The sequence below is a fragment of the Streptomyces sp. NPDC003032 genome, assembly GCF_053591415.1.
This window is the reverse complement of sequence record NZ_JBSFTT010000019.1, coordinates 109529-167199: the sequence shown is the minus strand read 5'-3', so window position 1 is coordinate 167199 and position 57671 is coordinate 109529. Positions and strand designations below refer to the sequence as shown.

At 70.5% G+C, this 57671-nt stretch carries 48 protein-coding genes and 3 pseudogenes (2 of these 51 running past the window's edge); 25 read left to right on the top strand and 26 right to left on the bottom strand.

From position 1 onward, the window contains the following. The 3 genes from ACWDZ7_RS25975 to ACWDZ7_RS25965 all read right to left on the bottom strand — a co-directional run. Nucleotides 1-286: the 5' end (the start) of an FKBP-type peptidyl-prolyl cis-trans isomerase gene (locus ACWDZ7_RS25975; RefSeq protein ID WP_451800200.1), read on the bottom strand. It extends 713 nt beyond the left edge of the window; the window shows 286 of its 999 coding nt (coding positions 1-286); its start codon is at nt 284-286; its stop codon lies off the left edge, out of view. 139 nt (nt 287-425) lie between these two features. Continuing rightward, on the bottom strand, nt 426-1787 hold the full coding sequence (gene pafA, locus ACWDZ7_RS25970) for a Pup--protein ligase (RefSeq protein WP_451800199.1): 1362 nt from the start codon (nt 1785-1787) through the stop codon (nt 426-428). Nucleotides 1788-1796: 9 nt separating this feature from the next. After that, nucleotides 1797-3056: an MFS transporter gene (locus ACWDZ7_RS25965; protein ID WP_451800198.1), complete on the bottom strand. Its 1260-nt coding sequence runs from the start codon at nt 3054-3056 to the stop codon at nt 1797-1799. 130 nt (nt 3057-3186) lie between these two features. Here ACWDZ7_RS25965 and ACWDZ7_RS25960 point away from each other — a divergent pair, with 130 nt between their 5' ends. Next, nucleotides 3187-4209, top strand: a complete 1023-nt coding sequence (locus tag ACWDZ7_RS25960) for a LacI family DNA-binding transcriptional regulator (RefSeq protein ID WP_451800196.1) — start codon at nt 3187-3189, stop codon at nt 4207-4209. A 106-nt stretch (nt 4210-4315) separates the two neighbouring features. Here the strand turns inward: ACWDZ7_RS25960 and prcA are convergent, their stop codons facing one another. The 6 genes and pseudogenes from prcA to arc all read right to left on the bottom strand — a co-directional run bounded on the left by prcA (nt 4316) and on the right by arc (nt 10075). Continuing rightward, nucleotides 4316-5089 (bottom strand): proteasome subunit alpha, encoded by a 774-nt coding sequence (prcA, locus tag ACWDZ7_RS25955; protein ID WP_451800194.1) that lies wholly within the window; start codon nt 5087-5089, stop codon nt 4316-4318. A gap of 53 nt (nt 5090-5142) precedes the next feature. Next, nucleotides 5143-5988 (bottom strand): proteasome subunit beta, encoded by an 846-nt coding sequence (gene prcB, locus ACWDZ7_RS25950; RefSeq protein WP_451800192.1) that lies wholly within the window; start codon nt 5986-5988, stop codon nt 5143-5145. Then, a pseudogene (locus ACWDZ7_RS25945) lies at nt 5940-6140 on the bottom strand (endonuclease VII domain-containing protein); the annotation flags it as partial. The gene prcB and the pseudogene ACWDZ7_RS25945, both read right to left, overlap by 49 nt. A gap of 104 nt (nt 6141-6244) precedes the next feature. Next, nucleotides 6245-6463, bottom strand: a complete 219-nt coding sequence (locus tag ACWDZ7_RS25940; protein WP_127911314.1) for a ubiquitin-like protein Pup — start codon at nt 6461-6463, stop codon at nt 6245-6247. Between the two features lie 120 nt (nt 6464-6583). After that, nucleotides 6584-8095 (bottom strand): depupylase/deamidase Dop, encoded by a 1512-nt coding sequence (gene dop, locus ACWDZ7_RS25935; RefSeq protein WP_451800190.1) that lies wholly within the window; start codon nt 8093-8095, stop codon nt 6584-6586. Nucleotides 8096-8308: 213 nt separating this feature from the next. Next, nucleotides 8309-10075 carry a proteasome ATPase gene (gene arc, locus ACWDZ7_RS25930; RefSeq protein WP_451800188.1) on the bottom strand — a complete coding sequence of 589 codons (1767 nt, stop codon included), beginning with the start codon at nt 10073-10075 and terminating at the stop codon, nt 8309-8311. Between the two features lie 253 nt (nt 10076-10328). Here arc and ACWDZ7_RS25925 point away from each other — a divergent pair, with 253 nt between their 5' ends. Beyond that, entirely contained in the window at nt 10329-10643 is a 315-nt protein-coding gene (locus tag ACWDZ7_RS25925; RefSeq protein WP_451800187.1) for a ferredoxin, read from the top strand. A 19-nt stretch (nt 10644-10662) separates the two neighbouring features. On the opposite strand, the gene ACWDZ7_RS25920 is transcribed toward ACWDZ7_RS25925, so the two are convergent. From ACWDZ7_RS25920 to ACWDZ7_RS25900, 5 genes and pseudogenes are all read right to left on the bottom strand, one after another. Beyond that, on the bottom strand, nt 10663-11250 hold the full coding sequence (locus tag ACWDZ7_RS25920; protein WP_451800186.1) for a hypothetical protein: 588 nt from the start codon (nt 11248-11250) through the stop codon (nt 10663-10665). Nucleotides 11251-11464: 214 nt separating this feature from the next. After that, entirely contained in the window at nt 11465-12367 is a 903-nt protein-coding gene (locus tag ACWDZ7_RS25915) for a tRNA (adenine-N1)-methyltransferase (RefSeq protein ID WP_451519177.1), read from the bottom strand. Between the two features lie 43 nt (nt 12368-12410). Further along, entirely contained in the window at nt 12411-13265 is an 855-nt protein-coding gene (locus ACWDZ7_RS25910) for a DUF2637 domain-containing protein (protein WP_451800184.1), read from the bottom strand. A gap of 12 nt (nt 13266-13277) precedes the next feature. Continuing rightward, the gene (locus ACWDZ7_RS25905; protein ID WP_451800183.1) at nt 13278-13559 is read right to left on the bottom strand and encodes a hypothetical protein; all 282 of its coding nucleotides are present in this window, start codon (nt 13557-13559) and stop codon (nt 13278-13280) included. A gap of 149 nt (nt 13560-13708) precedes the next feature. Then, nucleotides 13709-14857: pseudogene (locus ACWDZ7_RS25900) on the bottom strand (site-2 protease family protein); the annotation flags it as partial. 818 nt (nt 14858-15675) lie between these two features. Between ACWDZ7_RS25900 and ACWDZ7_RS25895 the strand changes: the two are divergent. Continuing rightward, the gene (locus tag ACWDZ7_RS25895) at nt 15676-16557 is read left to right on the top strand and encodes a RecB family exonuclease (protein ID WP_451800182.1); all 882 of its coding nucleotides are present in this window, start codon (nt 15676-15678) and stop codon (nt 16555-16557) included. Nucleotides 16558-16571: 14 nt separating this feature from the next. Beyond that, nucleotides 16572-17243 (top strand): response regulator, encoded by a 672-nt coding sequence (locus tag ACWDZ7_RS25890; RefSeq protein ID WP_447036411.1) that lies wholly within the window; start codon nt 16572-16574, stop codon nt 17241-17243. A gap of 105 nt (nt 17244-17348) precedes the next feature. Here the strand turns inward: ACWDZ7_RS25890 and ACWDZ7_RS25885 are convergent, their stop codons facing one another. From ACWDZ7_RS25885 to metH, 4 genes are all read right to left on the bottom strand, one after another. Beyond that, complete coding sequence (locus ACWDZ7_RS25885; protein ID WP_451800181.1) at nt 17349-18935, bottom strand: ABC transporter substrate-binding protein; 1587 nt, start codon at nt 18933-18935, stop codon at nt 17349-17351. Nucleotides 18936-18997: 62 nt separating this feature from the next. Continuing rightward, on the bottom strand, nt 18998-20605 hold the full coding sequence (locus ACWDZ7_RS25880) for an ABC transporter substrate-binding protein (RefSeq protein ID WP_451800180.1): 1608 nt from the start codon (nt 20603-20605) through the stop codon (nt 18998-19000). Nucleotides 20606-20943: 338 nt separating this feature from the next. Then, nucleotides 20944-21639: an HAD family hydrolase gene (locus tag ACWDZ7_RS25875; RefSeq protein WP_451800178.1), complete on the bottom strand. Its 696-nt coding sequence runs from the start codon at nt 21637-21639 to the stop codon at nt 20944-20946. 100 nt (nt 21640-21739) lie between these two features. Then, entirely contained in the window at nt 21740-25276 is a 3537-nt protein-coding gene (gene metH, locus ACWDZ7_RS25870; RefSeq protein ID WP_451800177.1) for a methionine synthase, read from the bottom strand. 278 nt (nt 25277-25554) lie between these two features. Here metH and ACWDZ7_RS25865 point away from each other — a divergent pair, with 278 nt between their 5' ends. The 7 genes from ACWDZ7_RS25865 (at nt 25555) to mtnB (ending at nt 32763) form a co-directional block, all read left to right on the top strand. Then, complete coding sequence (locus ACWDZ7_RS25865) at nt 25555-26319, top strand: IclR family transcriptional regulator (RefSeq protein ID WP_451800175.1); 765 nt, start codon at nt 25555-25557, stop codon at nt 26317-26319. Between the two features lie 290 nt (nt 26320-26609). Continuing rightward, complete coding sequence (locus ACWDZ7_RS25860; protein WP_451800174.1) at nt 26610-27401, top strand: MIP/aquaporin family protein; 792 nt, start codon at nt 26610-26612, stop codon at nt 27399-27401. A 98-nt stretch (nt 27402-27499) separates the two neighbouring features. Continuing rightward, nucleotides 27500-29044: a glycerol kinase GlpK gene (gene glpK / locus ACWDZ7_RS25855; RefSeq protein ID WP_451800172.1), complete on the top strand. Its 1545-nt coding sequence runs from the start codon at nt 27500-27502 to the stop codon at nt 29042-29044. 4 nt (nt 29045-29048) lie between these two features. Further along, complete coding sequence (locus ACWDZ7_RS25850; RefSeq protein WP_451800171.1) at nt 29049-30659, top strand: FAD-dependent oxidoreductase; 1611 nt, start codon at nt 29049-29051, stop codon at nt 30657-30659. A 153-nt stretch (nt 30660-30812) separates the two neighbouring features. Next, nucleotides 30813-31415, top strand: coding sequence for a 1,2-dihydroxy-3-keto-5-methylthiopentene dioxygenase (locus tag ACWDZ7_RS25845; RefSeq protein WP_451800169.1), 603 nt, complete (start codon nt 30813-30815; stop codon nt 31413-31415). Further along, nucleotides 31412-32152: an acireductone synthase gene (gene mtnC / locus ACWDZ7_RS25840; RefSeq protein ID WP_451800168.1), complete on the top strand. Its 741-nt coding sequence runs from the start codon at nt 31412-31414 to the stop codon at nt 32150-32152. The genes ACWDZ7_RS25845 and mtnC overlap by 4 nt, the downstream gene beginning before the upstream one ends. Next, nucleotides 32149-32763, top strand: coding sequence for a methylthioribulose 1-phosphate dehydratase (gene mtnB, locus ACWDZ7_RS25835; RefSeq protein ID WP_451800167.1), 615 nt, complete (start codon nt 32149-32151; stop codon nt 32761-32763). The genes mtnC and mtnB overlap by 4 nt, the downstream gene beginning before the upstream one ends. 112 nt (nt 32764-32875) lie before the next feature. On the opposite strand, the gene mtnA is transcribed toward mtnB, so the two are convergent. Then, nucleotides 32876-33940, bottom strand: a complete 1065-nt coding sequence (gene mtnA, locus ACWDZ7_RS25830; protein ID WP_451800166.1) for an S-methyl-5-thioribose-1-phosphate isomerase — start codon at nt 33938-33940, stop codon at nt 32876-32878. Between the two features lie 249 nt (nt 33941-34189). Here mtnA and ACWDZ7_RS25825 point away from each other — a divergent pair, with 249 nt between their 5' ends. The 12 genes from ACWDZ7_RS25825 (at nt 34190) to ACWDZ7_RS25770 (ending at nt 47116) form a co-directional block, all read left to right on the top strand. Continuing rightward, nucleotides 34190-35263, top strand: a complete 1074-nt coding sequence (locus tag ACWDZ7_RS25825) for a BMP family ABC transporter substrate-binding protein (RefSeq protein ID WP_451800165.1) — start codon at nt 34190-34192, stop codon at nt 35261-35263. After that, nucleotides 35247-36824 carry an ABC transporter ATP-binding protein gene (locus ACWDZ7_RS25820; RefSeq protein WP_451800164.1) on the top strand — a complete coding sequence of 526 codons (1578 nt, stop codon included), beginning with the start codon at nt 35247-35249 and terminating at the stop codon, nt 36822-36824. The genes ACWDZ7_RS25825 and ACWDZ7_RS25820 overlap by 17 nt, the downstream gene beginning before the upstream one ends. A gap of 1 nt (nt 36825) precedes the next feature. Then, nucleotides 36826-37923, top strand: coding sequence for an ABC transporter permease (locus tag ACWDZ7_RS25815; RefSeq protein WP_451800163.1), 1098 nt, complete (start codon nt 36826-36828; stop codon nt 37921-37923). Beyond that, complete coding sequence (locus tag ACWDZ7_RS25810; RefSeq protein ID WP_451800161.1) at nt 37923-38852, top strand: ABC transporter permease; 930 nt, start codon at nt 37923-37925, stop codon at nt 38850-38852. The genes ACWDZ7_RS25815 and ACWDZ7_RS25810 overlap by 1 nt, the downstream gene beginning before the upstream one ends. Further along, a complete protein-coding gene (locus ACWDZ7_RS25805; protein ID WP_451800160.1) occupies nt 38849-39622 on the top strand; it encodes a phosphorylase family protein in 774 nt (257 codons plus the stop codon). Before ACWDZ7_RS25810 ends, ACWDZ7_RS25805 begins: the two co-directional genes overlap by 4 nt. A 57-nt stretch (nt 39623-39679) precedes the next feature. Then, on the top strand, nt 39680-41035 hold the full coding sequence (locus tag ACWDZ7_RS25800; protein ID WP_451800158.1) for an amidohydrolase: 1356 nt from the start codon (nt 39680-39682) through the stop codon (nt 41033-41035). Continuing rightward, nucleotides 41032-41703 carry a sulfite oxidase-like oxidoreductase gene (locus tag ACWDZ7_RS25795; RefSeq protein WP_451800157.1) on the top strand — a complete coding sequence of 224 codons (672 nt, stop codon included), beginning with the start codon at nt 41032-41034 and terminating at the stop codon, nt 41701-41703. Before ACWDZ7_RS25800 ends, ACWDZ7_RS25795 begins: the two co-directional genes overlap by 4 nt. Further along, nucleotides 41696-42457 carry a ferredoxin reductase gene (locus tag ACWDZ7_RS25790; RefSeq protein WP_451800155.1) on the top strand — a complete coding sequence of 254 codons (762 nt, stop codon included), beginning with the start codon at nt 41696-41698 and terminating at the stop codon, nt 42455-42457. The genes ACWDZ7_RS25795 and ACWDZ7_RS25790 overlap by 8 nt, the downstream gene beginning before the upstream one ends. An 85-nt stretch (nt 42458-42542) precedes the next feature. Next, the gene (locus tag ACWDZ7_RS25785; RefSeq protein WP_451800154.1) at nt 42543-43214 is read left to right on the top strand and encodes a FadR/GntR family transcriptional regulator; all 672 of its coding nucleotides are present in this window, start codon (nt 42543-42545) and stop codon (nt 43212-43214) included. Nucleotides 43215-43386: 172 nt separating this feature from the next. After that, nucleotides 43387-44505: a PAC2 family protein gene (locus ACWDZ7_RS25780; RefSeq protein ID WP_451800153.1), complete on the top strand. Its 1119-nt coding sequence runs from the start codon at nt 43387-43389 to the stop codon at nt 44503-44505. Between the two features lie 228 nt (nt 44506-44733). Then, on the top strand, nt 44734-46491 hold the full coding sequence (locus ACWDZ7_RS25775) for a S8 family peptidase (RefSeq protein WP_451800152.1): 1758 nt from the start codon (nt 44734-44736) through the stop codon (nt 46489-46491). A gap of 55 nt (nt 46492-46546) precedes the next feature. Then, complete coding sequence (locus ACWDZ7_RS25770; protein ID WP_451800150.1) at nt 46547-47116, top strand: hypothetical protein; 570 nt, start codon at nt 46547-46549, stop codon at nt 47114-47116. 81 nt (nt 47117-47197) lie between these two features. On the opposite strand, the pseudogene ACWDZ7_RS25765 reads toward ACWDZ7_RS25770, so the two are convergent. The 5 genes and pseudogenes from ACWDZ7_RS25765 to ACWDZ7_RS25745 all read right to left on the bottom strand — a co-directional run bounded on the left by ACWDZ7_RS25765 (nt 47198) and on the right by ACWDZ7_RS25745 (nt 53787). Beyond that, nucleotides 47198-50073: pseudogene (locus ACWDZ7_RS25765) on the bottom strand (TIM-barrel domain-containing protein). Nucleotides 50074-50270: 197 nt separating this feature from the next. After that, entirely contained in the window at nt 50271-51500 is a 1230-nt protein-coding gene (gene mshC / locus ACWDZ7_RS25760; RefSeq protein WP_451800149.1) for a cysteine--1-D-myo-inosityl 2-amino-2-deoxy-alpha-D-glucopyranoside ligase, read from the bottom strand. A 100-nt stretch (nt 51501-51600) separates the two neighbouring features. Further along, entirely contained in the window at nt 51601-52422 is an 822-nt protein-coding gene (locus ACWDZ7_RS25755; RefSeq protein WP_451800148.1) for an SCO1664 family protein, read from the bottom strand. Beyond that, nucleotides 52386-52976, bottom strand: coding sequence for a DUF3090 domain-containing protein (locus ACWDZ7_RS25750; RefSeq protein ID WP_451516809.1), 591 nt, complete (start codon nt 52974-52976; stop codon nt 52386-52388). The genes ACWDZ7_RS25755 and ACWDZ7_RS25750 overlap by 37 nt, the downstream gene beginning before the upstream one ends. A gap of 124 nt (nt 52977-53100) precedes the next feature. Beyond that, nucleotides 53101-53787, bottom strand: coding sequence for a histidine phosphatase family protein (locus ACWDZ7_RS25745; protein ID WP_451516808.1), 687 nt, complete (start codon nt 53785-53787; stop codon nt 53101-53103). Between the two features lie 61 nt (nt 53788-53848). Here ACWDZ7_RS25745 and corA point away from each other — a divergent pair, with 61 nt between their 5' ends. Continuing rightward, a complete protein-coding gene (corA, locus tag ACWDZ7_RS25740) occupies nt 53849-54847 on the top strand; it encodes a magnesium/cobalt transporter CorA (RefSeq protein WP_451800147.1) in 999 nt (332 codons plus the stop codon). Nucleotides 54848-54860: 13 nt separating this feature from the next. Here corA and ACWDZ7_RS25735 read toward each other — a convergent pair whose 3' ends face one another. Continuing rightward, on the bottom strand, nt 54861-55649 hold the full coding sequence (locus tag ACWDZ7_RS25735) for a ferritin-like domain-containing protein (RefSeq protein WP_451800146.1): 789 nt from the start codon (nt 55647-55649) through the stop codon (nt 54861-54863). A 287-nt stretch (nt 55650-55936) separates the two neighbouring features. After that, the gene (locus ACWDZ7_RS25730) at nt 55937-56992 is read right to left on the bottom strand and encodes an LLM class F420-dependent oxidoreductase (protein ID WP_451800144.1); all 1056 of its coding nucleotides are present in this window, start codon (nt 56990-56992) and stop codon (nt 55937-55939) included. 179 nt (nt 56993-57171) lie between these two features. On the opposite strand from ACWDZ7_RS25730, the gene ACWDZ7_RS25725 reads away from it, so the two are divergent. Continuing rightward, nucleotides 57172-57671: the 5' portion of an aldo/keto reductase gene (locus ACWDZ7_RS25725; protein ID WP_451800142.1), read on the top strand. The gene runs 481 nt beyond the window's last position; the window shows 500 of its 981 coding nt (coding positions 1-500); the start codon lies at nt 57172-57174; its stop codon lies off the right edge, out of view.

Here is a 57671-nt window from a genome sequence, read left to right as displayed (position 1 = left end):
CGCCCTTGACGACCTCCTTGCCCTTGCCCTCGATCAGCGTCTTGACCGCGAGGTCGGAGGACGCCTTTCCGGGGCCCTTGGCGACGGTCGGCTTCTGGCCGAACTTGTCGCCCTTCGTGATCTCGGGCAGCGGCCCGGCCACGATCTTCGCCGTCGGCGCGGCCGACGGCGAGTTGGTCGGGCTGTCGCTGGGCTTGGACTTGGCCTTGTCGGCCTTGTCGTCACCACAGCCTGCCAGCGTGAGCAGGCCGGCCGGGACGGCAAGGAGGAGGGAGCGTCGGCGCACGGTGGGGGCCTCGTATCGGTCGATCTTGTGGGTTGGCGTGCGCGCAACTCTACGGCGTGAGAAGGGCGCCGCACGAGGAACGTACGGCGCCCGCGTTGCGTTCCCACAACGCCGCTCACATCACACGGCCCTCACCGGGTCACATCCCGGCGATGAGCTTCTCCACCCGGTCGTCCACCGACCTGAAGGGGTCCTTGCACAACACGGTGCGCTGTGCCTGGTCATTGAGCTTCAGGTGCACCCAGTCGACGGTGAAGTCGCGGCGCTGCTCCTGGGCGCGCCGGATGAAGTCGCCGCGCAGTCGCGCCCGGGTGGTCTGCGGCGGCACCGACTTGCCCTCGAAGATCTTCAAGTCGTCGCAGATCCGGGCGGCTTGGCCCTTCCTCTCCAGGAGGTAGTAGAGGCCGCGACGGCGGTGGATGTCGTGGTACGCGAGGTCTATCTGGGCAACCCGCGGATGCGACATGGTCATGTTGTTCTTGGCGCGGTACCGCTCGATGAGCTTGTACTTCATGACCCAGTCGATCTCGGTGCCGATGCGGTCGAGGTCCTCGGACTCGATCGCGTCCAGCGTGCGGCCCCACAGTTCGAGCACCTGCTCGACGGTGCCGGTGCGGATGCCGCGGCGGTCGACGAAGTCCACCGCCTTCTCGTAGTACTCGCGCTGCACCTCGAGGGCGGAGGCCTCGCGGCCACTGGCCAGGCGCACCTTGCGGCGGCCCGTGATGTCGTGGCTCACCTCGCGGATGGCCCGGATCGGGTTCTCCAGGGTGAGGTCACGCATGACCGTGCCCGCCTCGATCATGCGCAGCACCAGGTCGGTGGCGCCGACCTTGAGGAGCATGGTCGTCTCGGACATGTTCGAGTCGCCGACGATGACGTGGAGCCTGCGGTAGCGCTCGGCGTCCGCGTGCGGCTCGTCGCGGGTGTTGATGATCGGCCGGGAGCGGGTGGTCGCCGACGACACCCCTTCCCAGATGTGCTCGGCGCGCTGGCTCACGCAGTACACCGCGCCGCGCGGTGTCTGCAGCACCTTGCCGGCGCCGCAGAGCAGCTGCCGGGTCACGAGGAACGGGATGAGGATGTCCGCGAGCCGGGAGAACTCTCCGTGGCGGGCCACCAGATAGTTCTCGTGGCAGCCGTAGGAGTTTCCCGCCGAGTCGGTGTTGTTCTTGAAGAGATAGACGTCGCCCGCGATCCCCTCCTCGTGCAGGCGGCGTTCGGCGTCGACGAGCAGGCCTTCCAGAATGCGCTCGCCTGCTTTGTCGTGGGTGACCAGCTCGGTCACGTTGTCACATTCGGGTGTGGCATATTCCGGATGTGACCCCACGTCAAGATAGAGGCGGGCGCCGTTCCGCAGGAATACGTTGCTGCTGCGGCCCCATGACACAACACGGCGGAAGAGGTAGCGCGCCACCTCGTCAGGCGACAGGCGGCGCTGTCCCCTAAACGTGCACGTGACGCCGTACTCGTTCTCCAGCCCGAAAATGCGGCGGTCCATGACTGAACATTACGCCTGATGCCCGGCACTGAAACCGGGTTCGACAGCACCGGTTCGATCATTTTCCGATGAATCCGCAACGACCGCTGTTTCACGGACCGGCACCAGTACCCGCGTCGTGGCCAGCAAAACCACCAGCGCCGCCGCTCCCGCGAGCCCCGGAACGGTGAACCCCCACACCGTGCCGCCCCACTCGACTACGGGCCCCGTGGCGGCAGTTCCCAGCGAGGCCCCGACCGTGAACGTCGTCACCAGCCAGGAGAACGCCTCGGTGACGGTGCCCCGCGGCGCGTGCCGGTCCACGATGATGAACGCACAAGCCAGCGCCGGCGCGAGGAAGACCCCCGCGAGGGCGGTGAGCGCGGTCATGGCGAGCGCGCCGGGCAGCAGCGTCAACGGCACATAACAGACGGCCAGCAGAGCCACCAGAACGCTCAGCCGCCTCTCCGGCACACCACGCCACTGCCGCGCCCCGTACACGGAACCACCGGCCAGCGCGCCGAGTCCGAGCGCCGCCATCATCCAGCCGTACACCGCGTCACCGCCGTGCCCGTCCGCGTACGACACACCGGCGACGGTGATGGAGCCGAGCGCCATGCCGATGAAGAGGAACGCCCCGAGGAGCGCGAGGAGCCCCGGCGAGCGCAGCGCTCCGAGCCAGTGCGCCTCGCGCGGGGCCGAGCGCCACGCGCGCGAGGGCTCGGACATCACCACGGAGAGGGCACCCAGCACGCCGACGGCGTTGACGACGAGCAGCGCCACCTGCTCCGACCAGAGGGCCACGCAGCCCGTGACGAGCAGCGGCCCGACGGTGAACATCACTTCCTGGGCGACGGCGTCCATGGCGTACGCCGCGTGGACCTGCTCCTCCTTGCCGAGCACGCTCGGCCACAGTGCCCGCAGGCCGCCTTCCAGGGGCGGTGTGAACAGACCGGCGGCGCCCACGGTGATGTAGGCGAGGGCCAGCCGGTCGGGCCCGGTGAAGGCGAAGCCCGCCATGGCGAGCGCGGAGAGCAGGGCGGCGGGCAGCTGTACGCGCGGCTGGCCGCGCAGATCGACCAGGCGGCCGAGCAGCGGCTGCCCCACCGCGTTGGCCACGCCGTACACCGCGGCGAGGGCGCCCGCCAGGCTGTAGGTGCCGCCCTCGGCCCGGATGAACAGCACGATCGCGATCGCGGCCGTGGCGTTGGGCAGCCGGCCCACCAGCGTCCCGGCGAGCAGCCGTGTCGCGTACCGCGTCCGGAGGATCTCCGCGTATCCCGCAGCCATGCCCTACCGCCCCTCCCCCACGCCGTGGCGGCCGGGGTTTTACGTATAACGTCCGGCGTCATACGTACCATGAGCGCTGTCCACGGGTCCACCGCGTTCCCGTCCCGCGGGCACGACCAGGGAGGTAACAGTGGCCGGGCCACAGCACGAAGTCGGGGCCCCCCGCCCCACGAGCCGCGACGTCGCGCGCGCAGCCGGCGTCTCACAGGCCACCGTGTCCCTCGTCCTCGGCGACAAATGGCGTGGCCGGGTCGCCGAACCCACCGCCGAGCGCGTACGGACCGCCGCACAGGAGATGGGCTACCGCCCCAATCTCGCCGCCCGCAACCTGCGCCTGGGCCGGACCAGGACGGCGCTGCTCGTCGTCCCCGCCCTCACCAACGAGTTCTTCGCGCACGTCTACAACGGCGCCGCCCGCGTCGCCGCCCGCCACGGCTTCGGCGTCCTCCTCTACCTCCCGCCCGACGGCACCGGCCCCGCCCGCGACCCCTTCGACTCGGCGCGCGCCTCACTGGACGGCGTACTCGCCTCCTCCATGGCCTCCGACACGCTCGCCACCATCCGCGGCGACGACCTGCCCCTGGTCATGCTCGACAGCGACCCCGCCCGCAGCCTGGGCGCCGCCACCGTCAACCTCGACCTCGCCGACGGCATGCGCCAGGTGACGGAGCATCTGCTCGCCCTCGGCCACCGCGACGTCCTCCACCTCGCGGCGGCCGTGGACGCCTGGACCTTCGACGTACGCGCCGACTCCCTCACCGCCGCGCTCCACGGCACTCAGACGGCCGTACGACACGTCGCGGCACCCCTGACCGTCAACGCGGCCCGCACCGCCGCAGAAGCCGCTCTGGCCGCTCCGGGCCCTCGCCCCACAGCGGTCATCTGCGACGACGACTTCCTCGCCGCGGGCGCCTGCAAGGCCGCACGACGCCTCGGGCTGCGCGTCCCCGAAGACCTCTCGGTGACCGGCTTCGACGATCTGACCCTCGCGACCGCGGTCGAACCGGAGCTCACGACCGTGCGCCTGCCCGCCGAGCGCTTCGGCGAGCGCGGCATGGAGTCCCTGGTCGCCGTCGTCGAAGGCCGCACACCCGAGGCCGGCCCGCTCCCCGTCGAACTCGTCGTCCGCGGCTCGACGGGACCCGCCCGCTAGCCCGGGGCGGGCCGGGCCCGGCCCGCCCCGGGCACGCGAACGCCCCGCGTCCCGGCCAGACGACCGGAGCGCGGGGCGCACAGCGCGACGGGACTACCGCGGCGGACTACTCGACGTCACCGCCGGACCGCGGCGCGGGCCCGGCGTCCTCATCCGTGTCGCCGACCGCGTCCGTCGCGCCGCCCTCGTCGAGCAGCCGCGACAGCTGACGTCCCACGATCCGCTTGAACTTCCGCTGCTGCGGCCGCGTCCGGTCGAGCACCGCCACCTCGAGGCGCTCGGCGGGGATCTCCCGCTCGGTGCCGTTGGTGTCACGCGAGAGCGCGCGCACGGCCAGCTTCAGGGCCTCCGCGAGCGTCATGCCGTCGTTGTGGTGCTGATCGAGATACTGGCTGATCTGTTCGGCGTTGCCGCCCACGGCCAGCGAACCATGCTCATCGACGATCGAACCGTCATGCGGAAGGCGGTAGATCTGATCGCCCTCGCGCGTGGCGCCCACCTCGGCGACCACCAGCTCCACCTCGTACGGCTTCTCCGCCGCGCTGGAGAAGATCGTGCCCAGCGTCTGCGCGTACACATTCGCCAGGCCGCGCGCCGTCACGTCGTCGCGGTCGTAGGTATAACCACGGAGATCGGCGTAACGGACACCGCCGATCCGGAGGTTCTCGTACTCGTTGTACTTGCCGGCGGCCGCGAAACCGATGCGGTCATAGATCTCGCTGAACTTGTGCAGGGCACGGGACGGGTTCTCGCCGACGAACACGATGCCGTCGGCATACTGCAGGACGACCAGACTGCGGCCGCGCGCGATGCCCTTGCGGGCGTATTCCGCCCGGTCGGCCATCTGCTGCTGGGGTGATACATAGAACGGCGTCGACACCGGATCCGTCCCTTTCTGTCAAAAAACTTCAGTCAGTAACGAATTCGGAGCGATCAGAGAAGCGCGGCACGCGGGCCGTCCGGCTGTTCCAGCCGCTTCTCCAGGACCGACCGGGCGATCGCGGAGGACTCCTCGTCCGTGAGCCGCCGGAAACCCTCGTCGGAGATGACGGTGACGATGGGGTAGATCCGACGGGCCACGTCCGGACCGCCCGTCGCCGAGTCGTCGTCGGCGGCGTCGTACAGCGCCTGGACCACGAGGGTCGTCGCCTGCTCCTCCGTCAGACCGTCGTGGTACAGCTTCTTCATCGCACCGCGCGCGAAGACCGAACCGGAGCCGGTGGCCGCGAACCCGTGCTCCTCGGAGCGGCCGCCCGTGACGTCGTACGAGAAGATGCGTCCCTTCTCGCGGTCCACGTCATAGCCGGCGAAGAGCGGTACCACGGCGAGGCCCTGCATGGCCATGCCGAGGTTGCCGCGGATCATCGTGGAGAGACGGTTCGCCTTGCCCTCCAGGGAGAGCGTGGCGCCCTCCACCTTCTCGAAGTGCTCCAGCTCGAGCTGGAAGAGCTTCACCATCTCCACGGCGAGGCCCGCCGTGCCGGCGACGCCCACCGCGGAGTACTCGTCCGCGGGAAAGACCTTCTCCATGTCCCGCGACGCGATGACGTTACCCATCGTGGCCCGGCGGTCACCGGCGAGCACGACGCCGCCCGGGAACGTCACGGCCAGGATGGTCGTGCCGTGCGGAGCCTCGAAAGCGCCCTGCGTGGGCGGCATTTGGCGATTGCCGGGCAGGATCTCGGGCTGGTGCGCGGACAGGAAGTCCATGAAGGACGATGATCCAGGCGTCAGGAAGGCAGTCGGTAGACGCCCGGTGCTACGAGTGTTGGCTTCCACGAGGATCCCTCCAGATAGGCGGCAGCCCGACGAACAGCGTCGGGATCGTCTCCCAACTTGCCGATGGCCGAATTGCAGTTGAAGCACAGTACGCCACGGACCTTACCCGTCTCGTGACAGTGATCCACATGGATTGCGGGAGCGTGGGAACACGCTGCCCGCGGCCGCTCTTCCCCGCGCCGCGAGCAACGCTTCACGTCCACACCCTCGAACACACAAACCCCCCGAGGACCTTTGTTTCGAAGGTCAAGTCGACCTACTGCCCACCCTTCTGAACGAAGGACCTCACGAAGTCCTCTGCATTCTCCTCAAGGACATCATCGATCTCGTCCAGGACGGAGTCCACGTCGTCGCTCAGCTTCTCCTGGCGCTCCTTGAGGTCCTCGGAAGCCTGCGCGTCCTGTGTCTGCTCCTCGGTCTCCTCGGTCGAACGCGTCGCCTTCTGCTGTCCGCCGCCGGTGTCCTTGGTCGCCATCTGCCTCACCCCGCTCGGTTAGACGTTGTTGATCAGACCCTACAAGCCGGGTCCGACATCGGTCCCGCGCTTCGTTCAACGTGCGGGACCCACCTCTGTGATTCCCCCGCCGGTGACCTTTCAGCCGCCGGAGAGGACCCGAACCAGATCCTCTGCCGAGCGGCAGCGGTCCAGGAGTTCCTTGACGTGGTTCCTGGTGCCGCGCAGGGGCTCCAGGGTCGGCACTCGTTGCAGAGAGTCACGGCCGGGCAGGTCGAAGATGACCGAGTCCCATGAGGCCGCGGCCACATCGTCCGCGTACTGCTCCAGGCAGCGTCCGCGGAAGTACGCACGGGTGTCCTCCGGCGGCTTGGTGGTGGCCCGCTCCACGTCCGCCTCGTCCAGGAGCCGCTTCATCTTGCCGCGTGCCACCAGGCGGTTGTACAGACCCTTCTCGGCCCGTACGTCGGCGTACTGGAGGTCGACCAGGTGGAGACGCGCGGCGTCCCAGTCGAGACTGTCGCGGCGGCGGTAGCCCTCCATGAGCTCCCGCTTGGCGACCCAGTCGAGCTCTCCCGACAGGCTCATCGGATCGCTCTCCAGGCGGCCGAGCACGTCCTCCCAGCGGGCCAGGATGTCCTTGGTCTGCTCGTCGGCGTCGGAGCCGTAGCGCTCCTCGACGTACTTGCGGGCGAGCTCGAAGTACTCCATCTGCAGCTGGACAGCGGTCAGCGAGCGGCCGCTACGGAGCGTGACGAGGTGCTGGAGCGTCGGGTCGTGGGAGACCTGGTGCAGGGTGCGCACCGGCTGCTCCACGGCGAGGTCCACGGCGATGAAGCCGTCCTCGATCATGGCGAGGACGAGCGAGGTCGTGCCCAGCTTGAGGTAGGTGGAGATCTCCGAGAGGTTGGCGTCGCCGATGATGACGTGCAGCCTGCGGTACTTCTCGGCGTCCGAGTGCGGTTCGTCGCGGGTGTTGATGATGGGCCGCTTGAGGGTCGTCTCCAGGCCCACTTCCACTTCGAAGTAGTCGGCGCGCTGGCTGAGCTGGAAGCCGTGCTCGTGGCCGTCCTGGCCGATGCCGACGCGTCCGGCGCCGGTGACGACCTGGCGGGAGACGAAGAAGGGCGTGAGGTGGCGCACGATGTCCGAGAAAGGGGTCTCCCGCTTCATCAGGTAGTTCTCGTGCGTGCCGTACGAGGCGCCCTTGTTGTCGGTGTTGTTCTTGTACAGGTGGATCGGCTGGGCCCCGGGGAGCTGGGCCGCGCGGTCGGCGGCCTCGGCCATGATGCGCTCGCCGGCCTTGTCCCACAGGACCGCGTCCAGGGGGTTGGTGATCTCCGGTGAGCTGTACTCGGGGTGCGCGTGGTCTACGTAGAGGCGCGCTCCGTTGGTCAGGATGACGTTGGCGAGGCCGATGTCCTCGTCGGTCAGCTGGCTGGAGTCGGCGGCCTCGCGGGCGAGGTCGAAACCCCGCGCGTCCCGCAGCGGGTTCTCCTCCTCGAAGTCCCAGCGGGCGCGTCGCGCCCGGTGCATCGCCGCGGCATAGGCGTTGACGATCTGGGACGAGGTGAGCATGGCATTGGCGTTGGGGTGGCCGGGGACGGAGATGCCGTACTCCGTCTCGATGCCCATTACTCGCCGTACAGTCATGCGGCCCTCCTTGCCCGGCGGCGCTCCCGTTCGGGAACGGCGCTCAAGTACCGCTGGTTCTCCGGTGCGTGTGCGGTGCCCGTCCCCGCACTGCGCGACTCGGCGGTACCGAAGAGCCTAGAACGCCTTTGCGCTGGTGGGGAGATCATTGTCTTCATTGAAAAGCAGACGGCTGCGGGTACCCGTGAAGGACACCCGCAGCCGCCCTGGGTTCTACAGGTATTGACCGGTGTTCGCCACCGTGTCGATGGAGCGTCCGGTGTCCGCGCCCTGCTTTCCGGTGACGAGGGTGCGGATGTACACGATCCGCTCGCCCTTCTTTCCGGAGATGCGGGCCCAGTCGTCCGGGTTGGTGGTGTTGGGCAGGTCCTCGTTCTCCTTGAACTCGTCGACGCAAGCCTGGAGGAGGTGCGAGACCCGGATGCCCTTCTGGTTCGCTTCGAGGAAGGCCTTGATGGCCATCTTCTTGGCGCGGCCCACGATGTTCTCGATCATGGCGCCGGAGTTGAAGTCCTTGAAGTACAGGACTTCCTTGTCGCCGTTGGCGTACGTCACTTCGAGGAAGCGGTTCTCCTCGGACTCCGCGTACATCTGCTCGACGACGGACTGGATCATGCCGTGCACGGTGGCGCGCCGGTCGGCGCTGTGCTCGGTCAGGTCGTCGGCGTGCAGCGGGAGCCGCTCGGTGAGGTACTTGGCGAAGATGTCCTTCGCGGCCTCGGCGTCCGGGCGCTCGATCTTGATCTTGACGTCGAGCCGTCCGGGCCGCAGGATCGCGGGGTCGATCATGTCCTCGCGGTTGGAGGCGCCGATGACGATGACGTTCTCCAGCCCTTCCACGCCGTCGATCTCGGCGAGCAGCTGCGGGACGATGGTGTTCTCCACGTCCGAGCTGACACCGGATCCGCGGGTGCGGAAGAGGGACTCCATCTCGTCGAAGAAGACGATGACGGGGGTACCCTCGCTCGCCTTCTCACGGGCACGCTGGAAGACCAGGCGGATGTGGCGCTCGGTCTCGCCGACGTACTTGTTGAGGAGCTCGGGGCCCTTGATGTTGAGGAAGAAGCTCTTCCCCGTGGGCTGCCCGGTGACCTCCGCGACCTTCTTGGCAAGGGAGTTGGCGACGGCTTTCGCGATCAGCGTCTTGCCGCAGCCGGGAGGCCCGTACAGCAGCACGCCCTTGGGCGGCCGCAGTTCGTGCTCCTTGAAGAGGTCGGGGTAGAGGTACGGGAGTTCGACGGCGTCCCGGATCATTTCGATCTGGCCGCCGAGACCGCCGATCGCCTCGTAGCTGATGTCGGGGACTTCTTCGAGGACGAGTTCCTCGACCTCGCTCTTGGGCACTACCTCGTAGACGTAGCCGGAGCGGGGTTCGAGCAGGAGGGCGTCGCCGGCGCGGATGGTGACGTCCCGGAGGGGCTCGGCGAGCCGCACCACTCGTTCTTCGTCGGTGTGTCCGATCACCAGGGCACGGTCGCCGTCCTCAAGGATCTCCTTGAGGGTGACGATGTCGCCGACGCTCTCGTACTCCATGGCCTCGACCACGTTGAGCGCTTCGTTGAGCATTACTTCCTGGCCGCGCTTGAGCTCTTCGAGCTCCACGCCGGGGCTGACGTTCACCCGGAGCTTGCGGCCCCCGGTGAAGATGTCCGCCGTGCCGTCCTCGTTCGCCACGAGGAAGACTCCGAAGCCGGCCGGTGGCTGCGCGAGCCGGTCGACTTCCTCCTTGAGGGCCACGATCTGGTCGCGGGCCTCGCGGAGCGTGTTGGCGAGCCGTTCGTTCTGCGCGGACACGCCGGCCAGATTGGTCTGCAGCTCGACGATCCGCTCTTCGAGAATCCTCGTATGACGCGGAGAGTCGGCGAGCTTACGTCGCAGGACGGCGATTTCCTGCTCGAGATAGGCAACCTGACCGGCAGGGTCTTCAGACCCTCGTCCCGGCCGGATGCCGCGGTTGTTGTCGTCGTCGTGGGCTGCCACGGTCCTCACCTCCTCCAAGGGGAGCTGGACGCTTCCAGACCCTACCTGGGTGGGTGTCGATTGAAACCCCTAGATCACAAAGACGAGGGGGTGTGTCCGATCTTCACCCTTGCGCTCTCCCTCACGCCAGGTGAATACCCACCCAACAACATCGGAAAGCGGACGGTTGTATCGTCGAAGCGTTCAACACCCGTCAGAGCTGGCCCGACTTACTGCACAGTCGGCCCGCTCGACGCAGCGACCGGCAGGAGAGATGACCGTGCGGCACGACGCCGAGACCGGCAGTGAGGGCCATGATCTGCTGGAGGTCTGGATCGACCAGGACCTCTGCACCGGGGACGGCATCTGCGCGCAGTACGCGCCCGAGGTATTCGAGCTGGACATCGACGGACTGGCCTATGTGAAGAGCGGGGACGACGTGTTGCTCCAGGCGCCGGGGGCCACAACACCCGTGCCGTTGCCGCTGCTCCGGGATGTCACCGACTCCGCGAAGGAGTGTCCGGGCGACTGCATCCACGTACGTCGTGTTTCGGACAAGGTCGAGGTGTACGGCCCCGACGCCGAGTGACCCGGCGCCCGTGGGCGCGTCAGACGCTGCGGGCCCCGGCGGGCGTCGTCCGCTCGAACGTGCCGTCCTTCCATTGCCACTTGGCCGCGTCCTCGCGGTCGGGGCAGCAACGGGGGACGTCGAGTGAGGAGTAGCCGAGCAGGGTCGCGGTGACCGCGCCGTCACGCACGGCGAAGTCGCTCACGTTCAGATGGTCCTTCGGGTCGACGAGGGTGGCCACCACGCGCGGCTTGCCCGCCTCGGGGCGGGTGATCACATAGACCCCGTCGGGCGGGGTGCCCGAGCCGGCCCGGCAGTGCACGACGGCCACGGTCTCGGCCCGGCCGTCGCCGTCGAGGTCGCCGGTGGCCTTCTTCTTCACGACGGACCCCACGGTGCCGCAGTCCAGGGGGAACTCCACGGAGGCCGGGTCCGGCGCGGGGGCCGGTGCTGGTGCGCCCGCGGCGGCTCTCCTGGGTGGCTGCGGCCCTGACTGGGCGGCGGTCGCGGGGTCGGGCTGCAGGAACGCGGAGCCCGCGACGACGGCGGCCAGCGCGGCGGCGGTGGCCAGCCAGTGGACGGGGCGGGCGGTGGTGTGTGCCAGTTCCGGGACGGCGGGGTGCTGCACTAGGAAGTGTCTCCTGCGAGGGCTGTGCCGGTGGGGTGGCCAGCATCGTGCCATAGGTCACAGTGAGGTGGAACACCGGGGTCCGGTGGGTCTCGCGGTTCTTCCGGTACGCGGCTGGTGCCACGTCAACGAAACGGCGCCGCCGCCGAGTTCCCTGGTCGGTCAGGGAACTCGGCGGCGGCGCCTGCTTTTTGGCCGGGGCCCGTCGCGCGGGTCAGCGCGGGGTGCCACCGTCGGCGTTCGGTCCGGTGTAGTCCTCGCCGTAGGCGCCCTTGGCGGGGCGGCGGCGGCGCATGGGGGGCTCCACGCCGTCCGCGAGGCGGCGGGCGGTGAGCAGGAAGCCGGTGTGACCGATCATGCGGTGGTCCGGGCGGACGGCGAGGCCTTCGACGTGCCAGTTGCGGATCATCGATTCCCAGGCGGTCGGCTCGTTGAAGCCGCCGATCTCGCGGATGGACTCGACGGTCCTGGCGAGCTGGGTGGTGGTCGCCACGTAGCAGCAGAGGATGCCGCCGGGGACGAGCGCCTTGGAGACGGCCTCCAGGCACTCCCACGGGGCGAGCATGTCGAGGATGACGCGGTCGACCTCGGTGTCGCTGAGATTGTCCTGAAGGTCGCCGACGGTGAGCTGCCAGGCGGGGTGGGGGCTGCCGAAGTAGCGCTCCACGTTCTGCCGGGCGATGTCGGCGAAGTCCTCGCGGCGCTCGTAGGAGTGCAGCATTCCCTGGTCGCCGATGGCGCGCAGCAGGAAGCTGCTGAGCGAGCCGGAGCCCACCCCCGCCTCGACGACGCGTGCGCCGGGGAAGATGTCGGCGAAGGCCAGGATCTGCCCCGCGTCCTTGGGGTAGACCACGGCGGCGCCGCGGGGCATGGACAGGACGTAGTCGGGGAGCAGGGGGCGCAGCGCCAGGTAGGCGACGTTTCCCGTGGTACGGACAACACTGCCCTCGGGAGCACCGATCAGCTCGTCGTGGGGGAAGGAACCCTTGTGGGTGTGGAAATTCTTCCCCGCTTCGAGCGTGAACGTGTAGTGGCGTCCCTTGGGGTCGGTGAGCTGGACCTGGTCCCCGACCTTGAAGGGCCCGCGACGGCGGGCGGCACCGGTCGGTTCGGACATGTGACCAGACTACCGGCCGCGACGCGAACCTCGGACCACCGCTTCAGGGGTTCGTTCCGGTGGTTGTGCCGCCCTCTGGTGTCGCGCCTTCCCCTGGCGTCGCTCCGGCCGGCGTCTCGCCAGTGGGCTCCTCGGCACGTTGCAGCCTGTGCCTCGGCAGTGACCGCCGGGGCGGTCGGGTCAGAGTGATCTGACGTACCAATTGCTGGAAACAGGCCAGCGAGGCGAAACTCGGCAGTGCGGCGGCCGAGGTGTCGACGATGTTCTTCGGCGCCTGCGCGACACACAGCGCCATCGCGATGGCGGAGAAGATGATGACCATGCACCAGGAATGTGAGGCCCGACGTTGGTGTATTGCCGCCCGGAGGATGGACAGTGACGCCACCAGCCAGGGACCGAACACCAGCAGAGGCCACCAGGAGGCCACACTGCTGGGTGTCCGGGTCATCGCGATGAATCGCAGCGGATCATAAGCGATCATCCCGCCGAAGAAGCTCACCGCGGATGCGATGACGGTCGCCAGGGCCGCGATGAGGTAGCTGACCATGCGAAAAGCACCTGGTCGCTGCCGGTCCCGCACTTTGCGATGGCCCCGGGGGGCCTCCCTCAGCGGGGGCAGGTCGGCCGTGATTTCCACTAAGGCTTCGCGGGGGTCTTTCGGCTCCGGACTGTTAAATGCGTCCGTATTATTTGTGTCCGGAATTACTTGCTGCTGGTCCTCGATGGCGCCCCGAAGGAAGAAGGCCAACTCTTCCGAGGGGTCCCATCCCGGGTCCGGCGGCATGAGGGGAACAGAGAACTCCTCGACGGGAGCGCGATGTCGGCCACCGCTGCTCGGATACCCGCCGGAGTAATCGCCGAAGGGGTCAGTGTAGTGACCTGTTTGCTCGTAGTGCATGACGCAGCTTGATCATTCCACTCGCGAACGGCGGGACCCGGTCTGTAGCAGCAGCCATCGTCTCGCGAGATCGCTCTCCAGGGAACTCATGATGTCCATGAACTCCCGGAGAATGCCCTCGGTCACGTTGAGCGTCACGGAGGAATTCGCCGTCATCAGGCTCCCGTTGGTCGCACCCCGGTGGATCGGTGCGGGAATATAAGTATAGGAACCCAGTCGCACAGTTTTTCTACCGGTCGGGTCTGCCAGGTGCTGGACGGACTGGAGCACCTTCCCCTTCGTGTCCTTCGTCATGCTCCGACTAACGCCGCTTTTCAATGGCGGATGCGCGGCGAATGGGTGACGGGTTAGTCGGACGAGCACTCTTTTCAAATAGGATGTAAGACGTAGATGTCAAACGAACTTTAAAAGGACAGCGATGCTCAGGACCGTGACGGCTGTGCTCAGGACGGTCTGGCCATCGCCTTGACGAAGGCGCGCTCCACGTCGGCGGCGGAGAGCACTCCGTAGATCTCTCCGGAGTCCTCGACGACCAGGTACTCCGTGGCGGGGGTCGCCCGGAGGGTGTCGAGCAGCTCCTCCCCCGCGAGTTCGGCGGAGATCCGCATGCCCTCGGTGATGTCCTGGGCCAGGCCGCTGACCGCGACCCAGGGGCGGCGGTGCTGGGGCACGGAGACGATGGCCGCCTCGCGGACGACCGCCATCGGATCGCCGTCGGGGTCGACGACCACGAGGGCGCGGGCGCCGGCGTCGTTGGCCCGGCGCAGCGCCTCGGAGAGGGGGGTGTCGGATTCGACGGGCACCGCGCGGCGGGTCAGGGTGCGGGCGCGCAGCTCGGGCAGGTGCTCGCGCAGGCGGGCCACGCGGAGGCTGTTCCCGGCGCCGGTCCAGATGATCGCGGCGAGGATCGCGGCGAGCAGGGCGTCGGTGACGGTGTCCATGCCGCCGATGTCCTGGGCCTCGCCGCCGAGGGCGCCGGACTGGTTGAGCAGGGGCAGGCCGATCAGCACGGAGATGGCGAGGGCGCGGCCCACCCAGGCGGCGGCGACGGTTCCGCTCATGGGCTTGCCGGTGATCTTCCAGACGACGGCGCGCAGCATGCGGCCGCCGTCCAGGGGCAGGCCCGGCAGGAGGTTGAAGGCGGCGACGATGAGGTTGGAGATCATCAGGCCGGCGAGGAGGACGCCGGGCACGGTGCCGGGCTCGACGACGCGCATACCGGCGTAGAAGACACCGGCGAGCACGAGTGAGAGCAGGGGGCCGACGAAGGCGAGGACGAACTCCCGGCCCGGGGTCTCGGACTCCTTCTCGATCTCGGAGACTCCGCCGAAGAACTGGAGCTGGATGCGGCGCACCGGCAGCTTGAAGCGGAGGGCCGCGACGGTGTGGGCCAGTTCGTGGACCAGCACGGAGGCGTAGAAGGCGACGGCGAAGAAGAGGGACACGAGGTAGCGGGCGCCGCCGAGTTCGGGCAGGACGCGGTCGAGCTGCCCGCCGAAGACCCAGGTGATGAGGGCGGCGACGAGGAACCAGCTGGGCGCGACGTAGACGGGCACGCCGAAGGGCCTGCCCATGAGCAGTCCACCCCCGGGACCCTTGCGCCCCTTTCCTCTGCCCTTGCCCTCACCCTTCCCCGGAACCGTCGGCTCGCGCCGGCCTCCGGGCCGGGGGGCCTCCCGGGGCGCCTTCGCCAGACGGGCGCCGGGGCGGGGGGGCGCGGGCTGCTGGGGCGGCGCCGACTGCTGAGGCGCGGACCGCTGCGGCGCGGACTCCTGCGGCGCGGGCCGCTCAGGTGCGGGCTCTTGCGGCGCGGGCCGCTCAGACGTGGACTCCTGCGGCGCGGGCCGCTCGGACGCAGACTGCGGCGGCGCGGACCGCTGCGGCGCGGACTCCTGCGGCGCCCGCCGTTCAGGTGCGGACTCTCGCGGCGTCGGCTGCTGGGACGCGGGCTCTCGCGGCGCCGGCCGCTGAGGCGTCGGGTGTTGCGGCGCGGACTCCTGCGGCGCCGGCCGCTCAGACGCGGGCTCCTGCGGCGCGGGCCGCTCGGGCGGGGGCTGCTGTGGCGTCGGCTGCTGGGGTGCGGGGGGTTGGGGGGTGGGAGGAGTGGGGTTGGTCTGCTCCTGCTGGGCGGGCGCCGGGGTGGGCTGTCGGGGCTGTGACGCCTCGTCCGTGGCGCCGGCCGGGCGGTGTGGCGGTGGCTCGGAGGAGTCGGGCCGGTCGCGCGGTCGCAGGTCCTCGGTGCCGTCGGACTGCGGCCTGCCGCTCTCGCCGCTTTCGTCCACGATGTCCCCTCGATCGAAGCGTCTCCCGCCCGCTATGGCGCGATTACCTGCACGATCATGCAGGGCGAGAGGGTCTGCCGTCGATGGTATGCGGCTGTTGTCAGTGGCGGGTCGTAGGGTCTGTTCTCATGGAAACCAGCACCCACGGTGCCGCGGCGGCCGTGCGCCCGGCATCCCTGTCGCCCTCGCGCGCGGGCGACTTCATGCAGTGCCCCTTGCTCTACCGGTTCCGGGTGATCGACAAGCTGCCCGAGAAGCCGAGCGAGGCCGCCACCAGGGGCACGCTGGTCCACGCCGTCCTGGAAAGACTCTTCGACGCGCCCGCGAGCGAGCGCACGGCCCCGCGCGCCAAGTCGCTCATCCCCGGCCAGTGGGACCGGCTGCGCGAGACCAAGCCCGAGCTGACCGAGCTGTTCGCCGACGACCCGGAGGGCGAGCGCATGGCGCGCTGGCTGTCGGACGCGGAGAAGCTCGTCGAGCGCTGGTTCACGCTGGAGGACCCGACCCGCCTGGAGCCCGCCGAGCGCGAGCTGTTCGTACAGGCCGAGCTGGCGTCGGGCCTGAAGCTGCGCGGCATCATCGACCGCGTCGACGTCACCCCTTCGGGAGACGTCCGCATCGTCGACTACAAGACGGGCAAGGCCCCCCGCCCGGAGTACGCGGAGGGCGCGCTGTTCCAGATGAAGTTCTACGCCCTGGTGGTTTGGCGGCTGAAGGGCGTCGTCCCGCGCCGCCTCCAGCTCGTCTATCTGGGCAGCGGCGACGTCATCACGTACGACCCGGTCGTGGCGGACCTGGAGCGGGTCGAGCGGAAGCTGCTCGCGCTCTGGGAGGCGATCGAGCTGGCCACGGCGACGGGCGAGTGGCGGCCCCGGCCGACGAAATTGTGCGGTTGGTGCGATCACCAAGCCGTATGTCCGGAATTCGGTGGGACTCCCCCGCCGTATCCGCTTCCTCTCAGGGCGCCCGAGTCCACGCGGAGCGAGCAGGGCAGAATGGGCCCGGGCTAGCTAAGGAGTGTTACGTGGCCATCCGCGTGCTACTGGTCGATGACCAGCCGCTGTTGCGCACCGGGTTCCGGATGATTCTGGAGGCCGAGCAGGACATCGCGGTCGTCGGCGAGGCCGGAGACGGCCTGCAGGCTCTTGATCAGGTGCGGGCGCTGCAGCCCGATGTGGTGCTCATGGACATCCGTATGCCGCGGATGGACGGCGTCGAGGCGACCCGGCAGATCACCGGGCCCGGCCGCGACGGTCCGGCGAAGGTCCTGGTGCTGACCACCTTCGACCTGGACGAGTACGTGGTGGAGGCGCTGCGCGCCGGTGCCAGCGGCTTCCTCCTCAAGGACGCTCCGGCGAACGAACTGGTGCAGGCGATCCGGGTGGTCGCCGCGGGCGAGGCGATGCTCGCGCCGAGCATCACGCGCAGGCTGCTCGACAAGTACTCCGCGCACCTTCCGTCCGGCGACGAGCCGGTGCCGGACACCCTGCACACGCTCACCGAGCGCGAGGTCGAGGTCCTGAAGCTGGTGGCCCGCGGCCTGTCGAACGCGGAGATCGCGGCCGACCTCTTCGTGAGCGAGACGACCGTGAAGACCCATGTCGGCCATGTGCTCACGAAGTTGCGCCTGCGCGACCGGGTACAGGCCGCGGTGTACGCGTACGAGAGCGGCCTCGTCCGTCCAGGTGCGCAGTAGTCCCGAGGGTGTGGGAACGACGACGGTGGCCGTCCCCGAGGGGGCGGCCACCGTCGTCGTTCACCATCACACGCGATCGCCCGCGTCACGCGCGGTCACCTCTGATCAGCCCTTGCTGATCTCCCAGAAGCGGAAGACCGTCGAGGCGTCCAGGCAGGACTCCAGGCCGTAGACGTTGTCGCGGACGACGGCGTACTGCTTGGCCTGCCAGACCGGCAGGACCGGCACCTGCTCGGCCACGATGTCCTGCAGTTCGGCGTACTGCTTGTCGGTCCTGGTGCGGTCGCTCTCGGTCGCCGTGCCAGGGATGATCTTGCCGGTGATGGCGCTGTTCTCGAAGTGGTTGCCGAGGACGTTGCCCTTGCCGAAGAACGGCTGCGTGAAGTTGTCCGGGTCCGGGTAGTCCGGCACCCAGCCCTTGACGTAGACGCCGTACTTGCCGGCCGCGATGTCCTTCTCGTACTGCTCGAACTCGACGGACTTCACATCGGCGTCGAAGAGGCCGGACGCGTTGAGCTGCTTGGCGATGGCGTTCAGCTCCTGGTCCGTGGCCGGGCCGTAGCGCGAGGGCGTCGACCAGAGCGTGAGCTTGACCTTGCCGTCGAGGCCGGCGTCGCGCAGTGCGGAGGCGGCCTTCGCGCGCTGCGGACGGGCGCCGTAGGTGTCGAAGAACGCGGTGTTGTGGCCGCCGATGCCCGCGGGGACGATCGAGTACAGCGGGGTGGCCGTGTCCTTGTAGACCTCTTGGACCAGGGCGTCCCGGTCCAGGAGGTAGGCGATGGCCTTGCGCACGCCGAGCTTGCCCGCCACCGGGTCCTTCATGTTGAAGACCAGGTGCTGCACCTCGGCGCTGGTGCCCTCGACGATGTCGACGTCCTGGCCGGCCTTGGACGTGTCCCGCTCGATGTCCGCGATGTCGGCGGCGGCGAGGCCTCGGTAGGCCAGGTCGACGTCGTTGTCCAGGAGCGCCTTCTTCAGGCCCTTCTGGTCGCCGTGGAAGAACTTGAGGGCCACGCCCTCGTTCTTGACCTTGGCCGTGCCCGTGTAGGAGGAGTTGACGGAGAAGGTCGCCTGCTCCTTGTCGAACGAGTCGAGCTTGTACGGGCCGGAGCCGACGGCCTCGCCGTCCTCGCGCAGCCCGTTCATGTCGTACTCGCGGTGGTCCACGATCGAGCCCGCGCCCGAGGCGATCTTGCTGGGGAAGGTCGCGTCGGGGTACTTGAGCCGGAAGACGACGGTCTCGGCGTCGGGGGTCCGGACGCTGTCCAGCATCGGGAACATGATCGCCGGGCCGGTGTCGTCGTTGATCTTCCGCATGCGGTCGAAGGAGAACTTGACGTCCTTCGACGTGAGGGCGTTGCCGTTGCTGAACTTCAGCCCGTCACGCAGCTCGCACTTGAAGACCTTCGCCTCCGTGTCGGTGAAGCCGCAGCTCTTGGCGGCCTCCGGCTCCGGTTCCGTGCCGCCCTTGGGGAAGCTCAGGAGGGACTGGAAGACGTTGTTGAACAGGAGCCACGACCCGGGGTCGTAGCCGGACGCCGGGTCGGTGGCGAGGATGTCGTCGGACATCCCCATCACGACTGCCTCGCCCGTGTCACCAGCCCCGCCGGACTCCGTTCCGCAGCCGGTCAGCAGGGCGGCGGCGAGCCCTCCCGTGAGGGGAAGGGCCAGCCACTGGTTACGACATTTCACGTACGTGCCTTAGTTGTTGAGGTCGTGCGGTGGAACCTGTGGGGGTGGTGGGGCGGGCGGCGTCAGCCGCTCACGCCGCGGCCGAGCTCCCACAGCTGGAGGTTCGAGGAGGAGTTGAGGGCCCACTCGACGCCTGTGATGTCGTCGCGCGCGGCGATGTACTGCTTGCCCTGCCACAGCGGGAGCACGGGGACGTCCTCGGCGACGATGTCCTGGATCTTGCGGATGCTCTTGGACGCGGCCAGCCGGTCCGCCTCACGACGCGAGGTGGGGATCAGCTGGTCGTTGATGTCCTTGTTGACGTACGGCGATCCGAGGAAGTTGTCCTTGTCGAGGAACGGCGCGAGGAAGTTGTCCGCGTCGGGGAAGTCGGGGAACCAGCCCATGCCGTACACGTCGTACTCGCCGTCGCGCTCGGCCGCGCGGAACGTGCTCCACGGCGTGCCCTTGATCGAGACGTCGAAGAGGCCGGAGTCGTTCAGCTGCTTCTTCAGCAGTTCGAACTCCTTCTTGGTGCCCGGGCCGTAGTGGTCGGTGGTGTAGTGCAGCGTCAGCTTCACCGGCGTGGTGATGTTCGCCTTGCCGAGGAGGGAACGGGCCTTGGACGGGCTCGGGTTGCCGTACTTGTTGAAGAACGAGTTGGCGTGGCCCGTGATGGTGGAGGGCACCAGCGAGAACAGCGGGTCGGCCGTCGAGCCGTAGACCGCGGAGGCGAGCGCGCCGCGGTCGACGACCTGTGCCATGGCCTGGCGCACGGCCTTGCTCTTGACCGTGGCGGCCTCGGTGTTGAAGGCCAGGTAGCGGATCTCCAGACCCTGCATCTCGACCAGGTCGATCTTCTTGTCCGAGGAGCCGTCGAGCTCCTTGACCTGCTCGGGCGACATGGTGCGCGTCATCAGGTCGATGTCGCCGTCCTCGAGCGCCTTGCCCATGGACCCGGTGTCCGCGAAGTTGCGCAGCTCCACCTTGTCGCTCTGGGGCTCGAACTCGCCCTTGTAGTGGGGGTTCTTGGTGAACACCGTCTTGACCAGGCGGTCGTCCTCGACCTCCTGCTCCGCGGTGTACGGGCCGGAGCCGGAGACCTCGAAGCCGTCGCGGAGCTTGTTCTTGCTGTAGTGGTCCTTGCTGATGATGCCGGCGGTGGGCGTGGCCAGCTTGTACGGGAACGTCGCGTCGGGCGTCTTGAGGTGGAAGACGATGCCGCGATCGCCCTGGGTCTCGATCTCCTCGACGTTCGCCACCAGGGCGTCCGAGCCGCTGGGGTCCTTGATCTTGATGTCGCGGACCCGCTCGATGGAGAACTTCACATCGGCGGCCGTCAGCGGCTTGCCGTCGGAGAACGTCAGGCCCTTGCGCAGGGTGCAGGCGTAGCGCTCATTGCCCGTGTCGGTGAAGCCGCACTGCTCGGCGGCCTCGGGCTGCGGGTCGCCGCCGCCGCGGGGCAGGGCCATGAGCGTCTGGACGGTCTGGCGCAGCAGGTTCCAGGACCCGGCGTCGTAGGCGTACGCGGGGTCGAAGGGCGCCGGGACCTCCTTCGAGATGGCGAACGCGTCCGTGGTGCCGACAGTGATCGCGTCGTCGCCGTCGCCGCTGCCCGAACCACCGCACGCGGCGAGTGCGGGGGCGAGCAGACCTATGACAGCCGGCAGCACCAAAGTCTTGCGGTTCATGCTCGACGTTCTCCAGAGCTCTTGGATCCCGTGAATCCCGCAACGCGGGGTGAGGGTTGATGGGGCACGGGGGGTGGGGCGATGTTCTCGCGACGACATTAGTCCGCACCAGTTGAGCGCCGGATGGGGTGGGAGCGGTGCCTCAATCACGCAGTGAAACCGGGCGTGGACACACCGATAACCCGACACCGGAAGGTTTCGTGCACGCTCCCACCAAACGGGACCAAACGCCACGCCACCAGGGACCCCACCAGGGTGTTCTGCACACACCGGCCCCTCTGTCGACCCCCTTTGGAGTGGGAAACGTCACACCCCTGACCGGGCTTGAACCGGAACTGTCAGAGGGGCATGAGGCCTTGCAGGAAAGGAAGGTTGACGTGTTCGAGGGAGGGGACGACGGTGCGTCCCGCCATCGCCGGGATGGGCGCGACCGACGGCACGGCCACCACCCGGCAGCCTGCCGCCTCCGCGGCGGCGACGCCGGTCGCGGTGTCCTCGATGACGGCGCATCTGGTGGGCTCCGCGCCGATCCCCGCGGCCGCCAGGAGGTAGGGGTCGGGGTGGGGCTTGGTGCGGGCCACCTCGTCGCCGGCGACGGTGAGTTCGAAGTGGTGGGCGCCGATCGAGTCGAGGACGCGGTCGATGATGCGCCGGTGCGAGGCGGAGACCAGGGCCATCGGGACCTCGTGCGCCGCGAGTTCGGCCAGCAGCCGCGCGGCGCCCGGCATCAGCGGCAGCGAGCGGCTGATGCGGTCCTCGAAGCCGTCGTTGAGCAGCACGGTCAGCTCGTCGAGGGTGATGTCGGCGCCCGTGGAGTCGATGAGGAAACCCGCGCTGCGCGTCATGGGGCCGCCGACGACGACGTCGCGCCAGGCCTCGTCGAGCGTGTGGCCCAGGCGGGCGAAGACCTCGACCTCGGCGTCCCACCAGAAGCCCTCGGTGTCGACGAGGGTGCCGTCCATGTCGAGGAGCACGGCCTGCAGAGCGGAGCCTTCGGCCGTTCGGGTGCCGAGCGCGGGAACCGTACTGGTCATGCGACCACACCTTCCATGAGGGACGAGAAGGCCGGTTGCCCGCTTTTGACGAGAAGGCAACCGGCCCGCACTGGACCGACCAGTGTACGACTGACCGGGATCAGCGCGCGTTGAAGTACTTCGCCTCGGGGTGGTGGATGACGATCGCGTCCGTGGACTGCTCGGGGTGGAGCTGGAACTCCTCGGAGAGCTGGACGCCGATCCGCTCGGGCCGCAGCAGTTCGGCGATCTTGGCGCGGTCCTCCAGATCGGGGCAGGCACCGTAGCCGAGCGAGAAGCGGGCGCCGCGGTACTTCAGGTCGAACATGTCCTGGACGGCGGCGGGGTCCTCGCCGCCGAAGCCCAGCTCGGCGCGGACGCGGGCGTGCCAATACTCGGCGAGCGCCTCGGCCAACTGGACGGACAGGCCGTGGAGTTCGAGGTAGTCGCGGTAGGAGTCGGCGGCGAAAAGCTCGGCGGTCGCCTCGCCGATCTTCGAGCCTACGGTGACGACCTGGAGGCCGACGACGTCGGTCTCGCCGGACTCCTCGGGGCGGAAGAAGTCCGCGAGGCACAGCCGGCGCCCGCGGCGCTGGCGCGGGAAGGTGAAGCGGGTGCGCTCGGAGCCGTCGTCGTTCAGGATGATCAGGTCGTCGCCCTTGGACACGCACGGGAAGTAGCCGTGCACGACGGCCGCCTCCAGCATGTTCTTGGTGTGCAGCTCGTCCAGCCAGCCACGCAGTCGCGGGCGTCCCTCGGTCTCGACGAGTTCTTCGTACGAGGGTCCGTCACCGGTGCGTGCCTGCTTGAGGCCCCACTGGCCCTTGAAGAGGGCGCCTTCGTCGAGCCAGGAGGCGTACTCCTTGAGCTGGATGCCCTTGACGACGCGGGTGCCCCAGAACGGCGGGGTGGGCACCGGGTTGTCAGTGGCCACGTCCGAGCGGGCGGGCCCCTCCTCGTCGGCCTCCAGGACGGCCGTCGTGGCCTTGGTGGGCACGCGGCGCTGCTTCAGCTCGGGCAGGGTGGCGCCGGGCACGCCTCGCTTGACCGCGATGAGGGCGTCCATCAGGCGCAGGCCCTCGAAGGCGTCGCGGGCGTAGCGGACTTCGCCCTCGTAGATCTCGTGGAGGTCTTGTTCGACGTAGGCGCGGGTCAGGGCGGCGCCGCCGAGGATCACCGGGAAGTCGGCGGCCATCTTGCGCTGGTTGAGCTCCTCCAGGTTCTCCTTCATGATCACGGTGGACTTGACCAGGAGGCCGGACATGCCGATCACGTCGGCCCGGTGTTCCTCTGCGGCGTCCAGGATCGCGGAGACGGGCTGCTTGATGCCGAGGTTGACGACGTTGTAGCCGTTGTTGGACAGGATGATGTCGACGAGGTTCTTGCCGATGTCGTGCACGTCACCGCGGACGGTGGCCAGGACGATGGTGCCCTTGCCCTCGTCGCCCTCGACCTTCTCCATGTGCGGCTCCAGGTAGGCGACCGCCGTCTTCATGACCTCGGCGGACTGGAGCACGAAGGGCAGCTGCATCTGGCCGGAGCCGAACAGTTCGCCGACGACCTTCATGCCCTCCAGGAGGGTGTTGTTGACGATGTCGAGGGCGGGCGTGTCCTGAAGGGCCTCGTCGAGGTCGGCCTCCAGGCCGTTCTTCTCGCCGTCGATGATGCGGCGCTGGAGGCGCTCGTCCAGCGGCAGGGCGAGGAGTTCTTCCGCCTTGCCCGCCTTCAGGGACTTCATGTTGACGCCCTCGAAGAGCTGCATGAGCTTTTGCAGGGGGTCATAGCCCTCGGCGCGGCGGTCATGGATGAGGTCGAGGGCGGTGGTGACCTGTTCGTCGTCGAAGCGGGCGATCGGCAGGATCTTGGAGGCGTGCACGATCGCGGAGTCCAGGCCCGCCTTGACGCACTCGTCCAGGAAGACGGAGTTCAGCAGGACGCGGGCAGCCGGGTTGAGGCCGAAGGAGATGTTGGACAGGCCCAGCGTGGTCTGCACCTGCGGGTGGCGGCGCTTGAGTTCGCGGATGGCCTCGATGGTGTGGACGCCGTCCTTGCGGGACTCCTCCTGACCGGTGCAGATGGTGAAGGTCAGGGTGTCGATGAGGATGTCCGACTCGTGGATGCCCCAGTTGCCGGTCAGATCGTCGATCAGGCGTTCGGCGACGGCGACCTTGTGCTCGGTGGAGCGGGCCTGGCCCTCCTCGTCGATGGTCAGCGCGATCAGCGCCGCCCCGTGCTCCTTGGCCAGCGCGGTCACCTTCGCGAAACGCGACTCGGGGCCGTCACCGTCCTCGTAGTTGACGGAGTTGATCACCGCGCGCCCGCCCAGCTTCTCCAGCCCCGCCCGCAGAACGGGGAGTTCGGTGGAGTCCAGGACGATGGGCAAGGTGGAGGCGGTCGCGAAGCGGCCGGCGAGTTCGGCCATGTCGGCGACGCCGTCACGGCCCACATAGTCGACGCAGAGGTCGAGCATGTGCGCGCCCTCGCGGATCTGGTCGCGGGCCATCTCCACACAGTCGTCCCAGCGGCCCTCCAGCATCGCCTCACGGAACTTCTTCGACCCGTTGGCGTTCGTCCGCTCACCGATCGCCATGTACGCGGTGTCCTGGCGGAACGGCACCGTCTGGTAGAGCGAGGCGGCGCCCGGCTCGGGGTGCGGGTCGCGGGCCGGGGCCCGCACACCGCGCACGCGCTCGACGACCTGGCGCAGATGCTCGGGGGTGGTGCCGCAGCAGCCGCCGACCAGGGACAGGCCGTATTCGCGTACGAAGGCCTCCTGGGCGTCGGCCAGCTCCGGCGCCGTCAGGGGGTAGTGGGCGCCGTCCTTGCCGAGGACGGGCAGACCGGCGTTGGGCATGCAGGAGATCGGGACGCGCGAGTGGCGGGCGAGGTAGCGCAGGTGCTCGCTCATCTCGGCGGGGCCGGTGGCGCAGTTCAGGCCGATCATGTCGATGCCGAGCGGCTCCAGGGCCGTCAGCGCGGCGCCGATCTCGGAGCCCAGCAGCATCGTGCCGGTGGTCTCGACGGTGACGGAGCAGATCACCGGGAGGTTCGCGCCGGTGGCGTCCAGGGCGCGGCGGGCGCCGAGGATGGCGGCCTTGGTCTGCAGCAGGTCCTGGGTGGTCTCCACCAGGAGGGCGTCGGCGCCGCCCGCGATCATGCCCTCGGCGTTGATCTGGTAAGCGTCGCGCAGCACGGTGTACGGGGCGTGGCCCAGGGTCGGCAGCTTGGTGCCGGGGCCCATGGAGCCGAGGACCCAGCGCTGCTGCCCGGTCCTGTCCGTGTACTCGTCGGCGACCTCGCGGGCGATGCGGGCGCCCGCCTCGGAGAGCTCGAAGTTGCGCTCGGGGATGTCGTACTCGTTCAGAGCCGCGAAGTTCGCGCCGAACGTGTTCGTCTCCACGCAGTCGACGCCGACGGCGAAGTACTCCTCGTGCACGGAGCGCACGATGTCGGGACGGGTGACGTTCAGGACTTCGTTGCAGCCCTCGAGGTTCTGGAAGTCCTCCAGGGTCGGGTCCTGCGCCTGGAGCATGGTGCCCATCGCGCCGTCGGCCACGACCACGCGGGTGGCGAGGGCCTCGCGGAGGGCGTCGGCTCGGGCCCTGCTCTCGGACGAAACAGGCGTGGACTGCGAGGACGGGGTCGGCGACGAGGCCATGAAAGAGCTCCCTGGAGTGCGACGGCTGTCGGCTTTGCGCCTTCTGTTGGAGGGCGCACTCGGCCAGGGTAGCCGGGACCGACGTCCCGTTGTGAAGACGTCCACGGGGCGGACGGGGGCGAACGGGCGGCCGAGCCTGGCTCGAACGGGTGCTTGACATGGGGAAGCGGGGCAACACGGGTTGTCCGGGCATTGGCGAGAGGTCGACAACGACCGATAGTGTTCAGCATTGTCGAACGTCGACTGTGTGGTGCGAGGGGACGGAGGTCGGGGCTGCGATGGCACGCAACATCCAGTCGCTCGAAAGGGCCGCGGCGATGCTGCGACTGCTCGCGGGCGGCGAGCGACGGCTCGGTCTCTCGGAGATCGCCTCCGCGCTCGACCTCGCCAAGGGTACGGCCCACGGCATCCTGCGCACCCTCCAGGCGGAGGGCTTCGTCGAGCAGGACCCCGCGTCGGGCCGCTATCAGCTGGGCGCCGAACTGCTGCGCCTCGGCAACAGCTATCTGGACGTGCACGAGCTGCGGGCCCGCGCCCTGGTGTGGACCGACGACCTGGCCCGCTCCAGCGGCGAGAGCGTCCACCTCGGCGTGTTCCACCAGCAGGGCGTCCTGATCGTCCACCACGTCTTCCGGCCCGACGACAGCCGCCAGGTCCTGGAGGTGGGGGCCATGCAGCCGCTGCACTCCACGGCGCTGGGCAAGGTCCTGTCCGCGTACGACCCGGTCGCGCACAACGAAGCCGTCGACGCCGAGCGCAAGACCTTCACCGTGCACACCCTGACCGACCCCGACGACTTCGAGGGCGTCCTCGACCTGACCCGCGCGCGCGGGTACGCGGCCGACGTCGAGGAGACCTGGGAGGGCATCGCCTCCGTGGCGGCCCCCATCCACGACCGGCGCCGCATGCCGGTCGGCGCGGTCGGCGTCACGGGCGCCGTGGAGCGCATCTGCAAGGACGGGGAGCTGCGGCCCGAGCTGATCGCCGCCGTCCGGGACTGCGCGCGCGCCGTCTCGCGGGACCTGGGCGCCGGGCGCTTCTGACCTGCGGCCGCACCCCGCTTTCCCACGGGGCGCGCCCCCGTTCGTGCCGCGGTTCCACCGATAAGGCGAAACGATCAATAACGATCGTGTTTTCAATAACAGAACTCTTGACGAGCGAGTAACCCCGGGGCGAGACTCGCGTCCATCGGTCGGCATTGTCGAACACCTACCGGCATTACGCGCTAGAGTGATGGCAAGGCCAGGGCCGGCAACGACCTCACCTGAGGTCGCGGACCACCGGAGGGACCCGGGGTTCGCCTTCCCCTGGACGAAGGACAAAGGAGTCGCGGGTGTCCAGCTCCGACATCTTCATCGGCGAGACCATCGGTACCGCCGTGCTCATCCTGCTGGGCGGTGGCGTGTGCGCCGCCGTCACGCTCAAGCGCTCGAAGGCCAAGGACGCCGGCTGGCTCGCCATCACCTTCGGGTGGGGCTTCGCCGTACTGACCGGTGCCTACCTCGCGGGCGGCGTCTCCGGCGCCCACCTCAACCCGGCGGTCACGCTCGGCCTCGCGATCGAGGGCGGCACCAAGTGGGGCAACGTTCCGCTCTACCTGGCCTCGCAGCTGCTCGGCGCCATGATCGGCGCCCTCCTGGTGTGGGTCACGTACATGGGCCAGTTCAAGGCCCATCTGACCGACCCCGAGATCCTCGCGGCGCAGCCGATGGAGGAGGGCCTGGTCGACCAGAAGGCCGCCCCCGCGGCCGGCCCGGTGCTCGGCGTCTTCTCGACCGGCCCCGAGATCCGCAACTACGTCCAGAACGTGCTGACGGAGATCATCGCCACGGTCGTCCTGGTCCTCGCCATCCTCACGCAGGGCCTGAACGACGGCGGCAACGGCCTCGGTGTCCTCGGCGCCCTGATCACCGCCCTCGTCGTGGTCGGCATCGGCCTCTCGCTCGGCGGCCCCACGGGCTACGCCATCAACCCGGTCCGTGACCTCGGTCCCCGCATCATCCACGCCGTGCTCCCGCTGCCGAACAAGGGCAGCTCGGACTGGTCGTACGCCTGGGTGCCGATCGTCGGTCCGCTGATCGGCGGCGCCATCGCCGGCGGTCTCTACAACGTCGCCTTCAAGTAGGCGTTCAAGTAGACCCGCGACAGCGACCGATGACCGCCTAAGACGGATGACCGCCCAAGACGCTTGAGAGCCGTCAGCAGAGAATTCTGGAGCACACCGTGACCGACGCACACACCGCAGGCCCCTTCATCGCGGCCATCGACCAGGGCACCACTTCGAGCCGCTGCATCGTCTTCGACAAGGACGGCCGGATCGTCTCCGTCGACCAGAAGGAGCACGAGCAGATCTTCCCGAAGCCGGGCTGGGTCGAGCACGACGCCACCGAGATCTGGACCAACGTCCAGGAGGTCGTCGCCGGAGCCGTCTCCAAGGCCGGCATCACCCGTGACGACATCAAGGCGATCGGCATCACCAACCAGCGTGAGACCACGCTGCTGTGGGACAAGAACACCGGCGAGCCGGTGCACAACGCCATCGTCTGGCAGGACACCCGCACCGACGCGCTCTGCCGGGAGCTCGCCCGCAACGTCGGCAAGGACCGCTTCCGCCGCGAGACCGGCCTCCCGCTGGCCTCCTACTTCGCGGGCCCCAAGGCCCGCTGGCTGCTCGACAACGTCGAGGGCCTGCGCGAGCGCGCCGAGGCGGGCGACATCCTCTTCGGCACCATGGACTCCTGGGTCATCTGGAACCTGACCGGCGGGGTCGACGGCGGCAAGCACGTCACCGACGTCACCAACGCCTCCCGCACCATGCTGATGAACCTGCACAAGATGGAGTGGGACGAGCGCATCTGCGAGTCCATCGGCGTCCCCGCGCAGATGCTCCCCGAGATCCGCTCCTCCGCCGAGGTCTACGGCGAGGTCACCGGCGGCGCCCTCGGCGACCTGCTCGGCGGCATCCCCGTCGCCTCCGCGCTCGGCGACCAGCAGGCGGCCCTGTTCGGCCAGACCTGCTTCGCCGAGGGCGAGGCCAAGTCCACGTACGGCACCGGCACCTTCATGCTGATGAACACCGGTGACAAGGCCATCAACTCCTACTCGGGCCTGCTGACCACGGTCGGCTACCAGATCGGCGAGCAGAAGCCGGTCTACGCCCTGGAGGGTTCCATCGCCGTCACCGGTTCGCTGGTGCAGTGGATGCGCGACCAGATGGGCCTGATCAACTCCGCCGCCGAGATCGAGACGCTCGCGTCGTCGGTCGAGGACAACGGCGGCGCCTACTTCGTACCGGCCTTCTCCGGCCTGTTCGCCCCGTACTGGCGCTCCGACGCCCGCGGTGTGATCGCCGGCCTGACCCGGTACGTCACCAAGGCGCACATCGCGCGCGCCGTCCTGGAGGCCACGGCCTGGCAGACCCGTGAGATCACCGACGCCATGACGAAGGACTCCGGCGTCGAGCTCGCGGCCCTCAAGGTCGACGGCGGCATGACCTCCAACAACCTGCTGATGCAGACCCTCTCGGACTTCCTCGACGCGCCCGTGGTGCGCCCGATGGTGGCCGAGACGACCTGCCTCGGTGCCGCCTACGCCGCCGGTCTCGCCGTCGGCTTCTGGTCCTCGACCGACGAGCTGCGCGCCAACTGGCGCCGGGCCGCCGAGTGGACCCCGAACATGGACGCGGGCACCCGCGACCGTGAGTACAAGAGCTGGCTCAAGGCCGTGGAACGGTCCATGGGCTGGCTCGATGAGAGTGGCGAGGAGTAAGACAATGACCACCCTGCAGAGCGTCCCTGCCCTTGGGACGCATCCGGCCGCCGGTTCCCACCAGAGCCGCGCCGAGACCCGGGAGCAGCTTTCCAAGGCGACGTACGACCTCCTGGTGATCGGCGGCGGAATCCTGGGCATCTCCACCGCCTGGCATGCCGCGCAGTCGGGACTGCGGGTGGCCCTGGTGGACGCCGGTGACTTCGCCGGCGCCACCTCCTCCGCCTCCTCCAAGCTGCTCCACGGCGGTCTGCGCTATCTGCAGACCGGCGCGGTGAAGCTGGTCGCGGAGAACCACTTCGAGCGTCGCGCGGTCTCCCGTCAGGTGGCCCCCCACCTGGCGAACCCGCTCACCTTCTACCTGCCGGTCTACAAGGGCGGCCCGCACGGCGCCGCCAAGCTGGGCGCGGGCGTCTTCGCGTACAGCGCGCTGTCCGCGTTCGGCGACGGCGTCGGCCACCTGCTCTCGCCCTCCAAGGCCGCGCAGGACGTGCCGGAGCTGCGGACCGACAACCTCAAGGCCGTCGCGGTCTACGGCGACGACCAGATGAACGACTCGCGCATGGCCCTGATGACGGTCCGCGCGGCCGTCGAGTCCGGTGCCGCCGTCCTCAACCACGCCGAGGTCACCGGCCTGCGCTTCACCAAGGGCCGGGTCACGGGCGCGGAGCTCAAGGACCGCATGAGCGGCGACGAGTTCGGCGTGAACGCCCGGCTCGTGCTCAACGCCACCGGCCCGTGGGTCGACCACCTGCGCAAGATGGAGAACCCGGGCGCGGCGCCCTCCATCCGCCTCTCCAAGGGCGCGCACCTCGTCCTCAAGCGCACCGCCCCCTGGAAGGCCGCGCTCGCGACGCCGATCGACAAGTACCGCATCACCTTCGCCCTCCCCTGGGAGGACATGCTGCTGCTCGGCACCACCGACGAGGAGTTCGAGGGCGACCCGGCGGACGTGCGCGTCACCGAGTCCGACACCGCCCAGATCCTGGACGAGGCCGCGTTCTCCATCCGCGACCAGCAGCTGTCGCGCGACCTGATCACGTACTCCTTCGCGGGTCTGCGGGTGCTGCCCGGCGGTCCCGGCGACACCTCGAAGGCCAAGCGCGAGACGGTCGTCACCGAGGGCGCGGGCGGCATGCTGTCGGTCGCGGGCGGCAAGTGGACGACCTTCCGCCACATCGGCCGTACGGTGATGAAGAAGCTGGAGTCGCTGCCGGGCCACCCGCTCGGCGAGGACTACGAGCCGGTCTCCGAGCTGCCGAAGAAGCTGCCGCTGCCCGGTATCGCCAACCCGCGCGCCGTCGCCCACCGCCTCCTGGTGGACGGCCCGGCGCCCGGCCCGCGCATGGCCGCCGACACCGCCAAGCACCTGGCGACGCACTACGGTTCGCTCTCCTTCGACATCGCCCGGCTGGCGAACGAGAACCCGGAGCTGGCCGAGCGCGTCCACCCGGACGCCCCGGAGATCTGGGCGCAGGTCGTCTACGCCCGTGACAACGAGTGGGCCGAGACGGCGGACGACGTGCTGCGCCGCCGTACGACGCTGACGATCCGCGGCCTGGCCACGGACGAGGTGCGGGGCAAGGTCGAGGACCTGCTGGGCAAGAAGGCCTGACGATCCATAACCAGTAGGTGAATAGACAGTAGGTAAGGGGCGGCCTCCCTGGAGGCCGCCCCTTACGCGTCCACGCACTGGGACACCCTGTGGCGGGCCGCGGACGGGAGTTACGATCCCGAGAACACCCGCTGACCTGCCCTGGAGTGATCAATGACCCTCCTGACGACCTGGCCGGAGGCCGGGCCCGAGACCGTCGTACGCCGCACTTCCGACCCGGCCGGGATCGCCGCCGCGCTCGCTCCGATAGGCGTGCGCTACGAACAGTGGCCGGTGCGCGAGGACGTGGCGGCCGACGCGGACAGCGACACGGTCTTCGCCGCGTACCGCGCGGAGATCGACAAGCTCAACGCCGAGGAGGGCTTCCGGACCGTCGACGTCGTGGCGCTGCATCCCCCGGCCGCCGGAACCGACCCCGAGTGGCCCGCGAAGGCGGCCGCGGCACGGCAGAAGTTCCTGGCGGAGCACACGCACGACGACGATGACGAAGTGCGCTTCTTCGTCGCGGGCGCCGGGATCTTCTACCTCCACGCGGGCGGTGAGGTGCACGCCGTCTACTGCGAGAAGGGCGACCTGCTCGGCGTACCGCGCGGCACCACGCACTGGTTCGACATGGGCACCTCACCGGCCTTCACGGCGATCCGCTTCTTCCACGAGGAGGACGGCTGGATCGGGAACTTCACGGGCAGCCCGATCGCGGACCGCTTCCCGGACTTCGACGAGATCCACGCGGGGTACGCGGAGTCCGCCGCGTGAGCGTCCGGAGCGTCCAGAGCGTCCGGTTCGATGTGGACGCCGTGGTGCTCGACATCGAGGGCACCACGAGCGCCACCGGATTCGTGGTGGACGTGCTGTACCCGTACGCGCGTGAGCGGTTCGGCGCACTGCTCGCCTCGCGGGGCGGGGAGCCGGAGGTGGCGCGGGCCGTCGCGCGGGTGCGGGCGGAGATCGGCGAGCCCGACGCGGACGCGGACCGGGTCGAGAAGGTCCTCGGCGAGTGGATCGACGAGGACCGCAAGGCCACGCCCCTCAAGACGCTCCAGGGCATCCTGTGGGCGGAGGGCTTCGCGCGCGGCGACCTCGTCTCGCACTTCTACGCCGACGTCATTCCGGTCCTGCGCGGCTGGCACGCGGACGGTGTGCGGCTGTACGTCTACTCGTCGGGCTCGGTGGCCGCGCAGCGGGCGTGGTTCGCGCACTCGCCCGAGGGCGATCTGCTGGGGCTCGTCAGCGGGTTGTACGACACCGAGAACGCGGGGCCCAAGCAGGAGCCGGACTCCTACCGGGCCATCGCCGCGAGCACCGGCGCCGACCCCGGGCGCCTGCTCTTCCTCTCCGACCGGCCCGGTGAGCTGGACGCGGCGCGGGCCGCGGGCTGGCGGACGGCCGGCGTGCGGCGGGCCGGCGAGCCGTACTTCGCCGCCGGGGTCGGGGACCACCCCGAGGCCGCGCTCTTCACCGAGATCACCCTTTCCGCCAGGAGCAGTTCATGACCGAGACCACCGCTGCCGCCGCTCTGGACCTGGAGGAGGCGGGAGCCGTGCTGGCCGCCGAGGCCGCGCGGTTCGCCTCGTTCGGCTGGATGCGGGGCACGTCCGGGAACCTGTCGGTCGTGCTCTCGCGGGAGCCGCTGCGGCTCGCGGTCACCGCCAGCGGGCGGGACAAGGGCGAACTGACCGCCGCGGACGTGGTGCTGACGGACAGAGAGGGCGCGGCGGTCGGCGCGGGCCGCCCGTCGGCGGAGGCGGCGCTGCACGCGCGCGTGGCGCGGCTCACCGGTGCGGGTGCCGTCGTACACGTCCACACGGTCGCTTCGGTGGTCATGGGTCAGCGCTCGCCCGAGGGGATTCCCTTCGAGAGCCTGGAGATGCTGAAGGGCCTCGGGCACCCGACGCACGAGGTCTCGGTGACCCTGCCGGTGATCGCGAACAGCCAGGACATGGCGGTGCTCGGTGACCGCCTCGAAGCGGCGTTGACACCGGGGATGCCGGCGGTGGTCGTGGCCGGGCACGGGATCTACGTGTGGGGGGCGGATCCTCGCGAGGCGCGGCATCGGGCCGAGGTCGTGGAGTGGCTGCTGGAGCTGGCGGCGGCGCGGGGCTGAGCTTCGTCACCGGCTTCGCCGGGATCGCCGGGATCGCCGGGATCACCGGCTTGGCCGGGTTCGTCCTCAAACGCCGGACGGGCCGGAATCACCGGCCCGTCCGCTGAGGGCCCTACCCCAGCCCGCCCAGCGGCAGCTCCCCCGCCGACACCTCTCGTACGCCCCGCTCCGTGACCAGCGCCGTCACCAAGGAGCCCGGGGTCACGTCGAACGCGGGGTTGTGGCCGCGTGAGGCCGCCGGGGCCGTGCGGACACCGGCCCATTCCAGGACCTCGTCCTCGCCGCGCAGTTCGATGTGGATGGCGTCGCCCGAGGCCGTGGCGAGGTCCACCGTCGTGGTGGGCGCCGCCACCATGAACGGGATGCCCGCGTGGGCGCACGCCAGGGCGATGGCGACCGTGCCGACCTTGTTGGCGGTGTCGCCGTTGGCGGCGACGCGGTCCGCCCCGACGATCGCCGCGTCGACCTCGCCCCGCAGGATCGTGCCCGCCGCCGCCCCGTCGGCCTGGACGTAGTGCGGGATGCCCTCCTGGACGAGTTCCCACGCCGTAAGGCGGGCCCCCTGGAGCAGGGGGCGGGTCTCGTCGGCGTACACCGTCTCGATCCGGCCCCTGGCGTGCAGCTCGCGGATGACGCCGAGCGCCGTGCCCCAGCCCGCCGTGGCGAGGGCGCCGGTGTTGCAGTGGGTGAGGACGCGCAGGGGCCGGTCCGTGTCGGGGGCGACGCGCTTGAGAAGCCAGTCCGCGCCATGGGCGCCCATCGCGTGGTTGGCCTCCAGGTCCTCGCGGACGACCGCGTCGGCCTCCGCGAGCACCGCGGCGATGCCCTCGTCGACGCGCGCCGCCACGCGGTCCACGCACACCATCAGGTTCACCGCGGTGGGCCTGGCCGCGCGGACGCGGGCGATCTCGGCGTCCAGGCGGGCGCGGTCCCAGCCGTCACGCCGGCCCTGCGCCATGGCGAGCGCCACTCCGTACGCGCCCGCCGCGCCGATCGCGGGGGCGCCGCGGACGACCAGGCGCACGACGGCGTCGATCAGCTCGTCGACGGTGGTGACGTCGAGCCGTTCCAGGGCGTGCGGGAGCGCCGTCTGGTCGATGAGGGAGACGGACGGGAACGGCGTGCCGTCCTCCGTCGCCGCCGTCCATGTGACGGCGCGCAGTTCCTGGCTGTTCATGGGCTCAACTCCGAGCGGAAAGGGGCGATCGCGGCCATGGGAGGAGGGGTGCCGTCACCGTACCTGACGTGCTCGAACCACATTTCGAGACGTTCGTGCGGCTGTCCGAAACCCGGTGTTACCCTCACCGCCACCCAGGACAGACCGGTCCGCCGCTGTTCCCGCTGAGCGACGCCCCCCGCTCGCACACATACGACTCTCCTGTCACCGTCCGGGCCGCTCCCGGGCACCTCCACGAAGGCGTTCCCCATGTCCTTGCGTACGCGTACGTCCCTGAGGCTCACCGCCGCCACCGTCGGTGCCGTCTGTGCCGCGCTCCTCACCACCGGCTGCAACGCCGCCGCCAAGGGCGGGGGTGCGGGCACGGAGGGCAAGGACGGCGGCAAGGCGTTCACGCTCGTCACGCCCGACCCGGTCGCCCAGAACGAGTTCCTCAAGCTGGCCGTCACCGGTGTGAAGGCGGCGGCGAAGGCGCGGGGCGGCTCGCAGAAGGTCTTCCAGAGCAGCGACAACGACTCACGCCAGCAGAACGTCGCCTCGGCCGTGGACGCGGCGCCCGACGTCGTCGCGCTGGTCGGTTTCGAGTTCGCGGACATCGTGGCGCAGCAGGCCGAGGCGCACCCCGAGCAGCAGTTCCTGCTCGTCGACGCGTGCACCAAGAAGACGTACGAGAACGTCACGTGTGCCGTCTTCCGCGAGCACGAGGCGGTGTATCTGGCGGGCGCCGAGGCCGGTCTGCTCACCAGGAGCAAGAAGGTCGGGGCCGTCGACGTGCTCGACACCCCGCAGTTCCGGCGCTACAGCGAGCCGTTCGCGGCGGGCGCGAAGAAGGTGAGGCCGGAGGTCACCTCGCGGACGCTGTTCGTGGGCGGGCAGTCGCCGTTCAACGACGCGGCGCGCGCCAAGGACCAGGCGGCGACGCTCGGTTCGGGCGGCGCCGACCAGGTGATGGCCGCCGCGGCCGGCGGCAACACGGGTGTCTTCCAGGCCGCGAAGGCCGCGAGCGGCAAGGGGTTCCAGGCGTACGGCGTGGACGCCAACCAGTGCCTGGGCAGCCCCGGCGTCGTCGTCGACAACGTACTGAAGAAGACGGATGTCGCCGTGGAGAAGGGCATCGCGCAGATCCTCGACGGCAAGGGCGGCACCACGGTGTCGTACGGCCTGAAGGAGGGCGGCATGTCGCTGACCGGCCTGGAGCCGGGCGTCGCCGACTCCAAGTGCCTGATCGGCGAGCCCGCCAACAAGGACGTGCTGAAGCGCGTCGAGGAGCTGCGCGACGACATCGTCGCCGGGAAGCTGACCGTCGATGACCCCGCCGCCTGAGCGAGCAGAGGGCGGCGCTCCCGCCGTCGAACTGCGGGGCGTCACCGTCCGGTTCCCCGGGACGCTCGCCAACGACCGCGTGGACCTGACCGTCCGGCGCGGCGAGATCCACGCCCTGATGGGCGAGAACGGCGCGGGCAAGTCCACGCTGATGTCCGTCCTGTACGGGCTGCGGCGGCCGGACGCCGGACGGATCGTGCTCGACGGGCGCGAGGTGTCCTTCGCCGACCCGAGCGAGGCGATCGCCGCGGGGCTCGGGATGGTGCACCAGAGCTTCAAGCTCTTCCCCTCCTTCACGGTCGCCGAGAACGTCGTGTTCGCCGCCGAGCCGCGCCGTTTCGGCCTCACCGACCGGCGGGAGGCGCTGCGGCGGGTGGCGGCGCTCGCCGATGAGCACGGGCTCGCCGTCGACCCGGCGGCGAAGGTCGGCGACCTCCCGGTGGGCGTGCGCCAGCGCGTGGAGATCCTCAAGCTCCTCCACCGGGGTGCCCGTACGCTCATCCTCGACGAGCCCACGGCCGTGCTGACCCCGGCCGAGGCGGACGCGCTCTTCACTGTCCTGCGCTCGCTGGCGGACGAGGGCCGCACCGTCCTGCTGGTCACGCACAAGCTGCGTGAGGTCATGGAGGGCAGCGACGCCGTGACCGTGCTGCGCGACGGGCGGGTGGCGGCGCGCATGCGGACCGCCGACACGAGCGCGGACGGCATCGCGGCGGCCATGACGGGGCGCACGGTGGAACTGGACCGGGTGCGTCCGGCGGGCTCGCCGGGCGACGAGGTCGTCCTGTCGGTCGCCGGCCTGACCGCGGACGGGGTGCGGGACGTCTCGCTCGCGGTCCGTGCCGGGGAGATCGTCGGCGTCGCCGGGGTCGCGGGCAACGGCCAGTCGGAACTGGTCGAAGCCGTCGCCGGGTTGCGGCCGGTCACCTCGGGGCGCGTCACACTCGCCGGCCGTGACATCACGGACGCGACGGTGGCGAGGCGCCGCGGGGCGGGTCTCGCGTACGTCCCCGAGGACCGCTCGGCGGTCGGCACGGCGCCGGCCGCGACGATCGCGGAGAACCTCCTCATGGGGCATCACCGCGGGCACGGCCTGCTCCGCCCGGCCCGGCTGCGCGAGCACGCGCGCGTACTGATCGAACGCTTCGGCATCAAGGCGGCGTCGAGCGCACACGCGGCCGGTTCGCTGTCGGGCGGCAACCTGCAGAAGCTCGTCATCGGCCGCGAACTCGCCCACGACTCCCCCCTTCTGATCGTCGAGCAGCCCACGCGCGGCGTGGACATCGGCGCCGTCCAGACGATCCACGACCAGCTGATCGCCCACCGCGACGCGGGCCACGCGGTCCTGCTGGTCTCCGCGGAACTGAGCGAGATCCGGGGCCTCGCGGACCGGGTCCTCGTGATGTACGAGGGCCGGATCGCCGCGGAGTACCCGCGCGCGGCGGCCGACGACCACACGCTCGGGCTCGCGATGGCGGGCGTCCCGGCGAGTCCCGTCGCCGCCCCGGTGCGGACCGCTCCCCCCGCGGAGCCCCCCGCTCCTGTGAAGGAGGCCCCCTGACATGGCCGTCCAGAGTCCGGCCGAGGCGGGGTCGGCCGGGGCGCGGGTGCTCCGCTCCTCCGCCCTGCACTCCGTCGTGGCCGCCGTGCTCGTCGGAGCGCTCTTCCTCGTCGGGACCGGCGCCGATCCCCTCGGGGCGTACGGGGCCGTCGTCAGCGGCGCGCTCGGGCCCGACGGGATCGGGTCCACGCTGACCACCGGCACGAGCATCCTCGGGCTCGCGGTGGCGCTCGCCATCCCGATGCGGGCGGGGCTGCTGAACCTCGGCGGCGACGGGCAGCTGGTGCTCGGCGGGATCGCCGCCGCGGCCACCGGGCTGTACGTCCCGCTGCCCGCGCCGCTCGCCGTGCTCGCCGCGCTGCTCGCCGGGATGCTGGCGGGCGCCGCCTACGCCGCGCTCGCCGCGGTCTGCCAGAACCGGTTCGGCGTACCGCTGCTGGTGAGCAGCCTGCTGCTCGGCTATCCGGCGATGTCGTTCGCCTCCTATCTCGCGCGCTTCCCGCTCAAGGAGGACGGTTCAAGCCTGCCGCAGACCAGGCGCATGCCGGACGGTGTCGAGCTGCCCGCCTTCGGTTCGTCGACGGTCACGGTGGGGCTCGTGCTCGTCGTGGTCGCCGCCGGGGTGTTCGCCTTCGCGGACGCCCGTACCGCCACCGGCTACGAGATCCGTATGACGGGGCTCAATCCGCGCTTCGCGGCGTACGCGGGGGTCGACAGGCCACGGCTCACGCTGCGTCTGATGGGCCTGTCGGGGGCCGTCGCCGGGCTGGTCGGCGCGGTCGGCGTGCTCAGCTTCCCGTACCGCTTCATCGATGGTTCGCTGACCGCCGCCGGGCACACCTGGACCGGTCTCACCGCGGCGCTCCTGGCCTCGGCGGCGCCTGTGGGGACCGCGGTCGCCGCGCTGTTCTTCGCCGCGCTCGACGTCGGCGGGCTCGCCATGGAGCGGGCCACCGAGGTGCCGCGCGAGCTGACGCAGGTGCTCCAGGCCGTCGTCATCGTCTTCCTGGCCGCACGCCTCCAGTTCACCTGGCGGCGCGCCAAGAGGTCCGTACGCAGCGAACCCGCGAAGTCCGTACGCCCCAAGGGGGATCTGTGATGTCCGTCGACTCCGCGCTGTTCCACTCGGCGCTCCTCGCGCTCACCCCGATCCTGCTCGCCGCGCTCGGCGGCGCGATCTGTGAACGCGCGGGTGTGTTCAACATCGGGCTCGAAGGCATGATGCTGATCGGCTGCTTCGCGGCCGTCGCGGGCAGCTGGTTCACGGGCAGCGCGTGGCTCGGTGTCCTGTTCGGTGCCCTCGCCTCCGCGGCGTACGCGATGATCCTCGCCGTGGGAACCATCAGCCTGCGCGGCGACGCGGTCGTACTCGGCGTCGCCCTGAACCTCCTCGCGGTCGGCCTGACCGGCTTTCTGCTGCGCACCGCCTTCGGCGTCCAGGGCACCTTCTCCGACCCGGACCTCGCGGGCCTCGGCGGCGTCGACCTCGCCTTCCTCGGGCCGGTCCTGTCCGGGCACTCACCGCTCGTGTACGTCTCGTGGGCGGCCGTCGCCGTCGCCGCCGTGTTCCTCGCGCGTCACCCGTGGGGGCTGCGTCTTCGCGGCGTCGGCGAGGCGCCGGACGCGGCGGCGACGCTCGGTGTGAGCCCGGCGAGGTACCAGTACGCGGCCGTGCTCACCAGCGGCCTCCTGTGCGGGCTCGGCGGCGCCCAACTCGCCCTCGGGAACGTCACCTTGTTCTCGGAGAACATGTCGGCGGGGCGCGGCTGGATCGCCGTGGTCGCCGTCATGCTGGGCCGGGCGCTGCCGCTCGGGGTGCTGCTGGCCGCGCTGCTCTTCGGCGTCGCGGAGGCCGTCGGTTTCCGGCTGCAGGGCAACGGCCTGCCGCAGCAGGCGACCGACGCCGCGCCCTACGTGGTGACCCTGGTCGCCCTCTTCCTGTCCACGGCGCGACGCAAGCGGCGAAAGCGCCTCAAGCCCATCGGGTCCCGCGAGCCCCGCGAGCCCTTGGTAGGAGCCTCTTCATGACATCGCTCACCGACGCGCTGCCCGTCACCCGTGTCCCCCGCACCGGGCTGCCCGCCCAGGCGGTCGTGGTCGGCGACCCGGGCCGCGCGGCCGCCGTCGCCGATCTGCTGTCCGACGCGAAGGAGGTGTCGTACCACCGCGAGTACCGCACGTTCACCGGCACTTGGCAGGGCACCGAGGTCGTCGTCGCCTCGCACGGTGTCGGCGCCCCCGGCGCGATCCTGCTCTTCCAGGAGCTGGCCGAGGCCGGTGTCCGCACGATCCTGCGGCTCGGCACGGCGGGCGCGATCCGCCCCGGCGTCCGCGACGGCGACCTGGTCATCGCGGACGCGGCGGTGCGCGACGACGGCGTGACCCAGCAGCTGATCCCGGCCGAGTACCCGGCGTTCTCCGCCCCGGAGGCGGTCATCGCCCTCCAGCGCGCGGCCCGGGAGGCCGGTGCCCCGTACCACCGGGGCGTGGTGTGGACGCGGGCGGCGTTCCAGCCGGGCTTCCTGCCGCTGCCCGGCGAGGCGTACGCGGCCGCCGGGATCGCCGCCATCGAGATGGAGCTCTCCGCGCTGTACGTCTTCGCCTCGACGCACGGTCTCACCGCGGGCGGCGCCCTGGTCGTGGACGGCGCGAACGCCGACGAACTGGTCGACGAGGACTCCCCCTTCTCGACGGGCGGCTACGACCCGCACCGTGACGTGGTCGCCGAGGGGGTCGACCGGGGCGCCCGGATAGCCTTGGACGCGCTGCGCCTGCTGGCGGCCGCGACGGAACAGTGAGCGACCGCGAGACCAAGCAGCACTGAACGACCGTAACCATCAGGGAGAACGGAACTGATGCACCCCAACGACCTGCCGGCCCAGGCCCGCGGCGGCTCCATCGACCTGCTGGTGCACGGCGGTGACGTCCTGACCGTCGACGACGCGGGCACGCTGGTGCCGGACGGCGCCGTGGCCGTCCGCGCCGGACGTGTCGTCGAGGTGGGCCCCGCCGAGCGGCTGCGCGCCGCGTACGAGGCCGCCGAGGAGATCGACGCCCGGGGCTGCCTCGTCCTGCCGGGCCTCATCAACACGCACACCCACCTCGCGATGAACCTGATGCGCGGCATAGCCGACGACGTGACCCTCCAGGGCTTCCTGGCCCGGGTGATCCCGCGCGAGGCCGAGATCCTCTCGCCGGCCACGGTGACGGCCGCGCTGGGCGCCGCGATCGCCGAGTCCGTACGCGGCGGGGTCACCACCGCGCTCGACATGTACTGGTTCCACGAGGCGGCCGATGCCGCGGCCCGGGACGCCGGGTGGCGGCTGCTGAGCGGGCCGACGTTCATGGACGTACCGGGCCCGCCGGACGGCCGCCCCTACGCGGAACGGCTCGGCTGGGCGGCGGCCGACCTGAAGTCCCGCACCCCCGCGCCGGGCACCCGCCCCGTCGTCTTCGCGCACTCCGCGTACACGCTGGACCCCGCGCAGCTGACGGAGATCACCGCGCTCGCCGGGGAGCACGGCGCCCTGCTGCACATCCATGCCGCCGAGAACGCGGGCGAGGTGGCGATGGTCACCGAGCGGTACGGCAAGCGCCCGGTGGAGCTGCTCGACTCGCTCGGCGTGCTCGGCCCCGACACGCTGCTGGCGCACGCCGTCGACCTCACCGACGCGGAGATCGCGACGCTGGCCCGCACGGGCACGGCCGTCGCGCACTGCCCGGTGTCCAACCTCAAGCTGGGCTGCGGCATCGCGCGCGTGCCCGACCTCCTCGAAGCGGGCGTCACGGTGGGCCTCGGCACGGACGGCGCCGTGAGCTCCAACACACTGGACCTGCTGGGCGCGGTGAACATCGCCGCGCTGGTGCACAAGGCGGGCGGCGACCCCACGGCGGTCGGCGCCGAGCAGGCCGTCCGCATGGCGACCATCGAGTCGGCGCGGGCGCTCGGCCTCGGCGACCAGCTGGGCTCCCTGGAGGCGGGCAAGCGCGCCGACCTGATCGTGCTCGACCTTGACCGGCCGCACCTCGCGCCCCGGCACGACCCATGGTCGACGCTCGCGTACGCCGCCGCGGCCGGTGACGTGCGGGACACCGTTGTCGACGGACGCGTTCTGATGCGGGGGCGCGCTCTGCGTACGCTGGACGAACCGGCCGTCCTGCGCGCACTGCGGGACGCGGCGACCGACCCCGAAGTGACGAGCACCGTATGACCTCCGACACGACCCCAGGCACGCCCGCCGACACGACCGCCGACACGGCCTCCGGCTCCGAGCCCACCCGCGGCTTCACCGGCCGCGCCCGCGCCGCCGACCGCGACCCGCGCCTTCCGCCGGGCCAGTACGACGCGCGCGACGGCTGGCCCGTCCTGTCCGCCGAGGTGACCCCGCACCTGGCCGCCGCCGACTGGACGTTTGGCGTCGACGGGCTCGTGGCGGCGCCGCGCACCTGGACCTGGGACGAGGCGCACGCGCTGCCTCCTTCCGAGTACCGCGGCGACATCCACTGTGTGACCAGCTGGTCCAAGTTCGGGGTGCGGTTCGGCGGGGTGAGCCTCGACACGTTCCTGAACGCCGCCCGCCCGCTGCCCGGGGCGACGCACGTCGTCGCGTACTCCCACACCGGCTACACCACCGACCTCCCGCTCGCCGACGTGACGGGCGGCAAGGCGTGGATCGTCTGGGAGTACGGGGACGGCCCGCTGCCCGCCGAGCACGGGGGTCCGGCCCGGCTGATCGTCCCCCACCTCTACTTCTGGAAGAGCGCCAAGTGGATCGCGGGGCTGCGCCTCCTCGACCACGACGAGCCGGGCTTCTGGGAGCGGAACGGCTATCACCACCGGGGCGACCCGTGGGCCGAGGAGCGTTACGCAGGTGACTGAGACCCCGTACAGCGAGGACGGCTTCGTGCCGCCGACGCGGTTCGCCGTGCCCGGCCGGATCGCCGTCAGCAACCGCGCCGCGGCCCTGTGGCAGCGCGCGCTGATCACGGACATCCGGCGGGAGACCCCGGCCGTGTCGACGTTCCGGCTCAAGGTCCCCGACTGGCAGGGGCACCTGCCGGGCCAGCACCTGATGCTGCGGCTCACGGCGGCGGACGGCTATGTCGCCCAGCGGCACTACTCGATCGCCTCCGCGCCCGACGGGAGCGGCGAGATCGAGCTGACCCTCAACCATGTGCCGGGCGGCGAGGTGTCGGGGCATCTGCACACCGTCGCCCGCGTCGGCGACACGGTCGAGGTGCGCGGGCCGCTGTCCGGCTTCTTCGCCTGGCCGGGCGACCGCCCCGCCCTGCTGCTCGGGGCCGGTTCCGGTGTGGTGCCGCTCATGTCGATGGTCCGCCACCACCGCCTCGCGGGGCTCGGTGTGCCGCTGCGCCTGATCGTCTCGGCGCGCACGCCCGAGGACCTGATCTACGCCGACGAGTACGCCGATGAGACCACCGTCGTCCTGACCCGCGCCGAAGGCCGCCTCAGCGCCGCCCACTTGGCGTCCTTCCTCGGCGACGAGGGGCGACCCGAGGGCGGCTGGGAGGCGTACATCTGCGGCTCCAACGGTTTCGCGGAACACGCCTCGCGGCTGCTGGTGGAGGGCGGCCAGCCGGTCGACCGGATCCGGATCGAACGCTTCGGCTGAAAGCCGCGCCGCGCAGGGGACATAATCAGCTCACACATCGGATGTCTGTTGACTGTTAACTGTTGACTGTTGAGGCGAGGTCCCCATGGCTGTCACCGACGAGGCCATCGAGAAGATCAAGGGAATGATCGTCTCGGGCGCGCTGCGCCCCGGCGACCGGCTGCCCAAGGAGAGCGAACTCGCCGCCGACCTCGGCCTGTCCCGCAACTCCCTGCGCGAGGCGGTCCGCGCGCTCTCGCTGATCCGCATCCTCGACGTGCGCCAGGGCGACGGTACGTACGTGACCAGCCTGGACCCGCAACTCCTCCTGGAGGCTCTGAGTTTCGTCGTCGACTTCCACCGCGACGACACGGTCCTGGAGTTCCTCGCGGTACGCCGCATCCTCGAACCGGCGGCCACCGCGATGGCCTGCGCCCACATCACCGAGGACCAACTGGACACGCTGACCCGGCAGTTGGACGACCTGGGGGACGCCCCGTCGGTGGAGGAGCTGGTCGCCTGCGACCTGGAGTTCCACCGCGGCATCGTCCAGTCGTCCGGGAACTCCGTCCTGTGCTCCCTCCTGGACGGCCTGTCCGGGCCCACCACCCGGGCCCGCGTCTGGCGCGGCCTGACCCAGGAGGACGCCGTCAGCCGTACGCTCCACGAGCACCGCGCGATCCTCACGGCGCTGCGCGACCGCGACGCGGAAGCCGCAAGGTCGTGGGCGACGGTGCACGTCGCGAGCGTGGAGCAGTGGCTGCGGTCCACGCTGTGACGCCGCCGGGCCCGTCCGTGTGACGCCGCCCACCCCGCACCCGAACCGGCCGTTTCCCGGCGCCGGGCGTGGGCAGTGATCACGCACTCCCCCACGCAAGGGGGCTGCGGAGGGCCCCCGCCGACGCCGTAAGGTTGGGGCGTACGCAAGGGAACGTCGGAAGGAGGCCTGGGTGATCGAGCTCGAGGGAGTTCCCGAGCTGGTCGACCCGGTCATGGTGGCCGCGTTCGAGGGCTGGAACGACGCCGGTGACGCCGCCTCCGCCGCGGTCGCGCACCTCGACAAGGAGTGGAAGGGCGAGGTGTTCGCGGCGCTGGACGCCGAGGACTACTACGACTTCCAGGTCAACCGCCCGACCGTCTGGCTCGACGACGGGGTCCGCAAGATCACATGGCCGACGACCCGGCTCTCGGTGGTCCGCGTCGGCGGCGACAAGCCGCGTGACCTCGTCCTGGTCCGCGGGATCGAACCGTCGATGCGCTGGCGGTCGTTCTGCAACGAGATCCTCGGCTTCGCGCACGAGCTGGGCGTCGAGCTGGTGGTGATCATGGGGGCGCTGCTCGGCGACACCCCGCACACCCGCCCCGTCCCGGTCAGTGGCGTGACGTCCGACGCCGACCTGGCGCGCACCATGGACCTGGAGGAGACCAAGTACGAGGGTCCGACGGGCATCGTCGGCATCCTCCAGGAGGCGTGTACGCACGCGGGCGTCCCGGCCGTCAGTCTCTGGGCCGCCGTCCCGCACTACGTCTCACAGCCGCCGAACCCGAAGGCCACGCTCGCGCTCCTCAACCGCCTGGAAGACCTGATCGACCTGCGCATCCCGCTGGGCGAGCTGGCCGAGGACGCGCGCGCCTGGCAGCTGGGCGTGGACCAGTTGGCCGCCGAGGACAGCGAGGTCGCCGAGTACGTCCAGTCCCTGGAGGAGGCGCGGGACACCGCCGAGCTGCCGGAGGCGTCGGGCGAGGCCATCGCCCGGGAGTTCGAGCGCTATCTGCGGCGACGTGACGGCGCGGGTCCCACCGGTCCGGGCGGTCCGGCCCAGGCGGGCGGCCACGCGACGGACGGCGGTGAGAGCGGGTCGTATCTGCGCGACACCCCGAGCGACCGCACCCGCCCGCCGAAGCCGAAGCCCACGCGGCAGCCCGGCCAGGGCACCGAAGGCCATGGCGCCGACGGGCCGGTCGACGAGGGCCGGACCGACAGCGACAGCGATATCGACAGTGAGGTCGACAGTGGGGTCGACGGCGAGGGCTCCGACCCGTCGGATTCGGATTCCTCGGACGACTGAGGGCTTTCTCTTCGCCAATGGGGCGGTTCCCGCAAGGGAGCCGCCCCATCGCGGTATCCGTGGCCGAATTGCACGGGTTGCCCGGGGTTCCCGTTTCAACTTCCTCTCAAACACCGTTGCTCAAAACAGGGGTGGACGGTTCGGTCCGCGAGGAGCAGGGTGTGCCCCGAAGGCGCGGCACAGCGCCCGGCACGGCACCCCCGAAGGACCGAAGGGAGCGGTGAAGCGATGACCGACCAGACAGACCCGGCACGAGACCCGGGAGCCGGCGGGCCGGGCCCCGACGGGGCGGGATTCACCTACCGAGGAGCCGAGCAGGAGCTGATCGTCGTGGCCCGGCCCGAGGCCCGGCTGCGCGCCGCCGAGCGCGAGGTCCACTCGGCGTCCGGCTCCGACGTGTCGGCCCTGAACATGTTCCTCTCCGACGAACAGCTCGAACTGGAGCCGCTCTTCGGCAACGAGGAACGACTGCGGGCCGTGGCCCCCACGGGCATCGCCGAGGATGACGTGCCCGACCTCGCCCTCTTCTACCGTGTGCGCGGCGGCGAGGACCGGGCGCAGGAGCTGCGCTCACGGATGGCGGCGCTGCCCGGTATCGACACGGCGTACGTCAAGCCGGGCGCCGTCCCGGCCTCCATCGACCCCTCGCCGACCGGGCCGCCCGACATCGACGAGGCGTCCTCGCGCCGCAAGGAGGGCATGCCGGTCACGCCCGACTTCACCGGCCGCCAGGGGTACTTGAACCCGGCTCCCGAGGGCGTCGACGCCCGCTGGGCCTGGCAGCGGCTCGGCGGCTCCGGCGAGGGCGTCACGGTCATCGACGTGGAGGGCGACTGGCAGCTGCGCCACGAGGACCTCGCCGCCAAGCTCGCGGGCGTCGTCCTCGGCACGCCCCTCCAGGACCTGGCCTGGCGCAACCACGGCACCGCGGTGATCGGTGTGATCGGCGGCGACCGCAACGGCCTCGGCGTCACCGGCATCGCGCCGGACGCCGTGACGGCGGCCGCCTCCTTCCAGCCGCTGGGCACGGCGGCCACCATCCACGCGGCGGCCGAGCGCCTCGACCGCGGCGACATCATCCTGCTCGAACTGCACCGGCCGGGCCCGAGGTTCGACTTCGAGTCGCGCGACGACCAGAAGGGCTACATCGCCCTCGAATGGTGGCCGGACGACTACGCCGCGGTGCGCCACGCCACGGCGAAGGGCGTCATCGTGGTGGGCGCGGCGGGCAACGGCGCCGAGTCCCTGGACGACGCGGTCTACGAGCGCAGGCCGGACGGGTTCCCGTCCTGGTGGCGCAACCCGTTCAACCCCTCCAACCGCACGTCCGGCGCGGTCCTGGTGGGCGCGGGCGCACCGCCGCCCGGCACGCACGGCCGCGACCACGGGCCCGACCGCTCACGGCTCGCGTTCTCCAACTACGGCGCCCGCGTGGACGCGCAGGGCTGGGGCCGCGAGACCACCACGACCGGCGGCTTCTGGGACCGGCCCGGCGATCTGCAGGGCGGCGCCGAGGAGATCGCCTGGTACACCGACACGTTCTCCGGCACGTCCTCCGCGTCGCCGATCGTGGTCGGCGCCCTGGCCGCGCTGCAGGGCATGCTGAAGGCGTCGGGCCAGCGGCCGATGACGCCGGAGCGGGCCCGCGCGGTGCTGCGCTCCACGGGCTCGCCGCAGCAGGACGCGCCGGGCAGGCCCGCGTCGCAGCGGATAGGCAACCGTCCCGACATCAAGGCGGCGGTCACGAACCTGCTGCCGTCGACGGTGGGTTCGGGTATGGCGGAGCGGTACTGGGACGAGCTGCTCCCGTATCCGCCCGAACTTCCGCCGAGGCTCCGGCTGTTCGTCGCCGGGGAGTGGCGCAACCTCGACAACCCGTCTCCCGAGGCGCGCCAGGCGGTGCACGCCGCCTTCGCCGGGGGCCGGCCGGACGTACGCGTCTGGTACACGGACGACGAGGTCGTCGGCCTGGTCGTCACGGGCTGACGGCAATACCAGCACGGGCTGAAGGACACAACGATTGAGGGAAGGTGGCACCGGCATGAGCACCACCCCACAGACGAGTCAGTCGGGTCAGCGGCAACAGGGCCCGAGCACAGCCCCGCCGCAGCAAGGACAGCAGCAGTTCCAGCAGCACTTCGGCCCCCAGCAGGGGCAGCAGGGCATGCAGGGTCAGCAGGGCATGCAGGGTCAGCAGGGCATGCAGGGCACGCAGGGCCAGGGCATGTACGGCGGTGGCCAGGGCACGCAGCAGATGTCGCCGCAGCTGCGCCGGCAGATCCAGCAGCTCGGTCAGCAGCAGCCGTTCCAGCAGCTGCTCCAGCAGTTCGGCCAGGAACAGCAGCGCGTCCCGCAGGAGCAGGCGCCCGAGATCTCCACCCAGGCGCTCGCGTCCAACGTCGCGACGGCGTTCTGGGACGTCGTCCAGCCCCTCCCGGGCCAGGCGTCCACCCTCTATCTGTACGTCGACGACGCCTGGCGGGCGTACATCGACCCCAGTGACCACACCCACGACGAGGTCCAGGAGGCGTTCGCCTTCGGGCAGCAGGTGATCGGCTACTACGACACCGCCAACCCGTCGTACCTGCTGGCCATCGTGGTCGCCAGGTGACCCACGCGCGGGTCGCGCGTCCCGCGTGAGCACACGGCGGCGCCGTGCGGAGACCTCCCCGCCCGGCGCCGCTCCCCGCTCCTACGCGCAAGCGAACCTGGCCGCGGCCCAGTCCGCGTGGTCCCCGCTCTTGGAGCCGTTGGTGTCCGTCACCTTCGGCGAGGTCCACAGCACCTCGCCGTCGGCCACGACGGAGAAGGCCCGTACGTCTTTCCGGCGAGCGTCAGCGTGCGGCCGTCGCCGGCGCCCGACTCGCCGTTGGAGCGGTCGCGTTCCGCGGGCCCGTAGCCGTTGGTGGACTTCAGCCACACCATGTCGCTCGCCCACGTGTCCTTGTCGGGTGCCTCGGGCAGCACGCCGAGCGCGAACCGCTGGTGGGCGGTGCGCTCCTGGCCGGCCGAGCGGTAGCGGGCGGTCGCGGTGAGCGGCTGTTCGCCCGGGTCCGCGGCCTCGGCCGGGGTGACGGCCACCTCGACGCGGCGCGTGGTGCCCGCCGGGATCCGGTCCGCCTTGGTGGCGGCGACGGTCCACCCCTCGGGCGCGTCAACGGTGACGTCGACGCCGGTGGCGTCCTTCGTGCCCGCCGTGACATCGACGGCGACCTTGCCGCGCGTGCCCGCACCGAGCTCCTGGCCGGCGGGGACGCTCACAGTGGCGGCCGCTCCGGGCACGGCGCCGCCGACGGCGCTCGTGTCGTCGAGGGTCAGCTCGAAGGCACGGTCGGTGCGCCGGGCAGGCGTCTTGACCTTCACCACGCCGCCCCGGTCGTCCCGGTCGTAGAACCAGCCGTGCGCGGCCTTCTCGTACGCGCCCTGCGACGCGAGGCGCGGCAGCCCACGCCCGTCCAGCCCGACACGGCTCGGCGCGTCCCCGGTGTGCACGGTGAACGCGTAGGCCCGGCTGCTCTGCTTCCCCCGGAACTCGCCCTTGCTCGCGCCGATCCGCACGCTCACGTCGCCCGCGCCGGAGCGCGGCGCCCGCACGTCGGCGCGCTGCGTGGCGTACGCGCCGTCGCGGTGCCGCCGGGTCACGCCGTCGTCCTCGTACAGCTCGAAGGAGGACTTGCCCTGCGGGTAGATGTCCCAGGCGAGCGGCGAGTCCGCCTTCCGGTCCTCGTACGAACGGATGCCGCCCGGCCACATCGGCACGCTCGCGCCGCCCTTCACGAAGAGGGGCAGCGTGTCGAGGGGCGCGCTGTAGCCGTCGACGGTGGTCGGTCCCTGGTAGGTGCGGCCGCTCCAGTAGTCGGTCCAGGTGCCCTTCGGCAGGTAGATGCCGTCGCGGGTGGTGGTGTCCTTGTGGACGGGCGCGACGAGGAAGTCCTCGCCGGTCAGGAACTCGTACTTGGCGGCGTCGGTCGCGGCCTTCGGGTCGTCCGGGTATTCGAGCGCCAGCGGGCGCACGGCGCCCACGCCGGTCTCCGTCGCCTCATGGGCGTACGAGTACAAGTAGGGCAGCAGCGACTCGTGGAGCTTCAGGTACCTGCGGTTGATGGAGGTGTAGGGCTCGCCGTACCGGAAGGGCTGCTTATCGCTGGCGGCCCAGCCGTCCATCGTCATCGTGACGGGCAGGAACATCTTCCACTGGAGGTCCCGTACGTACGTCTTGGGGCTGCCGCCGAAGATGCCGTCGACGTCACCGGTCGTGTACGCGAGACCGGACATGGTCGACCCGGCGTACGTCGGGATCTGCCAGCGGATGTACTCCCAGCTGCCGCTCTGGTCGCCGGACCACTGCACGCCGCAGCGCTGGGCGCCCGACCAGCTCTCGGGGGCCCAGGTGAAGCCGCGGGCGTCGCTGTTGTCCTCGATGCCCTTGTACGCGTCCTTGCAGCCGTCCAGCGCCTTCTTGTAGCCGTCGCCGACCCAGGCGACGTCGAGCTTGGCGACCCGCTGGCCCGCCTCGACCTGCTCGGCGATCTTGTCGAGGCCGTCCTCGGTCCACAGACCCATCTTCATCTTGCGGTCGGCCAGCCCCTTGGAGGTCTCGGCGAGGTTCTCGTACCCGCAGCCGTAGCCGTCGTTGACGAGCATCCAGCCGTTGGGCATGTCGTGCTCGACGTAGCCGTCGGCGACCTTGAGGGAGTCCAGGGTGCGGCGTTCGCCGCGGTTGGCGTTGTGCAGGTAGCAGTCGGCGTCGCCGATCTCCATGCCGTAGACCGGCGGCAGGAAGGGCTTGCCGGTCAGCTTGGTGTACTGCCCGATGACGTCCTTGGCCGCGTCGGCGCCGCGCCCGGCGAAGTAGTAGGCGTCGAAGCGCTGCTCCTTGGCGGTGGCGGTCACGGGCTCGGCGAAGTCGTACGTATTCGGGGCGTAGGTGTTCCGGAAGACGCCGTACCCCGCCGAGGACAGGTAGAAGGGCACGGAGTTGGGATGCCCCCCGTCGTTCCACTCATAGTCGACGCTGACCTCCACCTTCTTGCCGCGGTGCGAGGTGTTGCCGCGGCCGTTCTGCATCCCGGCGCCGTAGAACTGCTCGTCGGCGCCGCGCGCGAGGCTCTGCGTGGTGCCGTCCTTCGTCCAGGAAAGACCCTTGGACTCGGCCCACAGCCGGGTGCCGTCGGCGCGGTACAGGGCGAAGCGCAGCGGGGACTTGTAGGCGCGCAGCGTCACCTTGGAGGTGCTGAGCTCGTAACGGTCGCTCTTCTCCGCCCACTTGGTGCGCGGCGCCCGGCCCTGCGGCAGGACGATGTCCTTGCCCGTGGGGTCGGTGAACTTCCCGTCGGGGGCGAGTTCGAGCCGGAAGGTCTCCGTGGAGACAAAACTGACGCGGGCCTCGGCGTCGTCCGCGGTCAGCCGGTAGACGGGCCCTTCGGCATCGAAGCCGGTGATGTCGCCGACCGTGGTCGCGGGCTCGTCCGCGGCCTGCGCGGCACCACCACCGGGCACCGCGAACGCCGCGAACAGGCCCAGCAGGGCGGCGGCGACCGCCGTTCTGAAGCGCGTGGGAGATCTCATGGCGGAGGTCTAGCGCGGCGGCGGGCCCCGGGGCCATGGACTTTGCTGGGCCGCTCCTGGATTTCCGGAGCGGCCCATTCGGCGCCAGGTTGAGAAGCCCGTCCGGACAGCAGGATCCAAGCCGTCAGGACGAGGGGTTGAAGCCCGTCCGGCGTTTGAGGACGAGCCCGAAGGGCGATCGACCTAGCGGAAACCCCCTACAAGGCCACGCCGAGCAACGCGTCGACCGCCCGCGACACAACGCCGGGCGCCCCTTCGTCCGTCCCGCCCTCGGCAGCCTGCCGGGCAGCCCAGCGATCGACCGCGGCGAGCGCCGCGGGCGCGTCCAGGTCGTTCGCGAGGGCCTCGCGGATCTCCTCGACGAGCGCCTCGGCGGACGGCCCGTCGGGACGCGACACGGCGGCGCGCCACCGGCCGAGCCGCGCGACGGCCTCCGTGAGGACGGAGTCGGTCCACTCCCAGTCCGCGCGGTAGTGGTGCGCGAGGAGGGCGAGGCGGATGGCCGCGGGGTCGACGCCGTCGCGCCGCAGCTTCGACACGAAGACGAGGTTGCCCTTGGACTTGGACATCTTCGCGCCGTCCAGGGCGACCATCCCGGCGTGGACGTACGCCTTGGCGAAGGGATACTCGCCGGTCAGCGCCTGGGCGTGCGACGCGCCCATCTCGTGGTGCGGGAAGGCGAGATCCGATCCGCCGCCCTGCACGTCGAAGCCCATCCCCAGGTGGTCGAGGGCGATGGCCACGCACTCGATGTGCCAGCCGGGCCGGCCGCGGCCCAGCGAGCCGCCGTCCCAGCTCGGCTCACCCTCGCGGGCCGCCATCCAGAGCATCGGGTCGAGCGGGTTCTTCTTGCCGGGACGCTCGGGGTCGCCGCCGCGCTCGGCGGAGAGCAGCTTCATGGCGGCGGCGTCGAGCCCGGACACCTCCCCGAAGTGGGCGTCGGACTCGACGGAGAAGTAGGTGTCGCCCTCCAGTTCATAGGCGGCGCCCATGTCCCGGAGGCGTTCGACGAGCGGCACGATGCCGGGTATCGCCTCGACGGCTCCGATGTAGTGCTGCGGCGGCAGGAGCCGCAGCGCGGTCATGTCCTCGCGGAACAGAGCGGTCTCGCCCTCGGCGAGCTCGACCCAGTCCTTGCCGTCACGGGTGGCGCGTTCCAGGAGCGGGTCGTCCACGTCGGTCACGTTCTGGACGTAGTGAACCTGCCGCTTGGTGTCGAGCCACACGCGCTGGACGAGGTCGAACGCGTTGTAGGTCGCCGCGTGACCCATGTGGGTGGCGTCGTACGGAGTGATGCCGCAGACGTAGATACGGGCGACGGGACCGGGGTCGAGGGTGACGAGTTCACCGGTCGCGGTGTCGTGGATCCGGAGGTCGCGGCCCTTGCCAGGAAGGGCGGGGACCTCAGAAGCGGGCCAGGCATGCATGCCCTGAGCCTAACCGGACGGGGCGTCCGTATACGAGTGGGGATCATCGAATGGTGGCCGAAGGGGCCCTCTTGCGGTGTCGAACGTCCTGTGCGGGGTCCTACACCGGGGGCCAGGGGATGGGGGGCCACTCGCCGGACGGCTCCGGATGGCGTCCGGTTTCCAGCATGGACTCCACCCGCGCGCGCAGCGCCTCGGTCTCCGCCTCCGTGATGAGCCCGTTGAGCCGTTCGGCGAGGGCGGCGCCCTCCTTGAGCGCGTCCCGCAGGCCCTGGAGGACCTCGACGGCCTCCTCGGTCAGCGGCTCGCCCGCCCAGCCCCACAGCAGCGTCCGCAGCTTGTCCTCGGCGTTGAAGGTGACACCGTGGTCGATGCCGTAGAGGCGTCCGTCGGCGGCCAGCAGATGGCCGCCCTTGCGGTCGCCGTTGTTGATCACCGCGTCGAGCACCGCGAGCCGCCGCAGCCGGGCGTCGTCCGCGTGCACGAGCAGCGCGGTGCGCTCCTCGTCGACCTGGGCGCGTCCGACGGCCTTCCAGCCGTCTCCCGGCTCGTCGCCGTCGACCAGGGCGAGCAGCTCCTCGTCCCCGGAGTGCTCGATCCACAGCTGGCACATGCCCTCGCCGTAGGGCCCGTCCCGCAGCACGGTCGGCGGCACCAGGTCCCAGCCCATGGCCCGCGACACCTCGTACGCGGCGACCTCGCGCTGTGCGAGCGTGCCGTCGGGGAAGTCCCACAGGGGCCGCTCCCCGGCGACCGGTTTGTAGACGCAGGCGGCCTCTTCACCCTCGTACGCGACCGTGCAGTAGAGCACCGCGTTGGAGGCCTCACGGATCTGCCCGCGCACGGTCAGCTCCCCGTGGGTGAGGAGCGTGACGGGGTCGGTGCTCACACTCCCCGCCGGTATCCGTTCTGGCGCGGGCATACGTGTCCTTCCGGGTCGAGCGGGAGGCTGCACAGCGGGCACGGCGGGCGGCCCGCGTTCACGACGTCGAGGGCCCGCTTGGCGAAGGCGCGGGCCTGGGCCCCGCTGAGCCGCACGCGGAGCATCGGCGGGCCGTTCTCCTCGTCCTGCAAAAGCCTTTCCTCAGCTTCGGCGAGGTCGTCCTCGGAGTCGGCGTCCAGCTCGACGAGGGCCTGCGCCTCGACGATCATCCGCTCCTCCTCGCCGTCCCAGGCGAGCGCCATCGTGCCGACGCGGAACTCCTCCTCCACCGGCGAGTCGAGCGGCGCGCTGTCCGTGATCTCCGTCGGGGCGACGGCCGGCACGGCGGCGTTGCCGCCACTGCGGCGCACGACCTCGTCGAGGAGTTCCTCCATGCGCTCGGCGAGCGCGGCCACCTGGGCCTTCTCCAGGGCGACGCTGGTCACCCGGACGCCCGCCGAGGCCTGCAGGAAGAACGTACGCCGTCCGGGCAGCCCGACCGTTCCCGCGACGAAACGCTCCGGGGGGTCGTAGAGGAACACCTGACGGGACACGTCCTGTCTCCATTGGATCGACTGCGAGTACTGGCGACGCGACGGCTTCGACGCGACGACGGCTGGACCACTGAGCGGGACCACCGGTCCCGTGTCAGCCGCTTCACCCTACTGCGGGCGACGATCACGGTGCGCCCGCACCGCCCCCCACCGTGGCGTCGCCGCCCGGCGGCTCCTCGCGAGGGGCGAGCGAGGCGAAGTCACCGGTGTCCCCGAGGCGTACGAGGAAGGGGCGCAGCCGGGTGTAGCGGATGACGGTGACGGAGCAGGGCTCTACGGAGATGCGCTGGAACAGGTCGAGGTGGAGCCCGATGGCCTCCGCGACGAGGGACTTGATGATGTCCCCGTGCGAGCACATCAGGTACACGGCGTCCTCGCCGTGCTCGCGCTCCACGCGCGCGTTCCACTCGCGTACCGCCTCGGCGGCCCGTGTCTGCATGGCCCGCATGGACTCCCCGCCGGGAAACCGGGCGGCGGACGGATGCTGCTGGACGATCTCCATCAGCGGCTCGTCGGCGAGCTCGGCGAGTTTGCGGCCCGACCAGTCGCCGTAGTCGCACTCCCCGATGCGGTCCTCGCCGTGTGCCTGGAGCCCGGGGCGTGCGGCGAGCAGCGGCGCGACCGTCTCCCGGCAGCGTTGCAGCGGGCTCGTGACGACCTCGGCGAGGGGCACGGCGGCCAGCCGGGCGGGCAGCGCGGCGGCCTGTGCGGCGCCGCGCTCGTCGAGGGCCACGCCGGGGGTCCACCCGGCGAGCAGACCCGCTGTGTTGGCGGTGGAGCGTCCGTGCCGGACGAGGATCAACGTGGGCATGCGGTCCAGCCTAAGCGCCGAGGAAGTGCAACCCCCGGGGTGGCTGGGAACAATGCGCAGTGTGATTGTCGACTGTGCCATTTACCGCGAGGGTCGTCGCAGCGAGGGCCCGCAGGATTTCTCCGACGCCTTGGACGAGGCGCGGGCCACCCATGAGGCATTCGTCTGGGTCGGCCTGCACGAGCCGACGGAGGCGGAGTTCGACAAGGTCAGCGAGGAGTTCAGACTGCACCCCCTGGCCGTGGAGGACGCCCTCAAGGCCCATCAGCGGCCCAAGCTGGAGATCTACGACGACTCGCTGTTCATGGTCCTCAAGCCGGTCGTGTACGAGCCCCACAGCGACGCCGTCTCCTCCGGCGAGGTCATGCTCTTCATGGGCGACTCGTTCGTGGTGACCGTCCGCCATGGCGAGGGCGCCCCGCTCGGCGTCGTACGCCACCGTCTGGAAGCCGAGCCCGACGTCCTCAAGCACGGGCCCACGGCGGTCCTGTACTCGATCGCCGACGCCTCCGTGGACCACTATCTGGAGGTCGCCGACGAGTTGCAGGCGGACCTGGAGGTCCTGGAGACGGAGGTCTTCTCGCCGGACGACGGCGGCTCGCGCCACACGGCGTCCCGGATCTACAACTTCAAGCGGCAGATCCTCGAATTCCGCCGGGCCACCGGACCCCTGTCCCTGCCTCTGGCACGCCTCTCCGGAGTGGGCCCCTTCGGGCCCGCGGTGCCCTTCGTGGACGAGACGGCGCAGCCCTTCTTCCGGGACGTCAACGACCACCTGACGCGCGTCAACGAATCGGTGGAGGGCCTGGACCGGCTGGTGTCGGACATCCTGTCCGCGCATCTGGCGCAGATGAGCGTGCGGCAGAACGACGACATGCGGAAGATCTCGGCCTGGGCCGCCATGGCCGCGGTCCCCACGATGATCGCGGGGGTCTACGGCATGAACTTCGACCACATGCCGGAGCTGCACTGGTGGTGGGCCTACCCGGCCGTGATCGCCCTGATGGCCGTCCTTGAAGTGGTCCTGTACCGCATGTTCAAGCAGCGGGGCTGGATGTAGCGAACGGCATCGCCTAGGCGAATTCGGCCGCCGCGGCCGCGGGCCCGCCCAGGGCGTCGCGCCGCTCGGGCAGCCGCAGGGAGGCCATCCGCCGCCAGCCGCCGAGCCGTTCGTACGCGTACATCGCGTCGATGCCCGCGGCGAGCAGCTTCCGCTTGCTGGGGGGCCAGCGGAGGATGCGCCCCATGTGGTCCATCACGGCGAGGCTCACGTCGCGGTGGACGCGGGTCTCGGCGAGCGCGCACTCGCGCAGGGTGCGCTGGATGGCGTGGCCGTACCCGGCGGCCGCGAAGCGCAGCAGTTCCTCATGGCAGTACGCGAGGTGGTTGTCCTCGTCGTTGGAGATCATCCTCACCGCGCGGCCGATGTCCGGGTGATCGGCGAAGTACTTGAGCAGCAGCCGCATCTGCTCGGAGGCGCGCTGCTCGGTGACCCTGCTGTGCGCGAGGTACGTGACGATGTCCTGCACGGTCAGCGGCTCGTCGACCCTCAGCTGCTCGTGTGCGAGGCCGATGCCGTGCTTCTCCAGCAACATCGTGTAGTCGGTCTCGTGCGGTACTTCGACGCGGGTCAGGCCGCGCTTCTTCAGCAACGCGTCGAAGATCCTGCCGTGCTTGTCCTCGTCGGCGCCGTGCCGGGCGATCTTGGGGGCGAGCGCGCGCTCGTCCGCCGGGACGAGCGCGGCGATGCGGCCGTTCTCCCAGCCTCCCTGGGTCTCACCGCTGGCGGCGATGGAGCAGAAGAGCCGGAACGACTCGTCGTTGTCGATGATCTCCTGGAAGACACTCCTGGCCGAAAGCATCACTGGCACCTCCATGCCCCTGTACCCGCTGTACGCGAACCTCCGCTACGCGAACCTCCGCAAAGAAGTAGTCAAGTGCGAGGTTCGCCGCTGAGCAACAGGTGTACAGGTCAGCTGCGCCGAACGAACGACGGCGACGGCGGCCCCGAGGCCGTAACCGTGGGGCCCCGCGGCGCGTTGTGCCCCGTGACGGCCGTGGCGGGGAAGACCCCCCGAGCCCCCACCACGGCCGCGGAAACCCCCTCTTCCCGTTACGCCGGACAGGCGCGTTACGCCGGACAGGCGCGTTACGCCAGACCGGCGCGCTCCAGCGCCTCGGTGCCGGCCCGCAGCGCGGCGATCCGCTCCTCCAGCGTGAAGCCCGCAGGCGACAGCGTGAGCGTGGTCACACCAGCCTCGGCGTAGGCCCGCATCCGGTCGGCGATCCGGTCCACGGAACCGAGCAGCGTCGTCGAGTCGATCAGCTGCCCCGGCACGGCGGCCGCCGCCCCGTCCTTGTCGCCCGCCAGGTACTTGTCCTGGATCTCGGCGGCCTCCTTCTCGTACCCCATGCGCCGCGCGAGCTGGTTGTAGAAGTTCTGCTTGCGGCTGCCCATGCCTCCGACGTACAGCGCGGTGTAGGGCCGGAACATGTCGGCGAGGGTGTCGAGCCGGTCGTCCGCCCCGACCGCGATCGGCACCGTCGGGACGACGTCGAAGCCCTCCATGGTCTTGCCGGCCTTCTCGCGCCCGGCGCGCAAGTGCCGCAGCGCCGTCTCTTCCAGGTGCTCGGCGGCCGGGAAGATCAGCAGGGCGCCGTCGGCGATCTCGCCGGTCTGCTCCAGGTTCTTCGGGCCGATCGCGGCGACGTACAGCGGAATGTGCTCGCGCTGCGGGTGGACGGTCAGCTTGATGGGCTTGCCGGGGCCGCCGGGCAGCGGGAGCGTCCAGTGCTCGCCCTCGTAGGAGAGGCGCTCGCGGGTCATGGCCTTGCGGACGATCTCGACGTACTCGCGCGTGCGGGCCAGCGGCTTGTCGAACTTCACGCCGTACCAGCCCTCGGAGACCTGCGGCCCCGAGACACCGAGACCCAGGCGGAACCGGCCGCCGGAGAGCGAGTCGAGGGTGGCGGCCGTCATCGCGGTCATCGCGGGCTGCCGGGCCGGGATCTGGAAGATCGCGGATCCGATGTCGATGCGTTCGGTCTGCGCGGCGACCCAGGTGAGCACTGTCGCGGCGTCCGAGCCGTACGCCTCGGCGGCCCAGCAGACCGCGTAGCCGAGCCTGTCGGCCTCCTTGGCGACCGCGAGATTGTCCGCGTCCATCCCGGCGCCCCAGTAGCCGAGGTTGATCCCGAGCTGCATGGCCGATCCCCTTACCGCTGTACTCGTGAGTAACGTCCCTGTGCGGGGACTGTAGCGCGCGGCCGCCCGATCCGGCAGGGGCCCGACGGTTCACCTCATGGGTGACCGAGTTCTCCACAGTCGCTGGTTTGTCCACAGGCTCGCCCGCCACCGGAGCCCGGCCAGTAATCTCAGCGCCCATGGAGCAGAGGCATCTCGGCCGGACCGGCCTGCGCGTGTCCCGGATCGGGCTCGGCACCCTCACCTGGGGTCATACCGAGGAGAGCGACGCCGCCGATCTGTTGAAGGTGTTCTGGGAGGCGGGCGGCACACTCGTCGACACCGCCGATGTGTACGGCGACGGGGAGTCCGAGTATCTGCTCGGGCGCCTGATCGAGCGGCTCGTGCCCCGGCACGATCTGGTCATCGCCACCAAGGCCGGCAGCGTGCCCGACCCCGAGCGGCGCTTCAACGGCTCGCGGGGCCATCTCCTCTCCGCACTCGACGCCTCGCTCAACCGCCTCGGCACCGACCACGTGGACCTCTGGCAGGTGCACGCCTTCGATCCCGCGACACCCCTGGACGAGACCCTGCAAGCCCTCGACATCGCGGTCAGCAGCGGCCGGGCCCGCTATGCGGGCGTCTCCAACTTCTGCGGCTGGCAGCTCGCCAAGGCCGCGACCTGGCAGCTGGCGATGCC

Bases quoted from the DNA above. Each gene is read 5' to 3' on its own strand.
- ACWDZ7_RS25805 (WP_451800160.1), top strand. From the start codon at position 38,849: ATGACATCGCTCACCGACGCGCTGCCCGTCACCCGTGTCCCCCGCACC.
- ACWDZ7_RS25820 (WP_451800164.1), top strand. From the start codon at position 35,247: ATGACCCCGCCGCCTGAGCGAGCAGAGGGCGGCGCTCCCGCCGTCGAA.
- ACWDZ7_RS25915 (WP_451519177.1), bottom strand. From the start codon at position 12,367: ATGTCCGAACCGACCGGTGCCGCCCGCCGTCGCGGGCCCTTCAAGGTC.
- ACWDZ7_RS25810 (WP_451800161.1), top strand. From the start codon at position 37,923: ATGTCCGTCGACTCCGCGCTGTTCCACTCGGCGCTCCTCGCGCTCACC.
- mtnB (WP_451800167.1), top strand. From the start codon at position 32,149: ATGACCGAGACCACCGCTGCCGCCGCTCTGGACCTGGAGGAGGCGGGA.
- ACWDZ7_RS25880 (WP_451800180.1), bottom strand. From the start codon at position 20,605: ATGAACCGCAAGACTTTGGTGCTGCCGGCTGTCATAGGTCTGCTCGCC.
- ACWDZ7_RS25845 (WP_451800169.1), top strand. From the start codon at position 30,813: ATGACCCTCCTGACGACCTGGCCGGAGGCCGGGCCCGAGACCGTCGTA.
- ACWDZ7_RS25925 (WP_451800187.1), top strand. From the start codon at position 10,329: ATGACCGTGCGGCACGACGCCGAGACCGGCAGTGAGGGCCATGATCTG.
- ACWDZ7_RS25785 (WP_451800154.1), top strand. From the start codon at position 42,543: ATGGCTGTCACCGACGAGGCCATCGAGAAGATCAAGGGAATGATCGTC.
- ACWDZ7_RS25735 (WP_451800146.1), bottom strand. From the start codon at position 55,649: ATGCTTTCGGCCAGGAGTGTCTTCCAGGAGATCATCGACAACGACGAG.
- ACWDZ7_RS25770 (WP_451800150.1), top strand. From the start codon at position 46,547: ATGAGCACCACCCCACAGACGAGTCAGTCGGGTCAGCGGCAACAGGGC.
- ACWDZ7_RS25910 (WP_451800184.1), bottom strand. From the start codon at position 13,265: ATGCACTACGAGCAAACAGGTCACTACACTGACCCCTTCGGCGATTAC.
- ACWDZ7_RS25755 (WP_451800148.1), bottom strand. From the start codon at position 52,422: ATGCCCGCGCCAGAACGGATACCGGCGGGGAGTGTGAGCACCGACCCC.
- ACWDZ7_RS25825 (WP_451800165.1), top strand. From the start codon at position 34,190: ATGTCCTTGCGTACGCGTACGTCCCTGAGGCTCACCGCCGCCACCGTC.
- ACWDZ7_RS25815 (WP_451800163.1), top strand. From the start codon at position 36,826: ATGGCCGTCCAGAGTCCGGCCGAGGCGGGGTCGGCCGGGGCGCGGGTG.
- ACWDZ7_RS25745 (WP_451516808.1), bottom strand. From the start codon at position 53,787: ATGCCCACGTTGATCCTCGTCCGGCACGGACGCTCCACCGCCAACACA.
- mshC (WP_451800149.1), bottom strand. From the start codon at position 51,500: ATGCATGCCTGGCCCGCTTCTGAGGTCCCCGCCCTTCCTGGCAAGGGC.
- ACWDZ7_RS25865 (WP_451800175.1), top strand. From the start codon at position 25,555: ATGGCACGCAACATCCAGTCGCTCGAAAGGGCCGCGGCGATGCTGCGA.
- metH (WP_451800177.1), bottom strand. From the start codon at position 25,276: ATGGCCTCGTCGCCGACCCCGTCCTCGCAGTCCACGCCTGTTTCGTCC.
- ACWDZ7_RS25850 (WP_451800171.1), top strand. From the start codon at position 29,049: ATGACCACCCTGCAGAGCGTCCCTGCCCTTGGGACGCATCCGGCCGCC.
- ACWDZ7_RS25775 (WP_451800152.1), top strand. From the start codon at position 44,734: ATGACCGACCAGACAGACCCGGCACGAGACCCGGGAGCCGGCGGGCCG.
- ACWDZ7_RS25730 (WP_451800144.1), bottom strand. From the start codon at position 56,992: ATGCAGCTCGGGATCAACCTCGGCTACTGGGGCGCCGGGATGGACGCG.
- ACWDZ7_RS25940 (WP_127911314.1), bottom strand. From the start codon at position 6,463: ATGGCGACCAAGGACACCGGCGGCGGACAGCAGAAGGCGACGCGTTCG.
- ACWDZ7_RS25965 (WP_451800198.1), bottom strand. From the start codon at position 3,056: ATGGCTGCGGGATACGCGGAGATCCTCCGGACGCGGTACGCGACACGG.
- ACWDZ7_RS25800 (WP_451800158.1), top strand. From the start codon at position 39,680: ATGCACCCCAACGACCTGCCGGCCCAGGCCCGCGGCGGCTCCATCGAC.
- ACWDZ7_RS25895 (WP_451800182.1), top strand. From the start codon at position 15,676: ATGGAAACCAGCACCCACGGTGCCGCGGCGGCCGTGCGCCCGGCATCC.
- ACWDZ7_RS25905 (WP_451800183.1), bottom strand. From the start codon at position 13,559: ATGACGAAGGACACGAAGGGGAAGGTGCTCCAGTCCGTCCAGCACCTG.
- ACWDZ7_RS25875 (WP_451800178.1), bottom strand. From the start codon at position 21,639: ATGACCAGTACGGTTCCCGCGCTCGGCACCCGAACGGCCGAAGGCTCC.
- mtnA (WP_451800166.1), bottom strand. From the start codon at position 33,940: ATGAACAGCCAGGAACTGCGCGCCGTCACATGGACGGCGGCGACGGAG.
- dop (WP_451800190.1), bottom strand. From the start codon at position 8,095: ATGACTGTACGGCGAGTAATGGGCATCGAGACGGAGTACGGCATCTCC.
- ACWDZ7_RS25795 (WP_451800157.1), top strand. From the start codon at position 41,032: ATGACCTCCGACACGACCCCAGGCACGCCCGCCGACACGACCGCCGAC.
- pafA (WP_451800199.1), bottom strand. From the start codon at position 1,787: ATGGACCGCCGCATTTTCGGGCTGGAGAACGAGTACGGCGTCACGTGC.